Raw genomic sequence first — 56026 nt, forward strand, 5'->3', positions numbered from 1 at the left:
CTGCGCGACGGCGCCGGACCGCCGGCGCCCCGGGTGCTCCACGCGGGCACCCCCGCCTTCGACGCCCACACCCCCTACGAGCCGCTGGCCGGCCTGGTCCGCGCCTACACGGGCATCCGCGCCGGCGCGCCGGCGGCCGTCGTCCTGCCCGCACTGACCAACGTCGTGCGCGGGCTCCTCCCGCACGCCGACACCGGACCGATCGTCACCGCGCTCGCCGCCTGCCTCGGCCTGCCCGCCCCGGCCGCCTCCGCCGAGGGGCCGGACGGCGGCGCCGTCCCACGGGAGGAAGTCCTCGGCGCGCTGCGGCAGTTCCTGGAGGAGGCGGCCGCCGAGCGCCCGCTGGTGGTCGTCCTGGACGACCTCCACCGCGCCGCCGACTTCGTCCGCTCCTTCGTCGAGGACCTCACCGTCCGGCTCGGCCCGGTCGCCCTGCTGCTGATCGTCGGCGCCCGTTCCGAACTGCTCCACACCAGGCCCTCCTGGGGGTGTGCCAAGCGCCGCTCGGTCCTGCTGCACGTGGCACCGCTGTCCACCGCGGCCACCGCCACCGTGATCGGCGCCGCCTCCGGCCGCCGCCACCCGACGCCCGCCGACGACCGCCGCGCGGCCCTCGCCGACGGCAACCCGCTGTTCGCCCAGGCCTACGCGCGGGCGGCGGACGCCGGCGCCGACCACCCGCCGGCCGTCCTCGCCGTCGCCGCCGCCCAGCTCGACGGCCTCGACCGCACCACCCGCTCGGTGCTGCGCGACGCCGCCGTCGTCGGCGGCACGCTGTGGCGCGGCGCGGTCGAGGCCGTCAGCCAGCGCGACCCCGAGGAGGTCGGCCGCGGCCTGGAGCTCCTGGAGTCGCGCGAACTGCTGCGCCGGGTGCGCCGCAGCGGCGTCCCCGGAGACGTCGAGTACGCCTTCCGGTACGCCGTCAGCCGTGATGTCGCGCTCGCCCAGCTGCCCGGCCGGGTCCTGGTCGAACGCCATCTGCGGGCGGCCGACTGGGCCGCCCTGCTGGACGTGCCCCGCCCCGGGCTGCTGGCCTTCCACCACGACCGCGCCATCGCGCTCGCCGAGGCGGACGGCACCCCGGTGGAGGCGATGGAGCGCCGTGCCTGGGAAGCCCTGGTCGGGGCGTCCGCCCGGGCCGCCGCCGCGGGCGACGACGCGCTCGCGGTCAGCTGTCTCGACCACGCCCTGGACCGCTGCCCGCCCGGGGAGCCCGAGCGGGTCTGGCTGGTCACCCACCACCGCCGCATCCGCGACAGCCTCGGCGCCCGCGTCCATCGCCGCCGCCCGGCCGTTACCGGCTGACCCCGGCGGGGACGGGCAGCGCCGGGGCGAGGTCCCGCACGCGTTCCAGCGAGCGGATCTTCTCCTCGACGTCGGTGACGTTGTTGGTCACCATCAGCTCGTCCGCGCCGGTGCGCTCCAGCAGGTCCGTCAGCGCCCGGCGGACCTCCTCGGCGTCACCGACCGCCTGGGTGCTGAGCAGCGCGTCGGCGGAGGCCCGCTCGGCCTCCGTCCACGGGTACGCCGCCGCCTCCTCGACGGTGGGCAGCGGCGCGATCGGCGAGGCGCCGTTCAGCCGCAGCACCGGGAACAGCGCCGGCGCCGTCAGCCGGCGCGCGTGCTCCGTGGTCTCCCCGCACACCGTGTAGGCGGTGACGATCGCGTGCGGCCGCTCGGCCCGGGCCGAGGGCCGGAAGCTCTGCCGGTACGCCCGCAGCGCCTCCTCGGTGCCGCGGGAGTTGAAGAAGTGGTGGGCGAACGCGTACGGCAGCCCGCGCCGGCCCGCGTCCACGGCGCTGCGCACACTGGCGCCCAGCAGCCACGGCCGGGGCGGCTGCGGCGGCTCCGGCAGGGCCTCCAGCCGCTGGTAGACGTGCCCGTCCGGGAACCCGCCGTCGACGAAGGCGAGCAGCTCCTCCAGCGCCGCCGGGAAGTCCTCGTCGGGTGCCCGGCGCAGCGCGTGGGAGAGCAGCGGGTCCGCGCCCGAGCGGCCGATGCCCAGGTCCACCCGGCCGGGGAACAGCGCGGCCAGCGTCCGGAAGGACTCCGCGACGGCGTACGGCGGGTGGTTGGGCAGGATCACCCCGCCCGCGCCGATCCGGATCCGGCTGGTCCGCTCGCCGAGCGCGGCCAGCAGGACGGCCGGCACGGAGCCGGCGATCCCGCGCGAGTTGTGGTGCTCGGCCACCCAGAACCGGGTGTAGCCCAGCTCGTCGGCGGCCGCCACCAGCCGGCGGGTGCCGACCAGGGTCTCGGCGGGGCTGCCGGCGGAGTCGATGGACGATATGTCGAGGACGGACAGCGGGACGGTCGGGGAACTGCTGGTCATGCGGGGGTGCTCCTTACTCGGGGTGTCACGCGTACCAGGTGGGGCGGGGGACTTCGCCGTGCAGGAGGTGGCGCCCCACCACGCGGGCGCGCCCCGGGTCGTCCTCGTGCACCCGTCGCGCCCGGGTGTCCCGCCAGTAGCGGTCCAGCCCGGCCGCGGCCTCGGCGCCGCCGGGGCAGGCCGCCCCGAGCACGCCGGCGGTGACCGCGTCGGCGGCCGCGCCGGCCTGCGCGGCCAGCGCCGCGACCCGGACGGCGTGCCGGCCGCGCTCCTCCTCGGTCACCGTGCGGCGCCGGGCGTGCAGGGCGTCCGCCTCGGCGCCGACGGCGTCGGCGAACGCCTCCACCGCCCACAGCGCGGAGGCCAGGGCGCCGTAGTGCCGGGCCGCGTCCGCGGCGGCGGCCTCGGTCAGCGGCGCCTGCGACCACTGCTCGCGGGCGTGCCGGGCGGCGGCGTCCAGCGCGCCCCGGGCCGCACCGATCAGCGCGTTGGCCTGGGCGAGCTGGAAGGCCGGGGTGAGGAAGGTGTTGTAGACCCGGGGCACGAAGGTCTTGTCGACGTGGCCGAGCGCCCCGGTCCACGGGATGTTCGCGCCGTCGGCGACCACCGTCCCGGCGGCCAGCGACCGCAGCCCGAACTCCTCGGCTCCGGGCTCGAAGGACAGCCCCAGGTGGTCGCTCATCGCGAGCGCGCTGATCGGGGTGTCGCCGTCCTCCAGGAAGCCCTCCAGGATGGTGATGTCCGACACCGGGTGGCCCAGGACGCGCTCCAGCCGCCCGTGGAACAGCATCTCGCGGCCGGTGTCCTGGATCACCAGGGGCGCCGAGCGGGGCTTCGAGGACCCGCTGTAGAACCACCGGGCCCGGGCCGACACCTCGGCGATGTGCTGGATCTTCTCGTCGGTGCCGATGAACTCGGCGATCGACACCCACACGTAGTGGTGGGCCAGCAGCTCGCCGACCGAGGCGTCGGCCGCCGCGACGGTGCGCACCACCCGGAACGCGGTGGACCAGTCCTGGCCGGCCCCGCCGTACTCGACCGGCCCCAGCAGGGTCACCAGGCCGGACTCCTTCAGCAGCCGGATCTCCCGCACCGGCGGGGTGCCCTCGCGGTCGCGCCGGGCGGCGCCGGGCGCCAGCAGCGCCGCGACCTCCTCGGCCCGCCGCAGCCACGCCTCGGCGGCCTCGGGGACGGCGTCCGTCGTCGTGTCAGTCATGTCTCCCACTTCGTGACGTGCTCGCCGTCCTGCCCGGCGACGTGTTCGGTGTCCTGCTCGGTGTTCCGCTCCGGGGCCTGCTGCGGGTCCTGCCGGGGGTCGTCGCGGCCGGTGACGTCGGCGCCGTGCGCCCCGCCCGAGCCGTCCGTACTGCCCGTACTGCCCGTACTGCCCGCGCCGTCCGCACCGTCCGAGCCGGGCAGCCGCAGGACGGCGTCCAGCAGGGCCCGGGTGTACGGGTGGGCGGGGGCCTCGAAGATCCGCTCGGTCTCGCCCTCCTCGACGACCGACCCGCCGCGCATGATCAGCACCCGGTCGGCGACCTGCCGCACCACGGCCAGGTCGTGGGTGATGAACAGCAGGGCGATGCCCCGCTCGCGCCGCAGCCGGTCCAGCAGCTCCAGCACCTGCGCCTGCACCGAGACGTCCAGCGCCGAGACCGGCTCGTCGCAGACCAGCACCTGCGGACGGCCCGCCAGCGCCCGGGCGATGGCCACCCGCTGGCGCTGACCGCCGGACAGCTGGTGCGGCCGGCGGGAGAGCAGCTCGGCCGGCAGGCCGACCTGGTCGAGGAGTTCCGCGCACCGCCGGGCCCGCTCGGCGCGCCGCAGTCCCGGCAGCGCCTCGCCGATGATCCGCGCCACGGTGAACCGGGGGTCCGCCGAGGCGTACGGGTCCTGCTGGACGAACTGGATCGCCGAGCGCGAGGCCCGGCGCCGCCGCTCCGGCAGCGCCGACCAGGGCCGCCCGTGCAGCAGCACCTCCCCGGCGTCGGGACGGGACAGACCCATCGCGACCCGCGCCAGCGTGGTCTTGCCCGAGCCGGACTCGCCGACCACGCCCAGCGCCTCGCCCGCCCGCAGGGTGAACCCGACCTCGTCGAGGGCCCTCGGCCCGCCCGGGGCGAAGGACTTGACCAGCCCGCGCCCGGTCAGCACCGGGGCCGCCTCCTCGGCGTCCGGTGCCCCGGTGTCCGGAGCCTCGGCCGGGGCCGGGGCCGGGGCCTGGGCGGGACGGGCCGGCGGGCGGCCCGAGGGCACCGCGTCCAGCAGCATCCGGGTGTACGGGTGCTCCGGGGCGGACAGCACCCGGCCGGTCGGCCCGCTCTCCACCACCTCGCCCCGCCGCAGCACCAGCACCCGGTCCGCCAACTGCGCCACCACCGCCAGGTCGTGACTGACCAGCAGCAGTCCCCGGCCCTCGTCCTTGAGCCGGCCGAGCAGCGCCAGGATCTGCGCCTGGACGATCGCGTCCAGCGCCGTGGTCGGCTCGTCGGCGATCAGCAGCGGGGCGTCGGCGGCCAGCGCGGAGGCGATCAGCGCGCGCTGGCGCAGCCCGCCGGAGAGCTGGTGCGGGTACTGGGTGCGTCGGGCCTCCGGCTCCGGCACGCCCACCGCCGTGAGCAGTTCCACCACCCGGGCGCCGACGTCCGGGCCGGCGGTGCCGCCGAGACGGGCCGCCTCGGCGATCTCGGCGCCGACGGTGCGCAGCGGGTCCAGCGCGGTCAGCGCGTCCTGGAAGACCACGGCGATCCGCCGGCCGCGCACCGCGCGCCACTGCCGTTCGCCGAAGCCGGTGGTGTCCGTCCCGGCCACCTCCAGGGTTCGGGCGGAGACCCGGGCCCTGGCGCCGGCCAGCCCGATGAGGGAACGCGAGGTGACGGACTTGCCCGAGCCGGACTCGCCGACCAGCGCCACGCACTCCCCGGGGCCGATGGCCAGTGACACCCCGTCCACGGCGGGCCGCGGCGCGCCGGGGAACGACACCCGCAGCCCCTCCACCCGCACGAGCGGGCCCGGCACCGGCGCACCGGTGTCCCCGGCCGTCGCCTCCGCACCGGTCGCTTCCGTTGTCGTTGTCGTCGTCATCGCACCGCCCTCAGCTGCAGCGAACGGCCGATCAGCGTGGTGCAGACCACCACGACCGAGACGGCCAGGCCGGGTGAGATCGAGATCCACCAGGCCGTCTGGAGGAAGTCCTTGCCGTCGGCGACCATCGAGCCCCAGTCCGCCTCCGGCGGGACGGGGCCCAGGCCGAGCAGGCTGAGCCCGGAGCCCGAGATGATGGCCGAGCCCAGCCCGATGGAGGCCAGCACCACCAGCGGGCCCCCGACGTTCGGCAGCACGTGCCGCAGCACCGACCGCCAGGCCGGCACCCCCAGCACCCGCGCCGCCTCCACGTACTCCGAGCGCAGCACCAGTCGTGCCTGGCCGCGCACCAGCCGGGCGTAGTGGGGCACCCCGGCGATGCCGATGGCGATCGCCACGTTGACCGTGCCGCCGCCCAGAACCGCCACCACCACCAGCGCGAGCAGCAGTTCGGGGAAGCCCAGCAGCACGTCCACCAGCCGCATCAGGACGAAGTCGACGCGCCGTCCGCCGCAGCCGGCGACCAGGCCGAGCAGCGCGCCGCCGCCCACCCCGATCAGCGTCGCGCCGACCGCGATCAGCAGCGACAGCCGGGTGCCGTGCACCAGCCGCGACCAGACGTCCCGGCCGAGCTGGTCGGTGCCCAGCCAGTGCTCGGCACCGGGCGGGCGCAGCGCCGCCGCGACGTCCGTCGCCGCGGGGGAGTGGGTGGCGAACACCCCGGGGAAGGCCAGGACGAGCGCCACCACGGCCAGCAGGACCAGCGGCGCCAGGCGGGCGGGCGAGCGCAGCAGCGCACCCCGGCGGGCGGCGGCCCCGGCCGGCCGGTCGAGGAGGGCGGTCACGGTGCTCATGCCGCTCCTCCCTCGCGCAGCCGGGGGTCGATCAGCGGGTGGAGCACGTCCACCAGGGTGTTGATGACCACGAACGCCGCGCTGGAGATGACCACCAGGGCGCTGACCACCGGCAGGTCGCGCGAGCCGACCGCGTTGGCCAGCACCCGGCCCAGGCCGGGCCGGGTGAAGATGTTCTCCACCAGCACCGCGCCGCCGAACAGGCTGCCCAGCACGAAGCCGGCCAGCGTGGTCAGCGGCAGCAGCGCGTGCCGCAGGGTGTGCCGCAGCAGCACCGCCGTCGCGCCCAGGCCGCGCGAGCGCGCGGTCAGCACGAACGGGCGGCCGTCGGCGCTCTCCAGCTCCTGGCGGATCACCTGGGCGAGCACCCCGGCCAGCGGCAGCGCCAGCGCCAGCGTCGGCAGCACCAGCGCCGCCGGCCCGTCCGCCCCGATCGAGGGCAGCGCGTGCAGCCGGTAGGAGAACACCGTCAGCAGGATGATGCCCAGCCAGAACGACGGCATCGACACCATCAGCAGCTCGGCGACACCGGCGGCAGCGCGCACCGCCCGGCCCCGGCCGGCCGTCAGGGTGGCCGCCAGCACCGCCAGCACCAGCGCGGTGACCAGCGCGGACACCGCCAGCTCGACGGTCGGGCCGAGCTGGCTGCCGAGCAGCCGCTCGATCGGCTCGTTGAGCTGGTACGACCAGCCGAGGCCGCCGCTCGCCAACCGGGCGAGCTGGCGGCCGTACTGGATGAGCAGCGGGTCGTTCAGGCCGTTCTCGGCGATCACCTGGTCACGCAGGGCCGGGGTGCCGGCGGCGCCCGGCCCGATCAGTCCGTCCACGATGTCGCCGGGGGCGAGGTGGAGGGCGAAGAACGTCACCGTGAGCGTCCCCCACACCACCACCAGCCCCGCCGCGAGCCGCCGGGCGACGAACCTGGCCCAGGGCGGCACGTGCCGGGCACTGTTCGACACCTCAGGCCACCCCGATGCCGTAGAAGTCGGTGTTGGCGTCGACGTCCAGGACCAGCCCGTTCACCTTGCCGTGCCGGGCGACGTCCATGGTGGCGATGTAGGCCGGGAAGGAGTACGCCTGCTCGACGATCTTCCGCTGGACCTTGCGGTACAGCTCGGCGCGCCGCTCGGCGTCCACGGTCGCCTCGGCCTCGTCCAGCCAGCCGTCGATCTCGGCGTCCTTGACCCGGCTGCCGTTCGCCCCGCCGCCCCCGAACTGGGACTTGGAGTGGTAGAGGCTGCCCAGCAGGACCGGGTCGGAGCCCTGCCAGGCGAAGGCGAACACGTCGTAGTCGCCCTTGCCGGTGCGCCCGATGGAGCCCGCGGAGTCCAGCGGCACCAGCTTCAGCTCGATGCCGACCTGCTTCAGCGCGTCCTGCACGCCCACGTCGAAGGTGTGGTTCTGGGCCGAGACGAAGGTCTGCACGTACGGCTGCTCGGCGCTGAGGCGCTTGCCGTCCCTGGTGCGGTAGCCGTCGGCGTCCCGCCCGGTCCAGCCGGCCTCGTCCAGCAGCTTCTCCGCCTTCTCCTTGCTGTACTCCCAGGCCGGCTTGGCGAACGACGGCTCGGCGCCGGGGGTGGAGGGCGCCAGCGGCCCCCAGGCCTGCTCGTACTCGCCCTGGAAGACGCCCTTGACGATCCCGGCGAAGTCGATGGCGTGCCGGACGGCCTGCCGGGTGCGCGGGTCGTCGAACGGCGCGCGGGCGGTGTTGAGGTAGTAGGTGTAGGGGACGCCGGGGACCGCCTTGCGGACCACCTCGACGCCGTTGCGGCCGCGCAGGCCGGCCAGCCGGTTGGCGGGGATCAGCTCGGCGGCGTCGACCTGACCGGACGTCAGGGCGCCGACCCGGGAGGCGTCCTCCTTCAGCAGCAGCACGACGATGCTCTCCAGCTTCGCCGGCCCCTGGTGGGCGGCGGTCGGCGGGGCCCAGTCGTAGTCGGAGCGGCGCTTGAACACCGCCTGCTGACCCGGCGTCACCGACTCGAAGGTGAACGGGCCGGTGCCGACGACGAACGCGCCGCCGGAGGAGAGGTCGCCCGCGTGGTCGCGCAGCGCGACGGGGGAGTGGAAGCCGAGGAAGGTGCTCCCCGCCGAGTTGAGGAACGAGGCGTGGGGGGCCGTCAGGTGCACGGCCACCGTGCGCGGGTCGACCACCTCGGTCTCCTTGTACGGGCCGAGCAGGCCGGCCGCCCGCTTGGACGCCGTCTTCGCCGCCGTGACGTGCTCGAAGTTCGCCTTCACCGCCGCCGCGTCGAACGGGGTGCCGTCGCTGAAGGTCACGCCGGTGCGCAGGGTGAAGGTGTAGGTGAGGCCGTCGGGCGAGACCGTCCACGACTCGGCCAGCCACGGCTTGACGGTCCCGTCCGGAGCGATCGCGACCAGCGACTCCAGCACCGGGCGCAGCAGCCGCCCGGTGACGGCGGTGGACGCGGCGTGCGGGTCCCAGCTGTCGGGTTCGACGGCGGCGCCGTAGCGCAGGGTGCCGCCGCCGGCGCTCTTCGCGGAGGGCGGGGCGGAGGAGTCGGAGCAGGCCGTGAGGACGGCGGGGCCGATGACGGCGGCGGCGGTCAGGGTGACCGGGAGACGGAGGAAACGGCGTCTGGTGTACATGGGTTCTTTCTCGATCCTGCGCGAGGCGGGGAACGGTGGGCGGCGTGAGGCCCGCCCACCCCGCGGGGGAGACGCTGATGGACCCGGCCGCGGACGATGCGACGAGTCTGCTGGCTCCGTCCGGATCCGACCCCCCTGACCGTCCCCCTAAGCGGGCCCTTTCCCGGGGCCCGCGGGTTTCGCGGCGGGATCCTCGTGGGTGTGCTCGGCCGGTGTCTCGGCCGACGTGTTCCGACGCGGTGTTCCGACGCGGTGCTCCGACGCGGTGCTCCGACGTGGTGCCGAGTGCGGTGCGGCCCCGGCGGCGGTACGCGCCGTCGGGGTGGTGCGGCCGTTCCGGGAGGCACTCCGGAACGGCCGCACGGGGACCGTCAAACGTGCGGTACGGGGGTGTCCGCAGACTTGAGGTCCGACTCGGGGGCGCTCTCGGCGCCGTCCGCGGGGCTGCGCAGGACGAAGGCGGCCACCAGGACGCCGACCGCCACGAACAGGGCGCTGAGCCCGTAGGAGAGGTGGAAGCCGCCGGTGAGCGCCGCCACCTTGCTGTCGCCCTCGCCGAGCAGCGTCGCGGTGCGGGAGGCGGCCACCGTGGCGAGCACGGCGGTGCCGATCGAGGCGCCGACCTGCTGGGTGGTGTTCACCAGGCCGGAGGCGATGCCGGCGTCGTTGGGCGAGGTGACCGACATGGCCTGGCCGATCAGCGCCGGCATGGCCGCGCCGAAGCCGAGGCCGAGCAGCACGAACGGCGGCACGATGTCGGCGAGGAAGCTTCCGTCGCTCGGCACCCGGGCCAGCAGCGCGAGCGCCGCGGCCACCAGCAGCAGGCCGACGACCAGCACCCGGCGGGGCCCGAACTTCTGGTTCAGCTTGACCGCGAAGCCCAGCGAGACGATCGCGATGGTGACCGGCGCGGGCAGGAAGGCGAGCCCGGTCTTCAGCGCGTCGTAGCCCAGGACGTTCTGGAAGTAGAGCGCGGTGCAGAACTGGTAGCCGAACAGGCCGGCGACCATCAGGACCATGATGCCGTTGGCGCCGGAGACCGCCCGGGAGCGGAAGATGTGCAGCGGCAGCAGCGGCTTGGCCGCGTACGCCTGGCGGACCACGAAACCGGCCAGCAGCACCAGCGAGCCGGCCAGCAGGCCCAGCGTGCGGGCGTCGCCCCAGGTGTACTCCTCGGCCTTGATGATCGTGTAGACCAGCAGCATCAGACCGCCGGTGGCGAGCACCGAACCGATCAGGTCGGCGCCCTCGCGCAGCCCCGCTCCCTTCCCGCCGGGCACCACGCTCTGCGTCAGCACGAGCGCCACCAGGCCGATCGGCACGTTGACGTAGAACACCCACGGCCAGCTGAAGCTCTGCGTCAGCACGCCGCCCAGGATCAGGCCCAGCGAGGCGCCGGCCGCGGAGACGAACGCGTACGCCGCCAGTGCCTTGGCGCGCTCGCCGGCGTCGGGGAACAGGGTGATGATCATGCCCAGGACGACGGCCGAGGCGAGCGCCCCGCCGACCCCCTGGACGAACCGGAACACCACCAGCGCCGTCGAGGAGGAGGACAGGCCGCAGGCCAGCGAGGCCACCGTGAACAGGCCCAGGCCCGCGCTGAAGACGCGCTTGCCGCCCAGCAGGTCGCCCAGCCGGCCGGAGAGCAGCAGCAGCCCGGCGAAGGCGATGAGGTAGGCGTTGACCACCCAGGCCAGGCCGGACTGGGTGAAGCCGAGGTCGGTCTGGATGGTCGGGAGGGCGACGGTCACGATCGAACCGTCGAGGATGATCATCAGGTTGCCGGTGCAGAGGAGCCCCAGTGCCAACCAGCGTGACCTGGAAGGCTGGAGGGACGGCGGGGCTTGCGTGGTCATCGGAGCAGTCCTTCGGGGGAATGGCCCGGGAGGGGCGCCCGGTGGCGCCCGCGCTCCCTGAGGGCACTTCTTGTTACAGCGACCATCATGTGTGACCATCAAGTCCACCGTAAGGAGGCACTTTCATGTTCCTGGGGAACAATGATGTGATCGAGGACATCGACGAGACCGGCGGCCTCGACGACCCGGCCCCCGCCCGCGAGGCGTGCACCGTCCTGGAGGCGCTCAACCGGATCAGCGGCAAGTGGGCGATCGGCATCCTGCTCAACCTCAGCCACGGCCCGGTCCGCTTCACCGAACTCGAACGGTCCGTACCCGGAATCAGCCGCCGCATGCTCACCCTGACACTGCGGAACCTCGAACGCGACGGACTGATCGAACGCACCGTCTACGCGACCGTGCCGCCCAAGGTGGAGTACCGCGGCACCGAGATGGCCGCCGAACTCTACGCCTCCCTCAAGGGCCTCACCGCCTGGGCGGAACGCCACCGCGACGCCATCGCCCTCTCACGCGACTCCTACGACCGGGAGCAGCTGGCGGCGGGCACCGGAGACCTCTGAGGCCCGGCCCTCCGCTACGCGAAGGGCGAGCCCGTCATCACGCTCGACGGGCTCGCCCGGGTACTGCACGTCGACCGGCAGGAGATCGCCGGCCGGGTCCTGACCCCAGCCGTTCGGCGCGGCGGCGCCCGAAGAACTGCCGGATGGAGCAAGGACGTTGGTGGCAAGCAGGGCTCGGCCTGACCGCCACGATCCCGGGCTACGTCAGCTTGTAGGCCATCTCGGCGAGCTCGAGTGCCTGGCGGAGCGTGTCCTCGTCCGTGATCTGCACGCTCACCCGGTAGGCCCGGTGGCCCTTGGGGACGAGATAGGCGTCCGGTGCGATGCCGTGAAGGGTCGCGGCGTCGCTGTCGTAGTTGAGCCGCAGGTTGACCACGCCGGTGTCGGCGTAGACGTACGCGAACCCGCCGAGCTGGCTTCCCTGCCGTCGCAGGCGCAGGTAGTCGCTGTAGTCGAGGGGTTCTCCCTCCTGGTGGGTCTTCCGCTTGACCCCGTGCAGCGCGGCGTTGGGCCACGACGTCGTCTCCTCGAGGAACGAGACGAACTGCTCCGCGGCGGGGTTCCGGGTCAGCATCTTCCTCACCTCCGCCTGGCCCTCGGCCGCGAGGCCGGGAATCGGCAGCGACTGCCGGCTGCCCCCTACCGGCGCGTCCTCCCCTGCGCTTGGACGGCTGGCGGGCGTCGGGCCCACTCCCATCGCGGCGATGAGCTGCCTTCCCACGTCGGACGCGTCCAGCTCTTCTGCCGTGCCCTCCACCTGGATGAACGTGACCTTCACTTCAACCCCTCCCTGAGTTGCATCGGTACATGGAAAGTAGCATCAACTCCCAATGTATGAAATGTACTTAGGAGGCCCTGGAGTAGGAGGTGCCGGGTGCCGGAATGGGTCTTCGTCGTGCGCCCGAGGCTCCGGACCAAACCGTCCGTTCCATGAGAACCTCCAGCCACGCGACGACCGAGGCCGGTTCGCGTACGGGAGGGCGTCGCCGAGTATGTCTCCTACACCTACCGCGGCGGGGCCGGCCCCGCGGATCCGGCCGGTCGGGTGCGGTCCGGGGCGCGGCGGATCAGCCGTTCCCGGTCCTCAACCGTCTCGTCATGAAGCCCACAAGCCTTCTGCTGGGCCTGTCGGTTGTGCATCCTCGCTTCGATTGTCACGCCGGAGAGGAGTTTCAGATGAGCCGACCCGGCCAGGGCCGCCTTGCGCTGACACACCACGCCTGATCATCCCTTCTGGAGGGACGATCAGGCGTCAGCGGGGATCGACTCGGCAGCATGCCTGGTCAGACCGTCGATCGTTTGAGGCAACTCCGAAGGCTGCTTCAGCTGTGTGCTGTTCTGGGGATGTGATGTCCGAACGGGTTTCCTGCGGGTGGGACCGGGTCCGGCGGGGAGGCTTCGAGCACCGCCCGGGCGTCGGCGAGGGCGGCCTCCAGCTGGTCGCGGAGGGGCTCGGGGAGGGTGGCGGAGCCGAGTGCGCAGGCGGCGAGGGCCTGTGCGAGTTCGGCCGTCCGGCCGGTTCCGAGGCGGTCGCGTACACCGGGGTGGGCGAGGAGGTCGCGCAGTGCGTAGCCGTCGCCCGTTTCACCCGCTCGGTGGGAGAGCTGCTCGATCAGGTCTCGGGAGGCGGGGGTGTCCGGGCCGGTGGTGTCGATCGCGGTCAGGGCGAGGCGGGTGGTGAAGACGGCCAGGCCCTCATCGGGTTCGAGGGCGAGGCAGTGGTCGATCGCGGTTTCGGCGGCGGGCCGGTCGCCGGGGTGGCACAGGGCGGTGAGGACGGCGGTGACGGCGTTCTCCCAGGGCGCGCCCGGCACGGTGTCGGCCAGCAGGGCGAGGGCGCCGGGAAGGTTGTCGGCGGTGATGCGGGCGAGGACGGCGACCTGGCGGCCGTCGAGGATGCGCCGGCCGATGCCGCGGTGCTGCTCGATGTGGCGCAGGGCGGCCGTCCAGCGGCCGGCGGTGGTGAGGGCGCGGGTGCCGTCGGCGATGAGGACGCGCCACAGCCACCGGCGGACTTCGTGGCGCTGTTGGTCGGTCTCGGTGAGGCGAGCGGGGATGGTGATGCCGTCGAGGGTGGTCTCGGTGGCGGTGGTGACGGCGTGGTAGAGGTCGAGGAGGAGCTGGTGGCCGTGCTGGTGGTGGCCGGCGCGGATGTGGAGGCGGGCGAGGTTGACGACGGGTTCGAGGCCGTGGATGGCGCTGGTCGCGGGGAGCAGGCCGTGGGTGAGGTGGAGGGCGGCGTGGCGGTGGCAGAGCTCGCGGGCGTAGCCGGGCAGGGCGAGGTCGGAGGCGAGGAGGGCCGCCTGGTTGAAGACGGTGGAGGCGAGGCCCGGGTCGTTCTGCCGGGAGGCCGTGTCGGCCAGCTCGCAGAGCCGGTCGACACGGGCGGTCAGGGGCAGGCACGCGGGCCGGTGGCGGGCGACCAGCGGGAAGCGCTGGGCGATCGGTCCGGTCGGGTGCATGCGGGCTACTCCCAGATGACGGTGATCGGGTGGTGGGGGCGGTCCATGACGAAGCGGCCGGCGGCCGGGTCCGCGGTGGCGGGGGTGTCGGGGAGTTCGAAGCGCGGCCTGCGGCTGCGGTAGCCGGTGTTCCAGGTGCGGATCTGGTCGGTGACGAGGTCGGCGAGGGCGGCGCCCGTCGGGCCGTGGCCGATGACGCCGGTCTCGTAGGTCTTGCGGCCGTCGGTGTCGGGTGGGCCGGGGCGCAGGGTGAGGTAGGCGAGGGAGGCGGCGTCCACGGTGGCCATGGCGCCCCAGCCGAACATCGGGTTCACGCCGCGCTCGCGGGCGTTGCCGGTGACGCCCATCCGCATCAGGGAGTTGGGGAGGGTGAGGGCGAGCCACAGGTCCTGGTACTCGTAGGTGGTGCCGGCCGGGATGGTGACGCCGGTCCAGACGTCGTGGCGCTCGGTGTCGAGGACGCCGAGCAGCAGGTCGGCGTGGACCGCGTCGCTCTGGTCCTTGTGGACCTGGAGGGTGACGTCGCCCTGGTGGGTCAGGGCGACGGTGCGGCGGGCGTCGTCCATGCTGCCGCGCAGCGGCATGAAGACGGCGAGCTGGTCGTCGACCGACACCCAGCCGTTCTCTCCGCGCTCGAAGGCGATGGTGCGCGAGGCGGTGCCGCGCAGGCGCAGCGGCAGGACGATCCGCCCGGTGGGCTTGACCTGCCGGAGCCAGGCGGTGGGCATCTCGTTGCTGCTCACCGTGGCGATGATGCGGTCGAACGGGGCGCCGTCGGGGTGACCGAGCGCGCCGTCGCCGAGGACCACGTCGGCGTTGGTGATCCCGGCGTCCGCGAGGTGCTTGCGGGCGCCGTCGACGAGGTCGTCGTCCACGTCGACGGCGACCACGTGTCCGTCGGGGCCGACGATGGTGGCCAGGTAGGCGGCGTTGACGCCGGTCCCGGCCCCGGCCTCGAAGACGCGCTCGCCGCGCCGGGCGCCGAGCTGCTCCAGCATCAGGGCGACGATCGCGGGCTGGGAGGCGGCGCTGACCTGGGTGCCGGACCCGTCGGTCTTGGTGTAGGTGGGGTTGTCGGCGTAGGCGGCCTCCAGGGGGAGGCCAGGCAGGAAGCGCTCGCGGGCGACAGTGCGGAAGGCGGTCTCGACCGCCTCGGTGCGGATGGCGCCTTGATCGAGCAGGCGGTCGGTGAGGTCGTCGCGCAGCTGCTCGACGGGGGTGGCAATGTTGTTGCTGAGAGTAGTCACGTGGGCGACCCTAGTGGTTGTGCGGATGGTGGTCTGCGAGGGCACGAGACCCTCGCCGGAATGGAAGACAGCGTCCAACGCGCGTGTAGCAGTGGCGGATTGGTGCTCGACCGGCAGGCCGGCGCGGTTTGCGTGGAAGATCATCAGGTGGGCGAGGACGGCGCGCAGTCCGCGGGTGAGATGGCCGTCGCGGGCCAGGCGGAGGAGGTCCTGTCCGGTCTCCTCGAAGGCGTCGACCCAGTCGGTGTGTCCGGCGAGCGGTTCACCGGGGCGGGTGAGGCGGCGGGTGTCGAGGGTCATGAGGCGGCGCATCCTGGTGGTCAGGGCGGCGGCCCGTTCGGGTGCGAGGGGTGGAGGCGCGGGGCGTTCGGCGGCGAACTTTGCCCAGACGTCACCCTGTTCATACCAGTCGAGGCCGGCGGAGCGGAGCATGGCGGAGACGAGCACGACTAAGGTCTCGGTCCGGCCGAGTGCGGGCGGGTCGGGCTCGGCGGTACGGGCCATCAGGTGCCGGCTGTCGGTGTGGAAGAGCCGGTGGGCGATCTCCATGGCGTCGGGGCCGCCGAACGCCTCGGTTTCCGGTTCGTAGATCACGGTGGCCCAGCCCGTGAGGAGTCCCTCCTCGGCGAGCACGTCGAGGAGCGCGGTGATGACGAGGGCGGGGTCGGCGGCGCGGTAGCGCAGTCGCAGCCCCTTTTTGCGCATGTACCACCAGCCGTTCAGCGCGCCGGAGTTCTGGCCGTAGGCGAGGACGGGGGCCAGGCGGTGGGCGGTGATCTGTTCGACGGTGGCGGGGTCGGCGAAGGTGAGGTCGTGCTGGATCCAGCCGGTGGTCATCGAAACGGTCCTTGGTCAGGCGGTCAGGAGACAGGCGTCCCAGCGGGTCGCAGGCGCGGCGCCGGTGGCGGGGGCGAGCAGGGCGAGGGCCGTGCCGGCCGCGCCTGCGAGGAAGGCGGGGCCCGCCGTCGCCAGGAGCCGGCGTGCCTGCGTGTCGGGGTCGGTACGGGGCGGGTGGGCGGTGTCGAGGAGCAGGGCGGCGGCCGAGCGCAGCCGGACTGCGTTGTGTGGGAGGGCGTCGTCGGCAGCGCGGTGCGCGATGTGGGCGAGACCGGCGTAGCCGTGGCAGACGGACAGGTCGGTGGTCGCGGCGAGCGCCTTCGGGTCCGCGAGCGCGCTGGCGAGGTCGGTTTCGGCCTGGTGGCGCAGGCGTTGGTCGCCGAGGGCGAGGGCGGCGAGCTGCTGGACGCGGGCGAGGCCGGCGGTGCCGTAGCACCAGCTCGGGCGCTGCGGGGGCAACGGGCCGCGGGCGACGGCGTCCAGCTGGCCGCGGGTGATCCAGTACGGCCAGGCGTGGCCGTCGCGCCAGCGCTCCAGCCAGGCGGTGATCGTGCCGATCGCCTGGCGCTGGCCGTCGACCTGCACACCGCGGCGTAGAGCCAGGGCGAGCAGGGCGAGGGGACCCGCGATGCCGTGTGCGAGGCCGTTGTTGGCGTGCCCTCCAGGGAACCGCTCGTCGGGCCTGCCGGAGGGGCCGTGCGGGGCCCACCAGCCGGGCAGCAACCTGCCGTCGTGCTCCACGTCATCGGTCAGGCGGACCAGGCAGCTGAGGACCCGCCGGACGGTCTCGCCGTCGGGGGTACGGTGTAGGAGGACGGCGCCGATGCCGGCCAGTCCGCGGATCGCGTCGAACTCGGCCAGCGCCGGCAAGTCGCCGCGATCGAGCCGGGTGAGGGCTTCGTCGCAGCGCCTGGTGGCATCGGCCGCCACAGCCTGGTCGAGGTGGGCGAGGGCGCGCTGGTAGGAGCAGGGGCGGGCCTGGGCAGCGCAGGCGAGGGTGTGCGCGAGTGCGGGAGCACCGTAGTACAGGTAGCTGTCAGCTCCGCTCGTGACCGGAGCGTCGGCGGCGACCGCGAGCCAGGCGCGTACCGGTTCCCACGGGCCCCGGCCGGTGGCGGCGCGTTCGATGTGGAGCAGGGCGACGCCGGGGGCGCCGTGGGCGAGGGACTGGCGCCACTGCGGGCGGGACGACCAGGCGGACGCTACGGCCTCGGGGTCGGCGAGGAGTTCGGCGATCCGGTCGGACAACCGCAGAGAAGGGTGAGGGATGGTCACCGGTCACCGTCCCGCGACAGGCGGGCGAGGGCGGCGGCGCGGGCCAGGTAGAGGACCTGGGCCTCGTCGTCGAAGTCGATGCGGTGCGCGCGGACGAAGCTGCAGTGCAGCAGGGAGCCGAGCACGTCGTCTGCCTGCACGCCTTCGGTGTGCGAGCCGGGGAAGAAGCAGCGGTAGGAGTCGAGCGCCCGGTGGCGTACGGACCAGGCATCCACGATCGCGGCCCCGCCGGGCGCCGTGCGTAGCGCAGCCCAGTCGTGGGCCGGGTCGGCCAGGCGCACGGCTTCACGGAAGACCGGCCTGGGCACGGGGGCCGGCGCCTGGGCGGGGACGTTGTCGACGAGCCAGCGCAGCCCGGCGGCGGCGGAACCGGTGAACCCGGTGGCCACGGCGACCGTGTGGGCGGCGAGCAGCGCCTGCCGACCGGGCCGTGCGGGCTGGGACAGTTGGGCGAGGACGGCGGCGGAGTCGGCGCGGAACACCTCTTCCGCCGCGGCCCATGCCGGGCCCTCGCCCCAGCGTCCGGTCTCCGTGTACGAGGTCGGGTACACGACCTCGGACAGCAGCCCGGCCTGGTGGAGTTCGGCGGTCCAGGTGCTGATCACGCTGGCGCTGGAGCCGAAGTCGCTTGGGTCGGGCAGGGCGACGCGCAACCGCAGGTGCTGGCGCGGGTCACGGAAGCGCACGAACCACCACTCCGGGTGCCCGAGTCGCTTCAGGAGGTCGGGCAGGTGCCGGGCGAGGACGGTGTTCTGGCGTTCCAGGTCGCCGTAGAGGGAGGCGAGGAGCACGCGGGAGGTGCCGGGGGCGTCGCCGTGGCCCCGCTTCAGGACGCGGGCAGGGGTGGGCTTGGGCAGGCACGGCCAGGCCGGGGCGTGGGTGGCGGTGACGGGGACCACGATCTCGTGAGCCCGTCCGCCGGCCCAGCCGAGGTCGGCCGGGTCGGGTTCCTCGACGAGGACCGCGTGCCGGACGGAGCGCAGGCGGTCACGCAGCAGGACGCGGTGGCCGGGGCGGTCGAGGTCAAGGGGCAGGCCCTGGCTGTCGGCGGCCAGCAGCACGTGCCGCGGGACGCGACGCAGCTCCGCCCACGAGGCGAGGGCTCCGTCCCACAGTCGCTGCGGGACGTCGTCGGCGGGGAGTTCGGCGGCGGTGAGCCGCCAGGCAGCGGGGGAGAGGATGACGCGCCGGTGCCGCAATCGGGGCCGGAACGGTAGCGCGTGGAGAGCGCCCCAGTCGAACCGGGTGACCTGCGCCGTCTGGGCGCGGGACAGTTCGGTGATCAGCCGGGCGAGCGGCGGGGTGTGCTGGTGAAGGTTGAGGGCGTGGGTGGGGGCGGCCTCGATTCGCACACCGAGCTCCGGTGCTGTCAGGTACATGCGCCGTCCGTCGCAGCCCACCGCCAGGTCTTCGGGGCAGAGGACGCCGTCGGCAGCGCGGCGGTGCTCGGCGAGACTGATCACCAGCTGGCCGGTCGCCACGCTGCGGGCGACGTGTCCGGTCGCCGCGTCCAGCGGCCGGAACGAGAGCTGCGCGGTGACGGCGTGCTCGTCCAGCGTCGGCAGGTTCCTCAGCAGATCGGTGAACACCGCCCGGTGCCCGGGTTCGAGGAAGTGGAGGAAGCGGCCGACCGAGACGCCGGCGGCCCGGGACGCCGAGACCACCTCCAGCCGGAACTCGCCCTTCTCGACCGCTTCCTGGCTGAGGGCGTGGACGCGGGCGACGATCTCCAGGTGCGGAGGCAGGCGGGGTGCGTCCGGGCCCCGGTCGAGAGTAGCCAGCAGTGCCTCGTCGAGGACAGTCTCGCGAGCATTGTCGAGAGCGGCCCGTTGGGCGAGGGAGGCCAGGGCCTCGTCGCGCTTGTCGAAGCGCGGCTTCTCAGCGGGCCGGGCGCCGGGGTAGCCGTCGGGATGCTCCTATTGGCTGTCAAGCGGTGGTGAGCCAGTCGCGGTAGGCGTTGGCGAGGTCGTCGTCTCGGCGGAGGCCGCGTTCGAGGGTGGAGATGGTGGCGGGCCAGACGCCGAAGTGGTTGGCGACGGCGGTGAGGGTGATGTTCTTGGCCTGGCGGGCGGGTCGCAGGTCGGCGATTTCGGGGACGGCGACGTTCGTGGTGAGGCAGCGGAACATCTCCCGGGCGACGGCACGTTTCAGGAGCCGGATGATCTCCTTCTTCGTCCGGCCGGCGGCGGTCTGCCGGACCACGTACTCACGGGTGCGGGTATCACTGGACATGCGGACCAGGGCGATGCGGTAGAGGGCCGCGTTGGCGGCGCGGTCACCGCCGCGGGAGAGGCGGTGGCGGTTGGTGCGGCCGCTGGAGGCGGGGACGGGTGCGGCTCCGCATAGGGCGGCGAACGCGGCCTCGGTGCGCAGGCGTTCGGGGTTGCCTCCGGCGGTGACCAGCAGTTGGGCGGCGGTGTCGGGGCCGACGCCGTAGGCGGCGCGCAGGCCGGGGTTGTGGGCGGTGACCTCGGTGTCGAGGGCTCTGGTGAGGGCCTCGTGTTCGGCGGTGAGCTCCTTGACGCGCCGGGCGAGGCTCTTGAGCGCGGTCAGGACCGCGGTGTGGACGGCGTCCCCGGCCGGTCGCAGTCGGGCCAGGGCGTCGGTGCGCTCGGCCGTCTTGAGTCGCCCGTACCTGGCGCGGATCGCCTCGGGTGCGGTGATGAGGAGCTGTCCGATCTGGTTGAGGGCGGCGGTGCGGGCCTTGACGGCGGAGCGGGCGGCGTTGTGCAGGGCGCGTATGCCGGCGACGGTGTCGTCCTTGGGCACGCTGGAGGCGCGGCCGGACAGGGCGGCGCGGGCGGCGGCGTAGGCGTCGATGGGGTCGGACTTGCCGATGCGGCGGCGTTCGGCCCGGTCGGGCCGGTTGACCTCGACGACCCGGTGCCCGCACGCGCGGGCTTCGCGGGTGAAGCCGGCCCCGTAGGAGGACGTGCCTTCGACGCCGATCGCGGTCACGTGGCCGTGGGCGTTCAGGAAGGCCAGGGCGGCGGCGTATCCGGCTGTGGTGGTGGCGAACCCGGCATCCGCGAGGTGGCCGCCGTTGTCGCTGATGACGGCGACGTGGATTGTGTCGGCGTGGGAGTCGACCCCGCCGAACACCTCCTGGTCCGCTGTGTCCGGTCTGACCGCTGATGTCATGCTGATGGTGCCTTCCCTAGCCGGAGGTCGGCGCCGGCCGGGTGGAGCAGACAGGACATTGAAGGGGCTTCTGGACCAAGCTCCTATCAGGTCATGTTCCGCCCGGCCGGAGCCATAGGAACAGGTTCCGGTGGCCGGACAGAACAACTCGAGGACAGCCCAGCAAGGCGTCAGTCAGTGGCCGAGCCACGACCACCGGAACCTGAGTACCAGCATCAATGCCAGCCGATCCCGCTGTCCGCCACCACGTCGAGCAGCGGAACCAGCGTGCCGCGGCCGTAGCGCTCGTAGAACCGCTGGTGGTAGGCCCGCCAGGCCGCGGTGCCGTTGGGAGCGGGGCTGAGTCGGGCGAGCAGGTGGGCTGCGCGTGCGGCCTCGTCGGCCACGGCGCGCGGGAGGACGAGGTCGGCGTCCAGCCGCAAGTCCACGGCCGACGAGAGAATGCCGTGCCCAGGGGCAGCAGCGGCGCGTAGGTCCGCCAGGGGCTCGGCCGCTTCGGCGACCTCGTCGGCGCCTGCGTTCTCCAGGGTGACCAGGAGACGACAGGCCGGGTCGGTGTCGGTCGCCGGCCTGTGAAGGTTCGTGATGAGCACTTGCTGGGCGACGAGTTCGGACAGGAGGCCGGTGATCTGCTCGACGGTCGTGGTGGGGAACTCGGCCTGGACCTTGTCGGCCAGCTCCTGGAAGCGAATCGGTCGGCGGGCGGCGGCGAGGGCGAAGGAGAGGGGACGGGTGTGGCGCAGGGTCGTCTCGGCCGCAGCCGTGCCGCCGTCCGGGCGGTCGAGCGGCCGGTGGGGGACGACGAGACGATCACCGCGTACCTGGACGGTGGAGTTCGCCGTCACGTCCAGACGGGCCAGCAGGGTGGGACAGCGCTCGAGCTGCCCGATCGCCCGGGCGAGCCGGGCGGCCGAGGGGCGGGTGACCACGTGGTGCTCGTGGCCCCAACGCAGTTCGCAGGTCGGGCCGAACGACGCTGCCTGCACGCCGGCGAAGTAGCCGAACGGGGTGGGACGGCCGGTTGCGCGAGCCAGATAGCGGGCGGTGGAGAGAGCGGCACGCCGTACGTCCCGTGGCTCGGGCGACGGGGTGGCGGTCAGCTGGGCGACGCGACGGGCGAGGACCGGGCTGGCCACTGCGAGGGCCTGGGCGAGTTGCTGGTCCGCCCACACCGCGCGCAACCATCGCGTGCGGCGGCCCGTTGCCGAGGGGCCGTCGCCGTCAAGGTCCGGCCACGCGGGAACCCGCAGATCGGGGCGGGCGACGGCGCGCACGAGCGCCACGCCGGCGGCGCGGTAGGGAACCGAGGAAGTGGGAGGGCGCATGGCCGCGAACCTCGCAGTCGGAGACAGGATGAGATGGCGGTGGCGGCCGGTGCCCGGGGACGTCGTCGCCCAGGGCACCGGCCGGTCGGGTCAGTGCAGGCCGGTGGTGCAGGCGCCGCAGGTGCTGCCGCAGCCGTCGTCGGTGAGGACCTGCAGGCTGGCCGTGTCGGTGGTCTCGACGGTGCGGACGTCGAGGTCGAACTCGTCGCCGACGGCGTCGGGCGCGGCGGCCCTGGAATCGGCCGTGATCTTCTGAGCCATGATGGCTCCTCCTTGAGGGTTTCCCTTGTGGGACCTGGAGCCGGGGCGCGGGACGCGCCCCGCGTCACCAGGAGATGGTGGGGTGGCAGTGTCGGGTGTCGAGGGCCGGCTGAGCCGCGCGGCCTGCGATGGACCATGGCGCGGGGAAGCCCGACCGGAGGCCGAGCGCGGGGTGCGGTTCGCCCAGTGCGCGCAGTATCAGCCGCTCGCCCGTGAAGGCGGTGCGGCCGTGCAGCAGGCGGTGGTTGTCCAGCACGACGCCCTGTCCGGGGGTGAGGCGCAGCCGGCGGGTGTTCCGGTCGATGGCCTGGCGCAGGGCGGGCAGGTGCGCCTCGGCGTCGGGTGAGAAGCGGGCGAGGTCGTCCTGCCTCAGCCGCAACCGCCAGCGGCTGCCGGGCAGTTGCTGAAGAACCGGGGCGAACAGACCGTTTGATCCCCCGAAGTAGGCGGATCGTTCCGTGGAGAGCACCTCGATGACGGCCGGGCGGTACGCGGCCAGCTCGGCCAGGACGGCCTGGCCGTCCACCAGCAGGCTCTCGCCGCCGACGGCACCGGCCCGCGCGCACGCCAGGAGAAGCAGTCGGGGCGGATCCGGGTGCTGCGCGCACTCGGTGTGCAGGGCCAGGGCACCACGCCCGAGGCCGGCGAATCCCGGTCGTCCGTCGTGGCGCCCGGTGTCGCGGATGACGGTCAACCCGTCCGGGTCGGCATCCCGGTGCTTCCACAGCGAGGACATCACCCGGCCGGCGGCGAGGAGCACGTCGTCGCGCCCGCCCAGCCTGGCGAGCCGCAGCATCCCGTGCTCGCGCAGCAGTGCTCCGGCGCGCTCGCGGGCTGCTCCGTCCAGCAGGCGTGCGGTGAACTCCTCGCCGTTGGTGCCGTTGGTGTCGGAAGACGGCATGGTGGATCTCCCTCGTGGGACCGAGTGGGTGGGAGGCGACACACTCTTCACGCCCCATCGCCCGGATGGGAAGTGACAGATTGTCAAAGCGGGATCACCGGGCGGCGGGGCACCGCCCAGCCGCGCGACTGCTACCTTCGACGGGCCCGTGACCACCTGAGCGCCCCGGAAGAAGCGATGCCAGGACAGACCGAACAGCCTTACGTGCCAACGACGTTCCCGATCTCCGTCAAGGGCGTCGTGCTCGACCCGCGGCAACGGGTACTGCTGCTGAAGAACGAGCGCCAGGAGTGGGAGCTGCCAGGCGGGAAGTTGGAGGGGACGGAGACGCCCGAGCAGCGGGTGGTCACGGAGATCCAGGAGGAGAGCGGCTGGACGGCGGCCGCCGGCCCGCTGCTCGACGTGTGGATGTACGAGCCGATCCCCGGCCGCAAGGTCTTCATCGTCACCTACGGGTGCACCGCCACCGACGCACACCGACCCCCGGTCGTCAGCCACGAGCACAAGGAAGCCGGCCTTTTCCACCGAGACGACGTGTCCGGCCTGGTCATGCCGCAGGGCTACAAGGACTCCATCACCCGCTGGTACGAACTGCACGACCAGGCCTGACCCGTGGCCGGGATCGACCCCCACGGTGGCATCCGCTGGCACTGGACCACGCCCAGAGCCCAGGACATCCTGCGCCGCCGAGCCCTGCCCGAGATCCTCCAGCTCTACCGCGAACTCCACGGCCTGCCGCAACAGGAACTCGCGGACCTCCTCGGCTACTCCACCAGCTACGTCTCCCGCATCGAGACCGGCTCGCGCACCATCACCGACATCGCCGCCCTGCGTCACATCGCCGAACGCCTGGGCCTCCCGCCACACTGCCTCGGCATCACCGACGACACCGACGCGGACCACCAACTCGTGATCCAGCTCGCCGACTCCGTGCTGCGCCTGGCCGAGATCGCCCGCCAGGCCGGCCAGGCCACCACCGCTGTCGCCGAGCTGTGGCCACTGGTCGCCCGACTGGAGGCCCGTACCGCGGACGGCCATGCCGACCTCGACACCCTGCGCCTGCTCGCCAGGGCCCGGGTCGGCCTCGGCGTCGCGCTGGGACACGTGCTGCCCGAGGAGCGCCTCGCCACCGCGGCCCGCTGGACCGGCAAGGGACTCAGCGTCGCCCGACGGGTCGGCGATCCGGCGCTGCACGCCCACGCGCTGCGCCACCACGGCAACGAACTGCGCAAGTCCGGCCTGCACCTTCGCGCATTGGACCGGCTCGGCCAGGCCCGCGATACCGCCCGCACCGCCACGGAACGAGCCGAGGCCGTCGTCCTGCTCGCCCGCGCCGCCGGAGCCGCCGGGAACGCCGCCGTCTTCGACGCCGCGATCGACGACGGCTGCCGGCTTCTGCACGACGTGGCACCCACCGCCCTGTTCTCCGAGTTCACCCTCCACGAGGTCCGCCTTCGCGGCCTCATGGGCACGGGCCGGGTCGCCGAAGCGGTCCGGCAGCTGGACCGGGCACCGGCCGCCGGACTCGGAGCGACCGCCCAGTGGCGGATCATCGCGGCGATCACCGCCGGCGAGGTGCTGCTGCGGAAGGGAGACCCGATCGGCGCGGCGCAGCAGCTCAGCGCCGCGGTCGACGGGGCGGCCCTCCACCGTCTGCCGCACCAGCTCCAGCGCGCCGTCCGGGCCGGCCGCCGTCTGCCCGAAGTCAAGGAGCGGGCGGGCGGTGCCCTGGAACGGCTGCGAGCCGAGATAGCGGCCTGATCCCCAGCTCGGCGGCGGGACGGCGATGAACACGGCGGACCACATCCCTTGACTGGTGGACAGACGCCCGGACCGAGAGCGCGAGGCGGCGGGGGTGGGGTGCCGTTCAGCGTGCGGAGCGGCACCCCACCGGGATCACTGGCCGGAAGCCGCCCAGATCGGGAGGCTCTCAGCGACGGAGGCGGTCCGGATCAGCCAACCCATAGAGGTGTTGGAGGCAGGGTGACGAGGCCGGTGACGAGGGCGACGGCAGCGGCGTGGGTGCGGCTGCCGCGCCACGAGAGCGCACGGACGACCCTGGCCTCGACGGCGCGGGCCTCGCGCAGGCTCAGTCCGGCGGCGTTCGCCCCGGCCTCGCTCATCGTCCCGGTGCAGATCAGCGTGAGCACGGCTCGCCCCGCCTGATCCAGCTCGGGCACCCGGTCGGGCAGCCCGGCGCGCAGCCGCTCGGTGCCGATCAGCTCCGTCGTGATCAGGCGGACGGCCAGGTGCGCGTCGTCCACGGCGCCGGCGCGTCGGCGCAGGTCGGCCAGGCGGTGACGGACCAGGTACTCCCCGGCATGGACCCGGCCGCTGATCTCGGCGATGGTCAGCCCCTCGGCGGCGAGTTCGGCGATCCGCCGCTCCAGCGCGTTCAGCTCGGGCACAGGGGCACGTCGTGGCTCCGTCCTCGGAACGAAGCTCGTGGTCGCCAGGACCCGGCGGAAGCCGGCTTCCCCGGCCACGGGTACTTGATCGGCGGTGCACGCGAGCAGGAGGTCGTCGGCCGGGGCGCCGAGGCGGTGGGCGGCGGCCACGTAGGCGGCGGTGCCGTTGTGCGCGCCCTGGCGTACGGCGCAGGACCAGGCCGCTCTCAGCCCGACCACTCCGACGGCACGGTCCGGATCGACCGCCACTGAAGGAAGAACCAGAGCGCACGGGACACCGAGGCCAGCGCCTGGTGCACCAGCCGGACGACGGTCGGCGCGACCCCGCGAGGCGCGGCCCCGGCCAGAACCTCCGCCAGCGACGGCACTTCCGGAAGGGCGGCCAGCGCGCCGAGGTGTACGACCAGACCGCGCGTGGACCGGAGCATCGCGACGGCGCGCTCCACCGGATCGGAACGGTGGCAGAGCTCTGCCGGGGTCGTCGCTACGGGTCCGGAAGCACCGGCCGCTCCCTTCGTCCGGTGGTGCCTGGCGCGGCCCTGGCCCGAATCGGCCGCCATGGGTGTGGTGAGCCCGGCCAGGGTGTCCCCGGCCGGGTCGATCAGCTGGTGTTCCAGTGCTCGGCGGACGGCGACAACGCGCTTGCGCGTGCCGAAGACGTCCAGCACGGCGTCCTCGTAGAGCTCCGCCGCGCGCTCCCGGACCTCCAACGCGCGGGCGACGTCGAGGCGGTTCCCGCCCGCCGCCCAGATCCGCAGGATCAGCGTCTGCTCGTCCGTGAGGGCCGGCGGAGCACCCGTCGGGGCCGAACGCGTGAGCAGGCCGGACTGCCACGCCCAGGCGAAGGCCTGGACCCGGTTCGCCGTCCCCAACCGGTCGTACGCCTGGCGCAGGTGGTACTTGACGGTGTCGACACTCAGATCCATGGCCGTGCCGATCGCCGCGTTGGTCATCCCGAGACCGACCCTGTCCAACACCGCGACGAACTGCGCGGCCGGCGCCGTGGACGCCACTTCCGTACGCATCAGCACGCCTTCGCCCGCTGCCGAAGCCTGCTGAGCTTCACGGCCGGCCAACCGACGCCGAGTGCCCGCAGCGGTACCAGGTCGCCGAGAACGGCCGCGGCGCTCGCCTGCTCCCGCGACCGGGCCCCGAGCGTCCTCAGGACGGTCTGGGTGTAGGTCTTCACCGTGTTCACGGCCAGGCCCAGGCGCTCGGCGGTGACGGTCGCGTCCTCGCCGCCCACCAGCCCGGCGAGGACGGCGATGTGCTGTGCCGACAGCGGGTTGCCGATGGGGTTCATCAGGTGCACCTCCTGCACCAGGCCCCATCCCGCGCCCAGGGCGGTGGCGTGGAAGCGCGACTTCGCTCCGATCTTCGGCAGCAGAGTGAGGGCGGCAGTACCGACCCTGGCCCGCTCGATCCCGGTGGCCCGGCTGATCGCCCCGTACAGGGCGCCGCGGGCCAGCTGCTGCAGGAGGAGGACGTCGGCCTCGGACAGGTCGGGCTTGACGGGGCGGGAGGTGGGCATGGCGGATCTCCAGCAGAAGCGGGGGAGGAGGGGAGGCTACGACCGGTCGAGGGCGGCCAGCAGCGAGGGCCCGATCCGTCGGGCGGCGTGGGGGCCGATGGTCAGGACCAGGTCGCCCCGTCGGACGAGGGAGGCGACCAGCGACTCGGGGCCCGGCTGGTCCAGGCCGGGCTCGTAGCGGATCACCGTGCCCGCGGGACTGGCGGTGAGGATGCTCTCGCCGCCGTCGACGCGGTTGTGGTGACGGGGGAACGTCGAGTGGACGGGCAGCAGCACCGTCCGGTCGGCGGCCGTCAGGGCGTCGGCGATCAGGCCGGCGAGCGTGTTCGACCGCAGATGCCCGGAGGGCTCGTACACGGCCACCACCGCGCCCTCGGTGAGCATCCGGGCGCCTTGGAGGTCGGCCTCGATCTCCCTCGGGTGCACGGCGATGGATTCCACGACGTCGATTCCACCCCTCGTGCCGAGCCGGGTCAGCGACCGCTCGACGCCGGCGAACGCGCCGAGCCCGTTGACGAGTTCGTGGCCGGGGACACCGAGCGCCCAGCCCGCGGCCCAGGCCGTCGCCACGGCCATGGCGGAGTTCGTCCCCGCGACCGGCACGGTGAAGGTGTGACGCTCGCCGCCGGCCTGGACGGTGACCCGGTGCTCCTCACCGGTCCAGAACCTCCCGAGGACCTGCACGTCCATGTCGGCGCCGCGACCGACGGTCACCACCCTCGGGCCCCGGCGCCGGCGCAGCCGGTCCGCGAGCTCCAGGCAACCGGGCTGGGCGGCCCACAGCACCACCGTCTCGCTCCGTCGGGCGAGGGCCTCCATCTGGTCCAGCGCCTCCTGCTGGTTCCACCAGCTCGGCGGTGCGGCGTCCGCGGCGGTGACCAGCGTCACGGCAGGGGTGAGGCCTTCGCCCAGGGACCGGAAGCGCCAACCGGGCGGCGAGGCGTCGTGGCCGGAGCTGTCCGGGCACAGGTCCACCACCAGGAGCTCTCCGCCGCCGTCGTAGCCGGCGGAGTCCCCTTTGGGTGCCTCGGCGAGGATCCACCCGGGGTCGCGGCTGACGAGCGCGCAGGTGAGCGCGGCGGCGGCCATGGTGGTCGAGTGGCTGCCGGCGACGGCGACCGTGGTCGGCGCCGTCGCGGCCAGCAGCTCGACGGCCCGCCCGTAGCCCAGTATCGGAAGGCCTCGGCCGACGGCGTGGTCCAGGACCTCGTGGACCACGGTGTTGTCCCCGCCCCAGATCAGCGCGGCCGTCCCGGGAGTGGCCGCCCGAAGGCCGACACCGCACCGTTCGAGCCCTTGGAGCAGGTCGGGGCGGGAATCGGGGCGCGGCGGCGAGACCGTCACCCGAGCGTGCCTCCGGGCCAGGTAGGAGGCCAGACCGGCCACGCCGGGGGTGTGGGGGTCGAGGATGTGGACGGCCGAGAGGAGGCCGGGCAGCGGCAGGGGCCGTCGAGGCGCCTCGGTGCTGTTGGCGTCGGCGGTCGCGTTCACGCCGCCTCCGTCAGAGCGGCTCCGTCGTCGGCCGGTTGGACGAGGTGGAAGGCGACCTTGCCCAGGTGCTCGGTGCTCGCGCACACCACGGCGAGCATCGAGCCGATGTCGATAGCGGCCGGCACACCGGCGTCGCCGGTGACCGGGTCCTTCAGGAACAGCGGATGGCGCAACACGTGAGCCTCCATGGCCGGAGTGGAACGTGGGGGGCGGGTCGAAGCACGTGGATCGGCTGGGACCCGACGGGAGCGCCGGTGGCGGCGTCTCCGACACGTCAAGAGTGGCCAGGGAGGCGGTACGAGCGGGAGGGGGTTGAAGGGGACAACCCCGAGTGTCCCCTTCATGTTCATGGGGACAGGGCAAGCTGTCCCCATGAACGGAGGCTGGCAGCCTGCGAAGGCATGCACAGTCAGGGAAGCGGTGAGGGACAGACCCACCTACGCCGCTGAAGGAGGGGGATTCAGGAATCGTCGTTCGACCGAATCCCAGAGGGTGTCGGCGAGTTCAGATGACCGTCCAGCCCCACGGACGGGCCCCTTCCCGGCCTTGGATGCAAGCGAGGCGGTAGTGGGCCTGCTCGCGATGCCGTGTGGGATCGGCCGCGGCGAGCTGGAGTGCGAAGCAGGTGACGCGCAGTTCGCGGATGTTGCGCAGGACCGGAAAGCTCGGCTGGTCCGTGACATCGGCACCGTAGGCGGTGCAGATCGCCTCGTACTGCTGGGCGGTGATGCTGCCGAAGCTCGTGAAGCCCGCTGCCATCGTTGCCAGGTCGTACTCGCGCCGGCCCAGGGAGGAACGTTCGAAGTCGAGCAGGTAGGTGGTGTTCCGGGTGACCGCGGTGTTGCCGCCCCAGGCGTCTCCGTGGACCACGCAGAGCGGCTCTCCGAGCGGAAGGTCGTCCCAGGCAGCCTGGAGGTCCGCGAGGTGCCCTCGTAGCCAACTGCGCTGGTGGTCATCAAGGGTGACCGCTTCGGCGATCCGCTCGGCGATCCGGACGAGCGGGTCGAGGAGGCCGAGATCGATGTGCTCGGGTACGGGCAACTCGTGCAATCTGCGGAGGAGCGGAGCCATGTCCGCGCCGGTGCCCGGTCGATGGGGCGGCAGCTCGTGCCAGAAGGTGACGGGCCGGTCGCCGACGAGGACGGGGACGGAGAAGGCGTCCAACGGACGGACGACGGGCAGGCCGCTCTCGTGAAGCCACCGGGCTATCGCGATCTCCTGTACCGCCGCGGGCCGTTGGCCGGTGCGGGCGATCCGGGCCACCACACCTTCGGGGAGTCGCCACAACGCGTTCTCGCCCAGCCTGATCAGCTCGGCACCGTCGGCGGACAGACCGGCTTCGGCACATGCCCTGAGCAGGACGGCATGGGAACCGCTGGCAGTAGTCACCCACCTACCGTAGCGGCGATCTGGAGGTGCAGGCCTTGGAGCCCGCTGTGCCGTTCGTACCGGCGTGCGATGCTCGCCAGCTCCTGGAGGTCCCGCACGGCCCGGTGCGAACGGAGCCGGGCGACCTCGGCCATGGCCAGCTCGGTTTCCGGCAGCACGTCGTCGGGGTCTCCGACGACCAGCAGGAGGCCGGTCAGCTTGGTCCGGCTGAAGGTCCTGGATCGGGCGAACGATTGAGAGTGTCCGTCGACGGCGTTCCTGAGCCGGTCGAGCGCGTCGTCGACCGCGTGACCGGTGAGTGCGAGGTCGTAGACGGCATGGCCGGTGTCGCCGTGGTGCTGCGCGTCGTCGTAGTAGCTCATCCAGGGGGACTCCTGGGCTGCCCGGACCTGGCCGTACGCCTCGTCGGACCGTCCGATGGCCGCGAGAGCTGCCTGGCGATTGCCCAACCGGGCGTGCCCTCGTGCTGCCGCGTTGTTCAGCATGGCGCGTTCGGCGGGGGAGAGCCGGTCGGACCGGACGAGGCCCAGCTCGGCCAGGGTCACGCTGTCCTCGTACTGCTCACACCAAGTGGCGAGCCGGGAGCGCAGGTTGAAGGAGACAGCACGTGCCGACCAGTCACTCGCCTCCTCCGCGAGCTCTGTCGCCCACCGAAGGTGTCGGCCGGCCTCGGCGAACTCGCCAGTGTCGAGCAGAACGGCGCCGGCGGCGGAGGCGAGACGGCTCGCCGCGGTGAGCAACTTCGGGCGTAGCGGACTGCTGCACGGCGCCTCGGTCAGACCCCTGACCCACCGAAGCTGTGCGACGGCCGTCTCCCGAACGAGACCACCTCCACCGTGCAAGTTGTCCCAGCTGCGCAGGACGGCGGCGGCGGACTCGACGTGGGCGATATCCCCTGGAAGCACCGACGAGCCAGGTCCTGAGCCGGGCTGGATGAGCGGAACCGCGATCGGGCTCAGGCTGTCCACGGATGCTGCTGAGGGATGGGCTGCCTGCGCGGTCGCGACGGCGGAGTCGTCCTCGCCGTGAAGGCCCACTTGCATGTTCACCAGCACGAGGCTGCGGGCGAGTGCTCCGCCGGTGTCCAGCGCGATGTCGAGCGCCTCGGCGTGATGCGGCAGGCACCTGCGCTCACCGCGTTCCATCTTGCCGATCAGATCGCCGCTGAGGTGCACCAAGGTGCCGAGTTCGTCCTGCCCGTAACCCCTCAGCATGCGCCACTGCCGGATCTCGTTGCCCAGCCACTCCTCGGGCGAACGCTCCGGGTGCAGCATGTTGGGCCGTGCCGCCATCTCGCCCCCCTTCGACCGGCTGTGGGGAACGATCTCGTTGTCCCCACGGCCGGGAGGATTCCTCACCTGTACCGGGAACCGGTGGTTCCACACATCTGCCGTCGTGGGCCAGGCGCCCTGGTCAAGGCCGGACGGCCTTGACCAGGATCGCCTGGCACTCGGCCGTGTCGATGTCCTGCTCGAACTCGCCGTCCTGGCAGCCCCGAACGAAGGCGCTCCACTCTGCCGCGGTGAAGAAGAGCACCTTCCCCGTGGCCGAGTGCCGAAGTGCGGTGGCGCCGTTCGGGAGGATGGCCACCTCCAGGCGATCCGCAGGATCGCTCTCCGGGGCCACCATCCATCGAGCTACGCGGAGGTCGAGCGTGTAGAGGTCCGACTTGGCGGCCAGCACGTACGTCGTCACGCTTCGACCAGGGTGTCGGCCGCGAGGGCGAGGATGAACGCACGAACCTGACCGGCACCGGACCTGAGCGCGGGGATCTCCGGGTTCTTCGAGTCCCGGATGGCGACAGCCGGAAGCCCTGGCACGGTCGCAAGCTCGACGCAGTTGCCGTTGTTTGCGGTGTAACTGCTCTTGTGCCAGAGCACATTGTCGAGCGGAACGGAGTAGAGGCGGTTTGTCTCGATCATGATGCGGTCAGTCTTCTCTCGATCTTCGCGATCAGTGCCAGCGACTCCTGGGGACCGAGGGCGGCGCGCAGGAGGTAGGAATGGAGACGGGCGAGACGCCGCAGCCCGAGCGCGTCGTCCACGACGATCGTGCCCGTGACGGCCTCGGCGAAGGCGGTGCCCGGCGATTCCTGGCCGTCGCCCTGGAACAGGGTGAACGCGCCGGTCAACGTGCCTTCAGCCCCCTTGTCGAAGGGGACGACCCGAAGGTCTACGGACTCCAGGTCGGCGGTTTCCCGGAGATGGCGGAGCTGAGCCGCCTGGACGGACGGTCCTCCCACCTCGAACTCCAGCGCGGCCTGGGTGATGACGGCCGTCAGGCGAAGCGGGACCTCGTCGCGCAGACGGCGTTGCCTCATCTTCTTGACCTCGACCAGGCTGTCAACCTGGTCCGGGCCGAGCGCCGCGAAGCCGACCTCGGTGACTGCACGGGCGTAGGCCTCGGTTTGCAGGAGGGCCGGTATGTACGCGACCTGGTACTCGGCCGCGGCGACAGCCTCGTGCTCGTAGGAGATGAACTCCGTGTACCTGCTGCTGAGGACGTCAGCGTAGGCGTCCCACCACATGGCCGTGCGCGCTCGTCCCCGGCGGAAGAGGGCCTCCAGGTGGCCCCGATCCGACTCGGAGACGTCGAAGAGGTCCATGAGGGCCTCGAAGTCGGCCGGAGTGGCGCTGCGCTTGCCGGTCTCGACTCTCGTGACCTTGGAAGTGCTGCATCCGATCCGAGCGCCTACCTCTTCGGCGGTCCAGCCGAAGGCTTCGCGCCGGTGTCGCAGGTCGGCGCCGAACCTGCTGCGTGCTGCGAGCGGTTGCTGCGGGACGGCGGGCGTCATCGATTCCTCCGTGAAGCCGTGGTCCGAGGATTCTGTCGCTCCGTCAGCTTAGCGGGTCGGACCATGTACGGCATGTGTATGGCAACAGAATTGGCAATTTGCCAATCATGCGTAGGGCCGTATCAGCGCGGCATCCTCCCATGGATCCAGGCGCCGGCAGGCGTGCTGCGGTATGCCGGTGACCTGGCGACCCGGGTCCTGCCGGGATCCGGTGAGCCGGGTGCTGCCCGCGAGGAGTTCTACGGTCCCGATGCCGCGGAGTTCCCGGAGCCTGGCGGGCGGCCTAGGCTGCCGGGATGACGACATCTCCGGCGACCGGGTTCGGCGCGGTGGTATTCGACTTCTTCGGTGTCCTGACTTTCAACATGGTCGAGGTGATCCAGGCGTTCGAGGATCGGGAGAAGATCGTCCGCGGGACGTTCCTTCGCGGGTGGGCTTCACCGGAGGGACAGGAGCTGTTCCGTCGGCTCGAGCTCGGCCAGATCACCCAGGAGGAGTGGAACTCGAGGTTCGGCGGCCTGATCGGCGTCGAGCCTGCCGGCTTGATGGCGCGGTACCTCCACGACGCCTTCCCCGCCTACCCGGTGCTCCGCGTTGCTCGCCAGGCGCGTGCAGCCGGGATCAGGACGGCGGTGCTGTCGAACTCGCTCGGCCGCCAGCCGTTCGACCCGTACTCCGGATTCGACCTCGCCGGTACGTTCGATGCGGTGGTGCTCTCCGCCGACGTCGGCGTACGCAAGCCGGATCCGGCGATCTTCCGGATCGTGTTGGACCGGCTCGGTGTGGGCGCGGATGAGTGCCTGTTCGTTGACGACAGTGAGTCGAACCTTGAGGCCGCCGCCGGGCTCGGGTTCACGCCGTTGCTCGGGTTGGACGAGGACGTGGTGGCCCGGCGTCTGCGCGAGCTGCTGCACCTACCCGGCAGCGGCCTGTAGGAAGTCCGCGATGGGCCGGTAGGCGGCGTGCGGGGCGAGTTTGACCCGCAGTCCCTTGAGCTGGGAGGAGGAGCGGGCGGAGTCGACGGAACCGAGGCAAGCGGCGGCCTGCCAGGCGGCGGCGACGGCCGAATCGAGGTCGTTCAGGACGAGGTGGGCCTCGGCGGCGCGGGCCAGGTAGATGGCATGGCTGCGGGGAAACTCCTCGTCGACGCTGGGGTGTGCCCGCATGCCGGCCTCGAAGCGGCGCAACGCCTCGGCCGGGTCGCCGAGGTCGAGCGCGCACGAGCCGGCGATCATCTCCACCTCCGACCTGGTCACCCAGTAGAGGAACTCGGGTTCGTCGTCCTGTGGGCCTCTGTCCAGCATGTCGTGTGCCAGGCGGAGTTGGCGGCCGGTTGCCGCCTTGGCAGTGGTCTTCGACATCGCACGGGCGGTGCGGGCGGCCAGCATCGCCTCCATGCGGGGGGTGCTGTGTCGCCGCAGCTGCGAGCGGGCGGTCTCCAGGAGGGCCACCGCGCGGTCGGCCTGGCCGGTGGAGTAGAGCTGGACGGCTGCGAACGAGATGGTGTAGATGCCCCCGGTTGCGTCGCCTGCTTCGGCGGAGGCGCGGAGGGACGCGTCGAAGTACCGCTGGGCAACACCGGGGCGGCCTTGGTCGAAGGTGCACCAGGCGACCTGCCGTGCGGCTTCGCCCGCGAGCCGGAGGAGACGGTTCGCGGCGGTGCCCCGGTAGCGGCCGGCCTTGAGGAGGGTCACCGCGAGCGACAGTTCCCCGGAGGCCTGCCTGCGGACCTCCCCGCTGCCGAGCTCGTCGTCCAACCTGCGCAGGAGCTCGAGTCGGCCGGTCATGTTGACCAACAGAGCCGTGCCCCCGGCGCTCTGCGCGCTCTCGACGGGTGCGCTGGGGCGGGCGATGCCCAGAGCGCCGGCCCATCCTCCCGCTGATGCCGACATTGCGGCACCGGCCTTGACGAACCCCCGGCGATCCACTCGGCCTGCTCTCCCGTCCACGAGGTCGGCGAGGACCGTCAGTGCCGCTCCGTCCTGACCCCACGGAACGGCGGACGGCGCAGCCTTGGCGTTGGCCAGCTCCTTCTCGAACTTGCCGTCGGTTCGCAGCGCGCGGTCGTAGGCCGCGGCCACGTCGATGGTCAACGATCTGTTCCCGTTCTCCACGTTACGCAGATACGCCGGTGTGAAGCTCGTTGCCTGGGAGAACTGCGCCCAGGACATCCCGGAGTCCCGGCGCGCCTGCCGTAGGTCGTTCCGTAGTCGCTCGGACATCGCGACGCTCCTCGGGATTTGGGATCGCTCGTGGATCGGCCCCAGCCATTGTTCCCGGGACGCTGGCGGTGTGTGCTCGGTTCAGCACAGATTGCCACTTCCGCCTGGTCGGAGCTGGGCCCCGGCCCCGCGGCGCCATGCTCTGCCTCGTACCCCTGATCTCGAGAGGTGCACGATGAACTCCCCCTTCGAAGCCGACCCGGCGGCCGGCCCTCTGTCCAACGGATGGCTCTCGGGCCTCCCGGCGGGTGGCACCTACACCATCGGCAAGCGGGCGAACTGCGACATCGCCCGCACGGTCGACGGAATCGACGGCAGCGACCTGGTCACCGTGGAACTCGTCCTGACGGCCACTGAGCTGACCAAGCCCGGCTTCGTCTGCGACTTCGGTGACCTCTCCGGGCTCCAGCAGCACGTCGACCAGGTCCTGGACCACCAGGACCTGGACACGATCCTGGCCGATCCCACCGACGCCGGAATCGTCGCCCATGTCCGGGCGTGGGCGCAGGAGAGCCTGCCCGACGACGTGCGTCAACTGCTCGACGACGTCCGGGTCTTCACCGGCCGCCTCCCCGACCCCGCCGCTGATGAGGCCGTCCGCTTCCGGGCCCGGCACTGGCTGTGCGATCTGCCCGACGGCCACAAGTGCGGTCGCCACCACGGCCACGCCTACTTGGTGACCCTCCCGGACCCGGACCAGCCGGACAACCTGCTGCCGGTGCCCGGGAAGCTGCGCGAGGTCGTGCTCTCGCGCTTCCACGGGCAGGTCCTCAACACGGTCTTCGACTTCAACCCGACCAGCGAGCACCTGGCGGCGGTGCTGACCGCGTGGCTCGTTGAGCAGGAGCTGACGGCCGTGGGCGGGCGCCCCTTCACGGTCCGCGTGTCCGAGACGGCGAGCACCTGGTCGCAGTTCACCCTGGAGACGGCGTGAGCACCCGGGCCACGGCGCCCGCCTCCCCCGACGGAGCCGCTGCGCCGGGAAGCAGCATCAGACACCTGGACTGGGACGACGTCCAGGCGCAGGCCGCCCGGATCGCCGCCGCCATCCGGACGGACGGGGTGCCGCAGACCGTGGTGGCCGTCGTACGCGGCGGCATGGTCCCGGCGGTGCTGCTCGCCCATCAGCTCGGTGTCCGCGACGTGCGGGCGCTGGAGGTGACCCACACCGTCGATGACAGCGCCAACGCGGCCAAGACCACCGAGCCCATGGTCCGCAACCCCGCCTCGCTGGGCGGGATCGACGGCTTGGACGTCCTCGTGGTGGACGACGTGGTCGGCACGGGCCAGGCCCTGGCGAGCGCGGTGCGGATCGTGGAGCAGGCCGGCGCCGCCCGGGTGCGCAGCGCCGTGCTGGTGGTCAACGAGGCGAACTGGACGGGCGGCAGGCCGCCCGGCGAGACGGTGACCTGGATCGGGGAGACGGTCCGCGGCTGGGTCGTCTTCCCCTGGGAGGCGTCCGCGTCGGCGGGAGCGGAGGGAGCGTCGTGAGCAGGGTCGCGCTGGTGCTGTTGTCCTACCGGCCCGACCAGCCGTCGGGTATCGACCGGTCGATCGGCGCCTTGGTCAAGGGGCTGCGGGTGCTCGGGCACATGCCGCTGGTGCTGACGGCGGGCCCGGCCGGTCCGCTGGACCACCTGGAGACCGGCCTGATCCGGCTGTCCAGCGTCACCCTGCCGCACCCGGCGACGAACGCGGACGTGCTGGCCGCCCTCGCCGACCCCGCACCGGTGGCGACGGAGGTCCGCTCAGTCCTGGCCGAGCACGGCGCGGACGCGGTCTGCTGGGGAGACACCCTGTGGGGCCTGGGTTACCTGAGCCCCGCCTCGGCCGGAGTCACCACCGCGCTGATGGTCCACAAGATCCGCCCCAGCGCGGAGCAGCGCTGGCAGAACGCGCTGGCGGCCGCCGACGTCGTCTGCCCTGCCAGCGACTACCTCGCCGACGGCGGGTCCGCAGCCGGTCTGGACACCAGCCGCTGGCGGCCGGTCCTCAACGCCCTGCACACCCTCATCGAGCCTCCCACCGCCTGGGAGCGGGCCAAGTTGCGGGAGACGGGGCCGGTGCGGATCGTCTCGCGCGCGGACCCGGCCAAGGGCCTGGCCGAACTGCTCTGGGCACTGCCGCCGGACTGGGACCGGCCCGTGGAGCTGGTCCTGGCCGAAGCCGGGTTCGAGTTCCAGAGAGGAGGGCAGGCCCGGACCCTGGCCGCCTGCCGGGAGGTCGAAGCCCGGCGCCCCGGCCTGGTGAGCGTCCTGCCGGCGCTCGGCTGGGCCGACGTACCGGACTTCTTCGCCGGCGCTGCCGCCACCGTCATCTCCACCCAGGTGCCGGAGACGTTCTGCTTCGCCGCCGCCGAGGCCCTGTCCGTCGGAACCCCGGTGGTCGGTGTCGACCTGGGCAACGTGCCGCTGCTGGCCGGCGAGGCCGGGCGCTACGTGCCGCTGGAAGCCGGTCCCGGGGGACTGTGGTCGGCCGTGGCCGAGCTGCTGGCCGACCCCGGCCGGTACGAACGGGCCAGTGCGGCCGCCCCCGGCCGCATCACCCGCTTCACGCCCCAGAAGTCCGCCCGAGCCCTCCTGGACGCCCTCGGGCTCTGAGCTCCACCGTACGACGCTTCGTCGCACGGGCGACCCGTGCGACCCCGTCACCCTTCCCACGGACAAGTGGAGGACACCTTCGTGGACACCACCCTGCCAGCCCCCGCCGAACCGCACCCGGGGCCGGACTCCGGCACCCGCGCCCCGATCGACGCCACGGCCGTCGAGACCCTGCTGCGCGACCTGCTCATCGCGCTCGGCGAGGACCCCACCCGGCCCGGCCTCGCCGACACCCCGGCCCGCGTCACCCGGTTCTTCACCGAGTTCCTCGGGCATGAGGCCGGTACCACCGACACCACCTTCGAGTACCAGGCCGAGGGCGAGGGGTGCGTCGCCGTCGGCGGCATCCGCACCGCCTCCCTGTGCGAGCACCACCTGCTGCCGTTCACCGTCGAGGCAGTCGTCGCCTATGCTCCCGTCGACCGGGTGCTGGGCCTGTCGAAACTGGTGCGGATCGCCCACCAGCACGCTCACAAGCTCCAGCTGCAGGAGCGGCTCGGCGCCGAGATCGCCGAGGACGTCGCCCGCCTGACCGGCAGTAAGCAGGTGGCGGTGTGGATGGTGGGCGACCACTCGTGCATGGTGGCGCGCGGGGTACGCGCCCACGGGACCCGCACCGCCACCGAGTACCTGCTCAAGCCGCTGGCCGCCGACATGGTGGCGGTGGAGCGGCTGTGCCGCGTCGCCGCACTGGCCGGCGGTGCGCGATGAGCGCCGTGGTTACGCTCGAAGGCGTCAACGGGGTCGGCAAGAGCCACCTCGGCCGCCTGGCCGCCGCCGCCCTGGGCCCGGTGTGTGTGCCGCTGGTCGAACTGCCCGACTCCGCGCCGACCGGCCTGCCCGGCCAGGTCATCGCCGCGCTGCACAGCGAGGGCGACCGGTTCCTGCGAACCGGCCACCCGGGTACCGAGACGCTGCTGCTGGCCGCGCTCCAGGTCCACCGGCACGAGGCGCTCGCCCCTGTCGGCCCCGGCCGGATGGTGCTGGAGGACCGCGGTCCGGCGTCGGTGGCCGTCTACCAGGCCGCCGTCCTCGCCGAGGCGGCCGACGCCACGGACGCCTGGGCACTGGAGCGGTCCCTGGCCATCGAGCAGATGATCCGGGGGTGGCGGCCCGCTCCCACGACCACCGTGCTGCTCACCGACGACCCCGACGCGTGCCGGGCCCGGTTCGAGCGACGCACTGGCCAGGCGGCGAGCCCGGACGAGCGGGCCCTGATCTCCCGTGCCGGACGGATCTACCACCAGCTGGCCGCCGTGTCGGACGGCTACGTGGTGCTGGACCGGCAGCTGATCGGCGAAGCCGACGCCGTCGACCTCATCACCGGGCTGTGCCGCGACGCGGCCGCCACGACCGTGGACGGGGTGGCCGAGTGACGCCGGGGAAGACGGTCAGCCTGCTGTGGGGCCTGCGCTCGTTCTGCGCGTCCCACGGCTGCCAGTACTGCTACTTCGGGACCGTCGCCGAACACAGCGTGCAGATGCCTACCCAGCTCGGGGTGCTCTCCCACCTGTCGCCGAACGACCTGACCACCGAACAGGTCCTGGCCTTCGCGGGCACGCTGGCCGACTCGCCGGTCGGCCGGGTGTTCCTGGCCGGCGGGGAGCCGCTGCTGTGGAGGCCGATCATCAAGCTGATCGAGATCCTCAAGACAGGCGGCCTGGAGGTGGTGGTGTGCACCAGCGGTGTTGCCCTGAACCGGGCGGACTTGTGCGATCAGCTGATCGAGCTGGGGGTCGACGCGGTGTCGGTGTCGCTGGACTCCGCCGACCCGGTTCACAACGACCGGTGGAGGCCGCCGCGCCGCGAGGGCGACGGCTGGAAGGTCGTTGTCTCCGGGATCAGCGCGCTGCTGGAGGCCCGCGGGCCCGCGCCCCGTCCCAAGGTCGGCATCTACAGCGTCATCACCGCCCGCAACCTGACGGACATCATCGCTGTGCCCGAACTCGCGGTGGCGCTGGGCTGCGACTACGCCGTCCCGCAGCCGATCGCCCTCGACCCCGGCCACAAGCTCGTCAAGGCGCTGTCCCTCACCCCCGACCACGCGCCCGAACTGCGCCAGCACTTCGACGAGTTGTATGCCGCCGAGCTGCCGCTGGTGCTGCCCGAGCGCGCCTACGCCCGCCAGGTCGCCTCCGCGGTCACCAAGCCCACCGACCTGGTCCCCGGCTGCTTCGGCGGCGACACCCTCTTCTTCGTCCAGCCGGACGGCACGGTGTGGGACTGCCCCTCCGGGCTGAAGATCGCCGCCACGGCGCCGGAGCGCCACCGCACCATCAAGGACACGGCCGCCCGGGACCTGTTCCCCGCTCCGACCGGCTGCGGCGCCGACTGCTCCCTGTTCTCTGTGGACTGCGTCAACATGTGGCCGCTCACCGGCTTCCCCGTGCTCTCCCCGACCGGAGCGGAGGCTCACCGTGCCTGAACCCGCGCACCACCAGGCGATGGCCGCCGCCGTCGCCCGCATGCCCGACCCGTCCGGCTACCAGGAGGTCACGGCGCTGGAGGAGGAGCTGGCGGCCGCGTTCGGCACCCGCCGGGCCGTCGCCGTCTCCTCCGGCACCGCCGCGATCACCACCGCGCTGGCCGCCTGCGGCATCGGAGCCGGCGACGAGGTCCTGCTGCCGGCCGTCACCGTCGTCATGACGGTCGCCGCCGTCGTCGCCGCCGGGGCCCGCCCGGTGTTCGTCGAAGCCGGCGCCGACGGCCGGGGCCTGGACCTGGCCGACCTCACCGCGAAGACCGGCCCGGGGACCAAGGCCGTCATCGCCGTGCACCTGGCCGGGCGCACCGACGGCATCCACGACGTGGCCGCGTACACCCGCACCACGGGCCTGCGGCTGATCGAGGATGCCTGCCAGGCCCAGGGCACCACCACCCGGGGCCGCCCGGCCGGCACCGTCGGCGACACCGGCTGCTTCTCCCTCAAGGACGGCAAGATCATCGCGTGCGGGGAAGGCGGCTACCTCCTCACCGACGACGACGCCCTCGGCGACCGGGCCGCCGCCTACCGCACCCACTGGCAGAGCCCCGCCCCCGACGCCCCGGCCGGAAGCCGCCTGGGCGTCAACTACCGCCTCGCCGAGCCGCTCGCAGCTCTCGCCCGCCACAACCTCCAGCGCTTCCCCGAGGCGCTGGCGCGTCGCCGCAGGCAGGCAGCCGCTCTCCATCGCGCGGTCGACGGCACCGCGGGCCTGGAGCCGATCGCCGCAGGCGACGGCGACATCCCCAACGGCTACAGCGCCCTTTGGCGCTTGACGCTGCCCGCGCCGCGCGCCTTCGCCGCCCACCTCGCCGGCCTCGGCGTGCCCAACAGCGTCGGCACCCACCGCCTCACCGCAGCCCACCTGCACCCGGCCTGCTCCGGCTACGCCACCGGCGATCTTCCCCGCGCGCACGCTACGGTGGACACCCTGCTGGCCGTCCCGTTCACCGAGCACGACACCGAACAGGCCATCGAGCAATGGGCGTTGACGATCAGGCAGGAGGCCGCCGGGTGGAAGAGCTGATGCGCGATCGCCGCTTCGCCGACACGACCCTGGTGGTGATCGACTTCGAGGGGCTCACCCCTGCCGGACGGCCCGCCGAGCCGATCGAGGTCGCCGCCCTCGCGCTGCGCGCCAGCGGCCGCCGACTGGTGGAGGTCGGCCGGTTCGAGTCACTGATCCGCCCGCCCGCCGACGTCCCCGTCACCGCGATGGACACCGCCCAGACCGGTCTCACCGCCGCCCTGCTCGCCACCGCGCCCTCGTCCGCCCAGGTGATGGCCGGCCTGGACGCTCACCTGAGCGCACCGCCGTACCGGCTCGTGGCCCACCACGCGTACACCGAAGCCGGCCTGATCGCCCGTCAGGCCGAGCACTGCCCCGTCCTGGCCGCCACGCCGCTGCTCGACACGATCGGCCTGGCCAAGGCGGTCCTGCCGGGGCTCGGCTCCTACCGGCTGGACAACCTGCTCGGCCACTACGGCATCCCCAGACCCGCGGACCGGCACCGGGCGATGCCGGACGTCCAGGTCACCGCCCAGGTCCTGGAACTGCTGCTGGCCGCAGGGTGCGCCACCGGCCGGTGGCGCACCCTGCTGGAGCTGGACATGGCCGCCGGGCTGCAGCCCAAGCGCCTGACCCCGGCCGTCCCGGACGCGGAGCAGAGCGCCCTGTTCTGACCGTCCGCCCTCACGCCGCCAGGCGCAGCGACCCGTCGGTGATCATCGCGAAGAGCTGCTTCACCTGAAGGCGCGAGTCCTCGGACAGGCCCTCGACCTCGGCCGCCTCCTGCTCGGTGAACCAGCGCACCTCGTGCACCGCACTGCCAGGCGCCCCGTCGTCACCCGCCCGGGCGACGTACACGTGGTCGATGTGCCGGTGCGGCTCGCGGGTGTGGTTGTCGGCGCAGGCGTCCATCTCCACCACCCACCACGGCGCGACGGGCGCGCTGTGCGGGAAGCCGGAGGGCAGCGGAAGCGACGGACCGGGGAGCAGCTCGGCCCGCAGCCCCGTCTCCTCCTCGATCTCGCGCAGCGCGGCCTCGGCCGCCCCCTCGTCGACCTCGACGTGCCCGCCGGCCGGGAGCCACAGCTCCAGCCGCGGATGCCACACCAGAGCTGTCCTGCACTCCCCGTCCCCGCCGACGCGGAAGACGAACGCACTCGCTGTCGATTCCTTGATCACTTCGCTGCTCCTCGGCACTCGGCCACCTACGGCGCCGCACCGGCCCACCAGGCGGCAGGCGCCGAGCCTTTCACACCACGCACCACCCAGATGACCAAACGTCACCGATCCGGCCACCGCGCCGCCGGCCCCGGCAAGGAGAAATCCGTGGAGCCCGTCTGGAACGGCCAGCTCTCCTGCGACTACGAGCACACCAGGCCCGGCAGCACCCCGCTGGAGCTCGACCTGTACACCACGTCCCTCACCCGGTGGCCCGGCGTGTTCATGAACGACCCCCGCCCGTACGGGCGACTGCGGCGGCCGGGGATCGTCGACATCCCGGAAGGCGACCATCTCGCTCTCACCGGGCGCTGGCACCAGCTGCTCGCCGATCCCGCCTACGCCAGCTCGATGGTCACCGCCGCCGAGCAGCGCCACCGCCTCGCCGACACCACCATGCTCGCGCTGGAGCACCAGCTCAAGGCCGGTGCAGCTGCTGAGCGGCAGCTCGCGGCGGCGACCTCGGCGTTCCTCGGCGTGATGAGCGCCCACATCGTCAACTGGCTGCTGCCCGACGACGACTGGCAGCACCTGCTCGCCGAACTGCTCGGCGGTGACGCCGAGGGGCGGGCCTGCCGCCTGGCCCTGAACACCCCTGATGCCACCGGCCACCTGCTGGACGCCCACCTGGTGCTCCTGGACGGCGCCGCCGCGCTCGCCGGGGGCGCCGACCTCGTCCTCGCGGCCGGCACCCTCGCCGCGCGGGCCGGAACCCTGTACGGGGACGGCTCCCCGGCCGCCGCCGCGATGCCGCTCGAAGACCACGCCCGCGCCGCCGGGCTTCTCACCGCCACCGCCGCCACCGACACCACCGGCCAGCGCCACGTCATCGACGCCTCGCGCCGCCGCGCGGTCCAGCTGCGCGACGCGTGGGTCCTCGCCGCGCTGCTCGCCGCCGCGGGCGACCCGGCCGGCACCGCGCGGGTGCAGGGGATGACCACCGTCTGCCGATGGGCGGCCGGCAGCGAGGAGACCCGCAAGGTCCAGCGGCACCGCTACCTCGCCGCAGCACGCCGCTGGTGCGAGCAGCACGGCGCCGACCCCGCCACCATCACCGCCGCCGACCTGCTGGCCCCGGGAGCCGTCCGATGACCACCGCCCTGCCCTGTCTCGACGAGACCCTGGACACCGAAACCGCCGGGGCGAAGGCCACCACCCTCGCCCGCCTGGCCGCCGCCGGCCTGCCCGTCCCCCCAGGGGTCGTCATCCCCGCAGGCCACCCCGAGGAGCAGCTCGCGGCCGCAACCCGCGAGATTCTCGCCCGTCGCCGAGCCCCGTACGGGCTGATCGCCCGGTCCTCCTCCACCGCCGAGGACGGCAGGGAGGCGTCCTTCGCAGGCCTGTTCACCTCCCGCATCGCCCCGGCCAAGCCCGCCGCGCTGCTGGACGCCATCCGCGCCGTCCGCGCCTCCGCCCACCATCCGACCGTCACCGCGTACGGCCAAGCCATGGGGGTAACGGGCCTACCGCGCATGGCCGTTCTCGTGCAGGAGGCCCTGCGCCCGGCCTGCTCCGGTGTCCTGGCCGCCGCCGTCACCGGCGGCCGGTGCACCCGCTGGCGGATCGAGGCCGTCCGCGGCCTGGCCGAGCAGCTCGTCTCCGGCCATGTGACCGGCGAGATCCATGCGGGCGGCCCCGGCCGCAGCGCCACCGTCCGGCCCGCCACTCAGGCGATCATCCGACTTCCCGCAAGGGCAAATGAGCTGGAGATGCCGCCGGGTGAGTGGGTAGGGCTTGGCACGGAAGCCGGAACTCGGGCCAAGATCCAGACCTCCAGCGCGGGCGTGCTGCACCTGTACACCCCGGCCGCCCTGGCGGACCAACCCGTGCTCACCGCCGCAGCACGCGACCAGCTCCTCGCCGCCGCAGCCCGAGCCGCCGCGGCCCTCGGCCTGGAGCACGTCGACGTCGAGTGGGCGATCGAGGCCGACGGCAGGCTCCACCTCGTGCAGGCCCGCCCGCTCACCGTGCCGCTCACCGACCACACCGCCGCTCGGACGACGGCCGACGACGACCGGGTGCTGCACGGGATCGCGGCCGCCCCCGGCACCGGTACCGGGCCCGGCGTCCACGCCTTCGGCGATGCCGGCATCGCCGACCAGGTGTTGGTCTGTGACGCTCTCGGCCCCGAAGCCGTCCCGGCGCTCCTCATGGGCCCTGCCGCCGTCGTGGCCACCACCGGCGGCGAGCTCTCCCACACCGCGATCATCACCCGCGAGCTCGGCATCCCCTGCGTCACCAACGTCACCGACGCCCGCAAGGCGATCGCCACCGGCACCGTCGTCGAAGTCGACGGCGGCGCCGGCACCGTACGCCCCGCCCCGACCGTCCCCGCTCAGCGCACCAGCCCCCAGACCCAGTCGCTCTCCGCCACCGCGGTGCTCGTCCGAGCCTTGGGCCAGCCGGTGCCCGACGACGGCCGCGCCGCCACCCTCCTCTGGCACGACGAGCACACCCCCGCCCTCGACCTGGCCGGGTACGGGAGCCACGGCCCGCACCCCGTCGGCCTGCTGGTGACCGGCGACTTCTCCGCGCCGATCACCGTCCCGCCCGGGTGCAGCCCGATCCGCCTGCCGGGTCTGGGCATGCTGCTGTGGCCCCAGGACGCCCCGCCCCCGCCCACCGAGATCGCCGTCCTGGGCCCCGACGGACAGGTCCTCCACCGCAGGACGGTGACCCGGAGACCCCCGTCGGACTCCTCGGCGACGCGACGGCGCTGATCGTCGACTGGGACGGCACCGTCGCGGACACCGCCGCCCGCCACGCCGCCCTTCAGGCCGCACTGGCACCGCACGGCGTCGCCGTCCCCGCCGGCCGCTATCGGGCGCCGGCCGGCCTGCCCGTGCGCGAGGTGATCGCCCAGCTCACCGCCGACGTCGCCGACGGCTTCGCAGCCCTGGCGGCCGGCATGCGCACCCTCACCATCCGCGACGGCCGGCTCGTCCCGGCCCACGCCCCCAGCCCCTCTGGAGCTCCCTGTGCCGCGCAATCCTGACGACCAGTCGACCGGGCCGCAGTCCGTGCTCGCCGTGTTCGCCCACCCCGACGACGCCGAGCTGTGGGCCGGCGGCACCCTCGCCCTCCACGCTCAACATGCGCCCGTCCACATCGCCGTCCCCCTCCACGGCCCGGTCCGCGACGCGGAGGCCAAGGCCGGAGCAGCCGTCCTCGGCGCCACCCTCCACCAGGTCGCCGAACTCACCCCGTCCGCGATCCGGGCCCTGCTCGTCCAGCTGAAGCCGCACGTCGTCATCACCCATCCCGTCCTCGACACTCACGCCGAGCACCGGCACACCGCCGAGGCCGTCCTCGAAGCCCTGCCCGAGGCGAAGATCGAAACCGGCCGACCGCGGCGCCTCTACACCTGCGACACCTACAACTCCCTCACCCTCGTCGGCCCGGTCACCCCCACGGTGATGGTCGACGTCACCAGGACCTTCGACACCAAGATGCGGGCCCTGCACTGCCACGAGTCCCAGCCCATCGACGACCACTTCGGCCCCATGGCCGAAGACCTCTCACGCCTGTGGGGCAGGCGCAGCGGCGCTGGACACGCCGAGGCGTTCACCGCCCTTCCCGTCCTCGGCCGCCTGCCCGGTGCCACCCACCTGTGATGTCGGCCGCCTGCCGCCGTACCCCCCCCGACGGAGGGTGGGCCCCTCGTCTGCAGAGCAACGGAGGAATCGCCGCGTGATGAAGATCAGCCAGGTATTCGGGCCGACGGTTCAGGGCGAGGGGAGCGCTGCCGGACGGCACTGCCTCTTCGTGCGAACCTTCGACTGCAACCTGGAGTGCAATTTCTGCGACACCGCGTACACGTGGGCGGTGACGGACGAGAAGGCGGCCAAGACCCGCAGCGGGAAGCGCTACGAGCGCGACGAGCCCCTGTACGGACTCAAGCACATGGACGCCGCCGTGGTCCTCGACCGGCTGAGGGCGCTGTGGGACATCGAGCACCGGCCGACGATCATCGTGATTTCCGGCGGCGAGCCGATGATGCAGCAGCGGGAGCTGGTGCCGCTGCTGGAGCAGCTGCGCGGCTGGGGCCACGAGGTCCACATCGAGACTGCCGGTACCATCGCCCCCCTCGCGGAGTTCAACGAGCTCGTCACGCAGTACAACGTCTCCCCGAAGTTGGCCAGCAGTGGCAACCGGCTTTCCAAGCGGTTCAAGCCGGAGGCGCTCGCTGCTCTTCGGGACAGCGGCCGGGCCTGGTTCAAGTTCGTCGTCACCGAGGACTGGGAGACGGACCTGGCAGAGATCGACCGGATCGTCGTAGATGTGGCGCTGGCGCCGCAGCGGGTGATGGTCATGCCGGAAGGGTCGGACGGCCGAACCAACATCACCACTGCCCAGAAGATGGTCGACGCCGCTCTTCGGCGGGGCTTCGGACTTTCCTTCCGGAACCACGTTTTCCTGTGGAACGAGGACCCTGACCGGTAGCACGGCGACGGCGTCCTCGGCGCGGTCGTGATCCTCGTACGCTGATCTGCCGCGGACCCGCATGTCAGCCGAACCTGCCCGGCGAGTTCGCGGCCGAGGGTGCAGGCCAGCAGGTCCCCTGTGCCTCGCGGCCCATTGTGGCCGCGAGGGCACGGCATCGCTGGCGCAGCCCTCGCCAAGGGTCATACCGGCCTCGATGATGGCGGCGTCGAGGTCGATCGCCTGCTGAAATTTTCGGCGTCGGAGTCACCGATGACCAGCAGTGGGCGGGTCTCCCGAGCTCAGGTCGTCTTGAGTGCAGCCGCCGACATCGAAGGCGACGTCGACCTCATCATGGCCGGCTGTCATGGCATGTCGTGGTTGGTTCACGGGGTAGGGCAACTCCGAGGATCCGGCACCGGCGTGAAGGAACGGGATCGACGGATCCTTCAGCTTCGCTGGCAGTATTAAGTGTAACAATAAGCACTAACTCGCTGTACTCAGTCATTGCTGACTTCGTTCATCTCGTGGGACGGGGGTCGTCGACGGGGCCGATTCTTGGATTACCCCTGGTGGTTGGTCGGGTGGCCCTCGGAAATTCGGGCGCTCGGGTGCCAGTGCCGCGAGGATTGATGGCGCGCCGGTGCTTGTGATCAGGGTGAGCCGATGAGTTCGGATATGGCCGTCGCGTTGGCCGGTGAAATTCGGCAGGCGTGTGCTACACCGGGGGAGCTCGTACCTGGAGGGGGCGGTGCCCGCCCGAAGCATCCCACTCCTTGTTGGTGCAGACAGACGTATATGCGGATAGTCGTGTGGGAGATGGTGGATGCGATCACTGCAGCCGGCGGAGCGGGAGGACGTCATTCTCGGTGTTCCTCCAGAGAATGATCAGAGGATTTGGGAGCGGCTGGCAGAGGAGGACGCGGTCTCGGCCGGACTCGTGGGGAGCTTGACGGCGGATGCCGGAACGGACGACGGGTCAGTGCGTGCACACCTGGAATCGGCGGCACACGAGAATTCGGCAGGCGCTTGGGAGGTGCAGACGGATCAGTTGCCCTTGTGGCCCGAAAAGGGAACGGCTGAGTCGGCAGGTGCTCGGCTGGTGACGGACCAGGTCGGGCTGCCCGATCTCAGGGTGCAGCTCCGTGAGGTGATGGAAGCCTGGAAGGAGATCGTGCCCGAGGGGCGCAGCACGGCCGACGATCTGCGAGTGATCCTGGAGGCCGATGTCGAGGCGCTGCGGGTTCGGTGGCAGCAGGTTGCCGCGACATCGCGTGGGCCTGCGGGGCGGGGAGTGCAGGGGACGACGGTACAGCCTGCCGCAGGGCACGGCGCGGAGGCCGTCAATGCAGCTCTTCGCGATGCCGAGCGATGCGGCCCAGACCTTCGCGGACTGGAGGAATGGCGCCAACTCGGGGCTGTGCGGGAAGCGGTTGGCCGACTGTGGCGAACTCTCGCGCTGAGGGCAGGTGAATATGCCGGTCGGCTCTTCGCCGACCACCGTGTCTCCGAGTTCCTTCGCAATGTGTCGATCCACGCGTGCGAGACGATCGCCCGGCTCGCACAACGAGGCTCTGACCGGCTACGCCGCGGCCAGATCGCGCTGCCGAGCGCGGAGGCCCTCCTGGTTCTCGGCAACGCGGCAGGAGCCTACAGCCTGTCCGCCCGGCGTCAGGATGGAGGTCCCAACGCCGGGACTCCGTCCATCACCGTCGATGTTCCCGAGCTGCGGCGGATGGGCGAGGCGCTGCAACGGCCTGGCCCGACGGCCGCGCAACCAGGAAGCGTCTCGGCGAGAGCGGCCACGGCGCGGTCGGCCCGTACGTCCCCGAGGCGGCCGACCGCCGCTGCGGGTGAGCGGCCGGCGCACCTGCGACGCGGCGGATCGTCCGTCCAGCCGGGGCGCACGCCCAAGCAGAGGTGAGCCGAGGCCGGGAGCGAACTCGGCGAGTTCATCCGATCCGGTGAACCGCCCTGCTGTCAGGCCCGTGTTTTCCACAGCAACCCCGGTCGGTACCCCGAACCGGTGCGAGCTGTGCTCGTCTGTCTCCGCACCGCCATCCCATCGGAGGACCGAATCATGAACCCGAACCCGAACCAGCCGGACGTCGAACAGGCGGCCGCCACCGCCCTGAGGACGGCCGCCACTGCCGCACACGCGCTCGCGGACCTGGCCGTCCGCGACGACCGCTACGACCAGCTGGCCGCCCTCACCGCCGCCTCCTACGCCACCGAGGCGACCATCTACCTCCCACTGCCCGACCGCGACCCCGAGGGCGGCGACCGCCTGGCCGACCACGACCTGGTCGACCACCTGGCCGGCCTCGCCGACGCACTCGACGAGCTCGCCCGGCGCTCGCCCGACGTCCGGCGGATGCGGGACCGTCACATGGCCGCCCTCCACGCCCGGGACGCCGCCGCCGCACTGCGCGATGCCCTGCCGGTCGAGCAGGGAGCGGCCGGATGACGGACGTCACCTGGGGTGATTTCGTCACCCTGGCCTTTTCCAGGATGGAGTACGCCCTGGCGGCCCTCACCCTCGCCGACGCCGATAGCCCGAGTACGCCAGGTCAGCACGCCGCCCGCAGTGAGGCGCTGGCGGACGTCTTCCAGGTGCTCCACCGCGGCACCAGCCGATTCGGACCCCTCGCTCCCGACCCGCTCGGCATCGCCGAAGGCGACGTGGCCCGACTGCACAGCAACGTGGAGATCCTCGGACGGTTGCTGCGGGACGAGGCCTTCTACGCGTGGCCCGAGCCCGACCCGGCAGCATCGCACCTGGCCGAAGCCGTGGGCTTCCTCCGCTTCGCCGGAGACCTGCTCGCCAGCCACCACGGGCCGGACGGAGAGCCCCGCAGCCCCTACGCCGCGTACCTGGACAGTGCCGGGGTCGCGCGCCACGTGGTTGCCCAGACGGCCGAACTCGCCAGCGTCGCCGGGCGGGTGGCCGTGCGGATCGGCCAGCTGTGCCCGTCCGACCGCCGGGTGATTCGCAGCCATGACGTGGCCTACCGCCTCAGGGAGCGCGCGGTGCTCATCGAGCGGGCGGCGATCGGCATCCAGCGCCAGCTTCACTCGCCCCGCCCGTCCGTCCCGGCTCCCGGCCTCACGCACCTCCCACCGGCCGCCACGGCGCCGCCGCCCCCGGTCAGGCCGGGCGAGTCGCAGTACGAAGCGCTCCGGGCGGTCGGCGGAGGTTTGGAATGGCTGGCCGCCCACGTGGCGCAGCAAGCGTCCCAGCGCCTCCCGGACGCCACCGTCGCCGAGTTGTCGATTGCCGCAGACCACTCCGCGGTGGCCCACCTGCTCACCGCCCGTCTGATCGAGCACACCCGGGATCTCCTCACATCCGACCCGGTCGCCCAGGGCGTCGTGGATGTGGCCGGCGGCGCCTTGCGAGAGGCAGCTCAGGCCTGGCAACAGGCCGCGGCCAGTTGGAGGTCGGGCCTCGGCAGCGCGCCCGCGGCCTCGAACCCGCGCCTCGTCCGCGAGGCGGAGTTCGCGGTGGTCCGGCTCGGGCGCACCCTCTTCTCCCCGGGCTGGACCCGCCGCGACACCGGGCGGCGCGCCCCCAGGGCCCCGCACGAGATCATCACGGCGCCGGGCGACGCAACCCACCTGCTCGCTGCCGCCCACGCTGTCCCCGCAGCCGGACAGATCCTCGCCGAACACGTCCCCCGCATCGGCTCCGCCCTGGTCCAGCGCGGAGCACTCCTCAGTTCCGATCCCGCCCACAACCCCCGCGGCAGCGCACCCTCCGACCAGTTCCGGGACGGTTGGACCAGGTGGTACCCGGCCTCGCCCGAGCAGATCCGCCACATCACGATCGCCTACGACAGCGCCCGTCAAGCGTCCGCCGCGGCGCAGATCGCCACCGCGCGCGCGGCCGAAGCGGTCGGCAGCCCCCTCGGCCGGGCCGTGCTGGAGGCGGACCGTCGGAACACGCTCGGCTTCACCGGGGACCCCTTCTACGACACCCGCCGGGTGAAGGCCGCCGCCGCCCGTGCCCGCAGCACGACGGTGGCCCGCCCGTCGGACCCGGCGCGCCTGCCGGCCCACCGCGCGTCCGAGCTGTCCCGAGAGGTCGGTGCGCTCCATCCGCGGAGGAAGACCCGGTAGCGTCGGCCGGTCAGCTGTCGTCCTCGGTCGTGCACCAGGCGCTGGGCACCCTGCCGGGCAGTCGGTGCCCGGTCCGGTGTTCGCCCTTGGTGCAGCCGGCGAACGGCCCTCCCGGACCGCGCAGGTCGGCGATGTGCGGCCGGTAGTGGTCGCGGTACCAGACGCTGGGCCCGGTGTAGCCGCAGGTGGCGGGATCGGTGAGTTCCTGCCAGGCCAGCCACATCGCGTGCAGGACACCGACGGCGTCCCAGTGCTCGATCCACAGATGGCACCACCGGGATTCGGCGGATGCCTCGCCGAGGCAGCCGGGGACGAGGACGCCTTCGACCCACTCCGCGAGCAGCCTCAGCTCCGCGTCGCGCTGCTCGCCTTCGAGGAGGAAGAGGAAGGGCGGGTACTGCCACTCGGTGCTCTCCTCCTGCTCTGCCTCGGCGTCGTCGGTCTCACCTTTGTGATCCGCCGATCCAACCCCGCCCGAGCCGGACTCCCGGAGGTCCCGCAACTCGGCCTGAACGGCCTGGAGCATGGCCTTGAGATCTTCCACGTCCTCGGTGAGCACCCGATCCGCGGCTTCGTCAGTCATGGCGAGCCGACCTCCGGGCCTCCCAGGCGACGGCGGCACGCTTCGCGATGAGAGCCTCCTCGGTCTTCATCGCGGGGCCGAGGTGGGCCATGGCCGGTTCCTCGTACCAGGGGCGCAGCGCGATCTGGGAGACGGGCATGCCGGTGGACAGCAGCAGGGCGGTGCCGCGCTTCATGGCACGGACCTGGGCAGGTTCGAGGATCTGCTCGCGGTGCTCGCTGAAGGACGTCGAACCGCCGTCGCGGCTCCTGGAACGGGACTCGCGGATGACGTCGTGGTTGCCGACGAGGGTGGCGATGTCGTTGACGAAGCGCGGGTCGTCCAGGCCGACGCCGATCACCTTCTTCGTGGCCGCGCTCCACAGGGCGTCCATGCCGACCTCTCCCCAGGCCCGTACGCCCTGCCGGTAGGACTGGAGGATGGTGCAGGGAGTGATGCCGCGTGAGCCGAGGTGGCTGTAGAGGTCGGGCAGGTCCTCGATCCGGCAAATGTTGGCCGCCTCGTCCAGGACCGCGCGCATCGGCTCGGGCAGGCGTCCGCCATGGCGCTCTCCGGCCTCGGAGGCGGAGGTGAACACGGAGTCGGCCAGCGCGGCGACGACGGCGGAGGCGGCGCCGCCCTTCCTGCTGAGCAGGTAGAGGGTGTCCCGGCTGAGCGCGAACTCCTCCGGCCGGAACCGGGGCCGGTGCCGGTCGGGGAGCAGCCAGGCGAGCACCTTCTCGTCGCGCAGCGCGCTGACGGCGGTGCGGGCGTTCTGGTAGATGCCGGACTGGGTCTCCTCGGCGATGTTGATGGAGCTGTCGACCTGTTCGGCGAGGACCTCCTCGTGCTGGTAGAGGATCCGCAGCGGCGCCCGTTCCTTGGGGTCGGCCAGCCACTTGAGTACGTGCCGTACGGTGGCGCCGTCCCACCAGGCGGCGCGGAACATGCCGACCAGCAGGTCGCCGGCGCCTTGAGACCAGAACGGGTCGGCGACGTCCGACTTGACCTGGTTGACGAAGTGCCCGGCCAGGCGCTCGGCGCGGTCGAGCGTCTCGGCCTCGGAGATGATGTCCCACCACCATGCCCGCTCGATCCGGGCCACGCCCTGGGTATCGAACGCCCAGACGTTGCCCGCCTTTTGGCGGGAGGCCAGGGTGGCGGCGTAGACGTCCGGCTTGTTGCTGGTCAGCAGCAGGGCCGCCGGGGCTTCCTCGGCGACCGGGATCGCGATCGTCGAGGACTTGCCGGCCCGGGGTGCCATCAGGGCGAGGTAGGTGTCCTCGTCGGACCCGCGCAGTTCCACGCCGGTCGGCAGGTGGTCGCCGAGCAGCACACCACGGTCGTGCGGGGCGACGGCGCGAGGCCTGACCCCGTGGAGGGAAGCGCGCAGCCGGATGGCGGTGCGGGCTGCGCGCTCGGGAGCGAGGTCGCGTACCTGGTGGAGGGTGGCGAGGTGGGAGGCGTTGTGGAACCAGCGCAGTCCCGTCCGCAGGCCCCAGAGAAGGCCGGCGAGGACGACCAGGTCGAGGAGTACGGCGCCGATGGCACTGGTGGCGGGGGAGTTCGGCCAGACGGAGTGCCAGTCGCGCGTCATCTCGAAGACGGTGAAGGGGCTGAGCGGCGGGACGTCGGCTCCGGCGATGGCGGCGCAGACGGAGGCACCGGTCCAGGTGGAGGCGGACAGGACCACCGAGCCGCCGGCGAGGGCGCCGCCGGCGAGCCACGCCCGGTCGTTCTCGGTCATCATCGGCGGGCTCCTTCGGGTGCGTTCCCGGCCGTGTCGGTGTGGTAGAGCCGGTGCTCGGTGGAGGTGAGTTCCATCGCGGCGGCGATGCCGGGCCTGGTGCCGAGCTTGATGAGGTACTTGCCGCGGCCGGGATGGACGTGGTCGGAGGCGTCGAGGCCGGTGCTGGTGGCCGAGGCCCAGGACGTGATCAGCAGGCGTTCCTGTTCGGTCAGGGTTCGTTTGCCGGAGACGCGGCCGAGTTCCTCGTCGGTCGAGCCCCCGATGACCCAGGTGTCGCACCGGTCCATCAGGCCTCTGGCCTTGGCCCGGTCCTCCTCGGTGGGTAGGGCTTCCATGTCCTGGAGTGAGTGCGTGACGTAGATGGTGACGTCGTCGGTGGTGCGATTGAGGCGGCTGATGGAGTCCATGGCGTCGACCAGGCCGGGACCGGAACGCAGGGCCCGCCACATCTCGTCCATGGGCAGTACGAGTCGGCGGCGGATCACACCGAGGCTGCGGGCGCTGTCGATGGTGTTGTAGGTGTAGGCCCAGCTGGCGATCATCCCGGCGGACACGACGTCACGGCCCCGGGCCCGCAGGGCGTCGATGTCGACCGACACCGCCGGGGCGTCCAGGTCGAGCGGCGTCGTGGTCGGGCCGTCGAACATGCCCTTGAGCGGCCCGTCGACCAGGTTGTCCAGGCCTGCCACGACCGAGCGGGTCAGGTCGAGGTAGGTGTCGCCCTCGGCTGCCAGCTTGGCCCGCAGCGCCTCGGGGGCCTGGCGCAGGACGGTGATGACGTCGGGGATGACCGGGTCGCTGCCCGGCGCGGCATCGGCGGCGAGCTGTACGGCGGTGGTGAGTGCGGAGCGTTCGATCTCGTCCGGCTGGCGACCGAGCCCGCACCGGGTGGCCAGCAGGGCGCCGAGGGTCTCCAGCCGGCGCCCGTTGAGGACGTCGAGCAGGGCGCCGCGTTCGGCGGCGGGCAGCGAGGCCGATCGGCCCAGGAGAGGGCCGGAGTCGAGCGGGTTGATCCGGTCGGCCCCGGTGCCGATCCTCAGCACGCTGCCGCCGAGTTCGCGGATCATCGCGGTGTACTCGCCTTTGACGTCGGCCGGCACGCACATCATGCTGCCGAACGCGACGTAGACGAGGCAGATGCGCTTCACCAGGGCGCTCTTGCCGACGCCGGGCTGGCTCATGACCCACACCCCGGGATTGGTGGTCAGCTTCCCGGTCCAGCCGGACGGGTCGACACACACCAGCTCGCCGGTGAGCACGTCCCGGCCGACCGGCACTCCGCGAGGCGGCAGCCCCGAACCGAGGAGGAACGGATAGATCGCGCCGGCCTGGGTGGAGGGCCCGGTGTAGACGGTGCCGGTGTCCTCCACCGCTGCCCGGCCACCGAACAGGCCGCCCCAGCCCAGCCGCGGAGCGTAGGTTTGCCGCCCGCCCGGTACACCGCGGGCCTTCCCGCGCTCCGGCCGGCCGTCGTCCGGGTCGGGGTTCCAACGCGGCGTCAGCAGCTTCGGCTGTCGCATGCCGACTCCCTACTTCACCAACGGCTGGTAGCCGATCGGCAGACCGGCCGCGAACGTGGACGCCTGCGCGCCGTAGGCGGGGCGCATTCGGATACCCTTCGTCGCCTTCACCGCGCGTTCCAACTCCTGCCGGGCGTCGGGGAGTTCGGCGGCGGAGCGGGCGGTGGTGGTGACCCTCAGCGTCCATTCGACGACCTGGGCGCCGCTCGCCGCCTGGTGGGCGGCCTGCTCGGCACGCTGGTGGTCGGCCTTCTGGCTCCACCTCGCGCGTCCCCGTACCTGTGCGGTCGCCTGCGCGCGCTGCTCGGCGTTGGAGATCTCACGTTCCAGGACCGCCTCGCCCTCGTACGGGTCGAGCACCCGGTAGGAGAGGGTGACGCGGCGCTGGAACCGCCCGGGGCTCAGCAGCGGCAGCAGCACGCTGTAGGGGATCGGGCGGCGCGGCATCTCCCGCAGCACCCAGCTCACGGAGACAGCGCCGTCGTGCGCGTAGGCCTCCAGCAGGTCGTCGGCGGCGACCGGGCCGCACTCACCCCAGGTCAGCTCGGCGAAGTCCTCGTCCCGGGCGTCGAACACCGCCGGATCGTAGGCGGAACGTACCAGGCGGCGAAGGTCGGTGGGCGTGCTCCGGCGCACGATGTCGGTGCCGGTGCCGTTCAGGTCGAGCGTGTCGACCACCCGTAGGGCCTCGGCCACCTGCTCGGCCAGGTCGGTCGGTGGGTTCGCCCCCGCGGTCGGGTCGACGATGACGCTCATCCACGGTGCCACCGAGGCGGTCGCGCGCGGCGTGGTGCGCACGAGTTCGTCGATCGTGTCGAGCGCCAGGCGCGGGGCGTCCGGTCGACGGCGGTCCTTGACGTCGTCGGCGAGCGCTTCGCCCGCGCCCGGGGTGATCTGGACGGTGACGGCGGCGCCCAGGATCTGCTCGTCGGTGCTCATCGCGTCCAGGACCGCGCTCCAGCTGCGCAGGCTGCCGCGTACCGCGCTGGTGGTGGCCATGAGCGTCCCGCCGGGGGCGAGCAGGGTGGTGACGGTCATCGCTCCGCTGGACCGGTTGTGGACCACCCCGACCGGACGGCCCGTGGTGGGGTCGTGGGCGGCGATCAGCACGGAGCTCGCGCCGACGCCGGGCAGGTCCAGCGCGTACGGCTGCGGCAGAAGGACCTGGCGGTAGGAGGTGCTGCCCGAACGGTCGGCATGCCGCCAGGCGAGCACGGCCCAGTAGTAGGCCAGAGCCGGCATGCCCTGACGGCGCGCGGCGGCCAGCCCCGCGAGGGCGAGAGTGAGCGGCATGGTGACGAGCAAGGTGCCGGGGCAGCGGGCGCCGACGATGCCGTCGGCGATCAGCACGACGGCGGCCAGGATGGTGGCTTCGCGCGACATTCCGGCGAGGCCGAAGCTGCGCCGTGTACGGAATCCCTGCACCCTCAACCCGTCCGGGACTTCAAGCGTGGTCACAGGTGTCCTCCGTTTCCGATCTCCCCGGCACCTTGTTGAACGGCCTGGTCGAGTCCGTCCAGGACCTGGATCACGGGGCCCGCTCCGGTCGCTGCCCCGGCAGCACCTGCCGCACCACCGGCTCCCGCCGAGCCCCCGGCACCGGCTGCGGAGCTCGCACCGTCTCCCGGGGCGGTCGGGTTCGGGACCAACCCGGCACCGGTACGGGAGGCCTGAGCGAGGGCGTCGCTGCCGCAGTCCTGCTCGTCGTCGGCGGCCTTGCCCCTGGACCTGGCCTGTTCGACGCGCTTGGCGTGTTCCACGGCT

54 protein-coding genes and 1 pseudogene (2 of these 55 running past the window's edge) are annotated in these 56026 nt (G+C 72.8%); 21 read left to right on the top strand and 34 right to left on the bottom strand.

The genetic code is table 11. The annotated features are described in order from the left end of the window. Positions 1-1305: the 3' portion of a BTAD domain-containing putative transcriptional regulator gene (locus ACFVXH_RS18305; protein ID WP_387824832.1), read on the top strand. 1401 nt of this gene lie to the left of the window's left edge; the window shows 1305 of its 2706 coding nt (coding positions 1402-2706); the start codon falls outside the window, past its left edge; the stop codon is at positions 1303-1305. Here ACFVXH_RS18305 and ACFVXH_RS18310 read toward each other — a convergent pair. From ACFVXH_RS18310 to ACFVXH_RS18340, 7 genes are all read right to left on the bottom strand, one after another. Continuing rightward, positions 1295-2332, bottom strand: coding sequence for an LLM class flavin-dependent oxidoreductase (locus ACFVXH_RS18310; protein ID WP_049660901.1), 1038 nt, complete (start codon positions 2330-2332; stop codon positions 1295-1297). The two genes, ACFVXH_RS18305 and ACFVXH_RS18310, sit on opposite strands and share 11 nt — an antisense overlap. Positions 2333-2357: 25 nt before the next feature. After that, positions 2358-3548, bottom strand: a complete 1191-nt coding sequence (locus ACFVXH_RS18315; RefSeq protein ID WP_074003436.1) for an acyl-CoA dehydrogenase family protein — start codon at positions 3546-3548, stop codon at positions 2358-2360. Continuing rightward, positions 3545-5416 (bottom strand): dipeptide ABC transporter ATP-binding protein, encoded by a 1872-nt coding sequence (locus tag ACFVXH_RS18320; RefSeq protein WP_380740623.1) that lies wholly within the window; start codon positions 5414-5416, stop codon positions 3545-3547. Before ACFVXH_RS18320 ends, ACFVXH_RS18315 begins: the two co-directional genes overlap by 4 nt. Beyond that, complete coding sequence (locus ACFVXH_RS18325) at positions 5413-6270, bottom strand: ABC transporter permease (protein WP_074003434.1); 858 nt, start codon at positions 6268-6270, stop codon at positions 5413-5415. Before ACFVXH_RS18325 ends, ACFVXH_RS18320 begins: the two co-directional genes overlap by 4 nt. Beyond that, on the bottom strand, positions 6267-7229 hold the full coding sequence (locus ACFVXH_RS18330; protein ID WP_387824837.1) for an ABC transporter permease: 963 nt from the start codon (positions 7227-7229) through the stop codon (positions 6267-6269). The genes ACFVXH_RS18325 and ACFVXH_RS18330 overlap by 4 nt, the downstream gene beginning before the upstream one ends. Position 7230: 1 nt before the next feature. Next, positions 7231-8880, bottom strand: coding sequence for an ABC transporter substrate-binding protein (locus ACFVXH_RS18335; RefSeq protein ID WP_074003433.1), 1650 nt, complete (start codon positions 8878-8880; stop codon positions 7231-7233). Between the two features lie 371 nt (positions 8881-9251). After that, positions 9252-10736 carry an MFS transporter gene (locus ACFVXH_RS18340; RefSeq protein WP_387824840.1) on the bottom strand — a complete coding sequence of 495 codons (1485 nt, stop codon included), beginning with the start codon at positions 10734-10736 and terminating at the stop codon, positions 9252-9254. 125 nt (positions 10737-10861) lie between these two features. Here ACFVXH_RS18340 and ACFVXH_RS18345 point away from each other — a divergent pair, with 125 nt between their 5' ends. Then, positions 10862-11296, top strand: coding sequence for a winged helix-turn-helix transcriptional regulator (locus ACFVXH_RS18345; RefSeq protein ID WP_387824843.1), 435 nt, complete (start codon positions 10862-10864; stop codon positions 11294-11296). 199 nt (positions 11297-11495) lie between these two features. On the opposite strand, the gene ACFVXH_RS18350 is transcribed toward ACFVXH_RS18345, so the two are convergent. The 10 genes and pseudogenes from ACFVXH_RS18350 to ACFVXH_RS18395 all read right to left on the bottom strand — a co-directional run bounded on the left by ACFVXH_RS18350 (position 11496) and on the right by ACFVXH_RS18395 (position 22745). Beyond that, the gene (locus tag ACFVXH_RS18350; RefSeq protein ID WP_387824846.1) at positions 11496-12074 is read right to left on the bottom strand and encodes a hypothetical protein; all 579 of its coding nucleotides are present in this window, start codon (positions 12072-12074) and stop codon (positions 11496-11498) included. 544 nt (positions 12075-12618) lie between these two features. Beyond that, positions 12619-13758 (bottom strand): hypothetical protein, encoded by a 1140-nt coding sequence (locus ACFVXH_RS18355; RefSeq protein ID WP_387824848.1) that lies wholly within the window; start codon positions 13756-13758, stop codon positions 12619-12621. A gap of 5 nt (positions 13759-13763) precedes the next feature. Beyond that, positions 13764-15842 carry a methyltransferase, FxLD system gene (fxlM, locus tag ACFVXH_RS18360; RefSeq protein ID WP_387824851.1) on the bottom strand — a complete coding sequence of 693 codons (2079 nt, stop codon included), beginning with the start codon at positions 15840-15842 and terminating at the stop codon, positions 13764-13766. A 15-nt stretch (positions 15843-15857) separates the two neighbouring features. Continuing rightward, on the bottom strand, positions 15858-17117 hold the full coding sequence (locus ACFVXH_RS18365) for a lanthionine synthetase C family protein (RefSeq protein WP_387824854.1): 1260 nt from the start codon (positions 17115-17117) through the stop codon (positions 15858-15860). Beyond that, positions 17114-18016 carry a thiopeptide-type bacteriocin biosynthesis protein gene (locus tag ACFVXH_RS18370; RefSeq protein ID WP_387824988.1) on the bottom strand — a complete coding sequence of 301 codons (903 nt, stop codon included), beginning with the start codon at positions 18014-18016 and terminating at the stop codon, positions 17114-17116. The genes ACFVXH_RS18365 and ACFVXH_RS18370 overlap by 4 nt, the downstream gene beginning before the upstream one ends. 105 nt (positions 18017-18121) lie before the next feature. Next, a pseudogene (locus ACFVXH_RS18375) lies at positions 18122-19015 on the bottom strand (lantibiotic dehydratase family protein); the annotation flags it as partial. A 28-nt stretch (positions 19016-19043) separates the two neighbouring features. Then, positions 19044-20258, bottom strand: coding sequence for an IS110 family transposase (locus ACFVXH_RS18380; protein ID WP_387824857.1), 1215 nt, complete (start codon positions 20256-20258; stop codon positions 19044-19046). 215 nt (positions 20259-20473) lie between these two features. Further along, positions 20474-21430, bottom strand: a complete 957-nt coding sequence (locus tag ACFVXH_RS18385; protein WP_387824860.1) for a lantibiotic dehydratase family protein — start codon at positions 21428-21430, stop codon at positions 20474-20476. Between the two features lie 243 nt (positions 21431-21673). Next, the gene (locus ACFVXH_RS18390; protein WP_387824863.1) at positions 21674-21844 is read right to left on the bottom strand and encodes an FxLD family lanthipeptide; all 171 of its coding nucleotides are present in this window, start codon (positions 21842-21844) and stop codon (positions 21674-21676) included. A 64-nt stretch (positions 21845-21908) separates the two neighbouring features. Then, on the bottom strand, positions 21909-22745 hold the full coding sequence (locus tag ACFVXH_RS18395) for a TauD/TfdA family dioxygenase (protein WP_387824866.1): 837 nt from the start codon (positions 22743-22745) through the stop codon (positions 21909-21911). Between the two features lie 204 nt (positions 22746-22949). On the opposite strand from ACFVXH_RS18395, the gene ACFVXH_RS18400 reads away from it, so the two are divergent. After that, on the top strand, positions 22950-23354 hold the full coding sequence (locus tag ACFVXH_RS18400) for an NUDIX domain-containing protein (protein WP_387824869.1): 405 nt from the start codon (positions 22950-22952) through the stop codon (positions 23352-23354). Between the two features lie 3 nt (positions 23355-23357). Next, a complete protein-coding gene (locus tag ACFVXH_RS18405; RefSeq protein WP_387824872.1) occupies positions 23358-24506 on the top strand; it encodes a helix-turn-helix domain-containing protein in 1149 nt (382 codons plus the stop codon). 191 nt (positions 24507-24697) lie between these two features. On the opposite strand, the gene ACFVXH_RS18410 is transcribed toward ACFVXH_RS18405, so the two are convergent. From ACFVXH_RS18410 to ACFVXH_RS18455, 10 genes are all read right to left on the bottom strand, one after another. After that, the gene (locus tag ACFVXH_RS18410; RefSeq protein ID WP_387824875.1) at positions 24698-25372 is read right to left on the bottom strand and encodes a hypothetical protein; all 675 of its coding nucleotides are present in this window, start codon (positions 25370-25372) and stop codon (positions 24698-24700) included. Further along, entirely contained in the window at positions 25360-26178 is an 819-nt protein-coding gene (locus ACFVXH_RS18415) for a response regulator transcription factor (protein WP_387824878.1), read from the bottom strand. The genes ACFVXH_RS18410 and ACFVXH_RS18415 overlap by 13 nt, the downstream gene beginning before the upstream one ends. Next, entirely contained in the window at positions 26178-26684 is a 507-nt protein-coding gene (locus ACFVXH_RS18420) for a LuxR C-terminal-related transcriptional regulator (RefSeq protein WP_074003427.1), read from the bottom strand. Before ACFVXH_RS18420 ends, ACFVXH_RS18415 begins: the two co-directional genes overlap by 1 nt. 36 nt (positions 26685-26720) lie before the next feature. Further along, positions 26721-28175: a hypothetical protein gene (locus tag ACFVXH_RS18425; RefSeq protein WP_387824881.1), complete on the bottom strand. Its 1455-nt coding sequence runs from the start codon at positions 28173-28175 to the stop codon at positions 26721-26723. Further along, complete coding sequence (locus ACFVXH_RS18430) at positions 28172-28363, bottom strand: hypothetical protein (RefSeq protein WP_387824884.1); 192 nt, start codon at positions 28361-28363, stop codon at positions 28172-28174. The genes ACFVXH_RS18425 and ACFVXH_RS18430 overlap by 4 nt, the downstream gene beginning before the upstream one ends. Positions 28364-28679: 316 nt before the next feature. Beyond that, a complete protein-coding gene (locus ACFVXH_RS18435) occupies positions 28680-29564 on the bottom strand; it encodes a phosphotransferase enzyme family protein (protein ID WP_387824887.1) in 885 nt (294 codons plus the stop codon). Beyond that, a complete protein-coding gene (locus ACFVXH_RS18440) occupies positions 29561-30856 on the bottom strand; it encodes a helix-turn-helix domain-containing protein (protein WP_387824890.1) in 1296 nt (431 codons plus the stop codon). The genes ACFVXH_RS18435 and ACFVXH_RS18440 overlap by 4 nt, the downstream gene beginning before the upstream one ends. A gap of 121 nt (positions 30857-30977) precedes the next feature. Next, positions 30978-31259 (bottom strand): DUF397 domain-containing protein, encoded by a 282-nt coding sequence (locus ACFVXH_RS18445; protein WP_387824892.1) that lies wholly within the window; start codon positions 31257-31259, stop codon positions 30978-30980. Beyond that, positions 31256-31486 carry a DUF397 domain-containing protein gene (locus tag ACFVXH_RS18450; RefSeq protein ID WP_049649459.1) on the bottom strand — a complete coding sequence of 77 codons (231 nt, stop codon included), beginning with the start codon at positions 31484-31486 and terminating at the stop codon, positions 31256-31258. The genes ACFVXH_RS18445 and ACFVXH_RS18450 overlap by 4 nt, the downstream gene beginning before the upstream one ends. Then, entirely contained in the window at positions 31483-32358 is an 876-nt protein-coding gene (locus ACFVXH_RS18455) for a helix-turn-helix domain-containing protein (protein ID WP_387824895.1), read from the bottom strand. Before ACFVXH_RS18455 ends, ACFVXH_RS18450 begins: the two co-directional genes overlap by 4 nt. Before the next feature lie 296 nt (positions 32359-32654). Here ACFVXH_RS18455 and ACFVXH_RS18460 point away from each other — a divergent pair, with 296 nt between their 5' ends. Then, on the top strand, positions 32655-33293 hold the full coding sequence (locus ACFVXH_RS18460; RefSeq protein ID WP_049649458.1) for an HAD family phosphatase: 639 nt from the start codon (positions 32655-32657) through the stop codon (positions 33291-33293). Here ACFVXH_RS18460 and ACFVXH_RS18465 read toward each other — a convergent pair. Next, positions 33273-34580, bottom strand: a complete 1308-nt coding sequence (locus tag ACFVXH_RS18465; RefSeq protein ID WP_387824898.1) for a helix-turn-helix domain-containing protein — start codon at positions 34578-34580, stop codon at positions 33273-33275. The two genes, ACFVXH_RS18460 and ACFVXH_RS18465, sit on opposite strands and share 21 nt — an antisense overlap. A gap of 175 nt (positions 34581-34755) precedes the next feature. Between ACFVXH_RS18465 and ACFVXH_RS18470 the strand changes: the two genes are divergently transcribed. From ACFVXH_RS18470 to ACFVXH_RS18505, 8 genes are all read left to right on the top strand, one after another. After that, the gene (locus ACFVXH_RS18470; protein ID WP_387824901.1) at positions 34756-35514 is read left to right on the top strand and encodes a 6-carboxytetrahydropterin synthase; all 759 of its coding nucleotides are present in this window, start codon (positions 34756-34758) and stop codon (positions 35512-35514) included. Next, positions 35511-36071, top strand: coding sequence for a phosphoribosyltransferase family protein (locus ACFVXH_RS18475; protein WP_387824904.1), 561 nt, complete (start codon positions 35511-35513; stop codon positions 36069-36071). Before ACFVXH_RS18470 ends, ACFVXH_RS18475 begins: the two co-directional genes overlap by 4 nt. Further along, positions 36068-37180 carry a glycosyltransferase family 4 protein gene (locus ACFVXH_RS18480; RefSeq protein WP_387824907.1) on the top strand — a complete coding sequence of 371 codons (1113 nt, stop codon included), beginning with the start codon at positions 36068-36070 and terminating at the stop codon, positions 37178-37180. Before ACFVXH_RS18475 ends, ACFVXH_RS18480 begins: the two co-directional genes overlap by 4 nt. An 81-nt stretch (positions 37181-37261) precedes the next feature. Next, a complete protein-coding gene (folE, locus tag ACFVXH_RS18485) occupies positions 37262-37891 on the top strand; it encodes a GTP cyclohydrolase I (protein ID WP_387824910.1) in 630 nt (209 codons plus the stop codon). Next, complete coding sequence (locus ACFVXH_RS18490; RefSeq protein ID WP_387824913.1) at positions 37888-38556, top strand: thymidylate kinase; 669 nt, start codon at positions 37888-37890, stop codon at positions 38554-38556. Before folE ends, ACFVXH_RS18490 begins: the two co-directional genes overlap by 4 nt. After that, positions 38553-39605, top strand: a complete 1053-nt coding sequence (locus ACFVXH_RS18495) for a radical SAM protein (protein ID WP_387824916.1) — start codon at positions 38553-38555, stop codon at positions 39603-39605. Before ACFVXH_RS18490 ends, ACFVXH_RS18495 begins: the two co-directional genes overlap by 4 nt. After that, the gene (locus ACFVXH_RS18500) at positions 39598-40689 is read left to right on the top strand and encodes a DegT/DnrJ/EryC1/StrS family aminotransferase (protein ID WP_387824919.1); all 1092 of its coding nucleotides are present in this window, start codon (positions 39598-39600) and stop codon (positions 40687-40689) included. Before ACFVXH_RS18495 ends, ACFVXH_RS18500 begins: the two co-directional genes overlap by 8 nt. Then, positions 40689-41345, top strand: coding sequence for a PolC-type DNA polymerase III (locus ACFVXH_RS18505; RefSeq protein ID WP_387824922.1), 657 nt, complete (start codon positions 40689-40691; stop codon positions 41343-41345). Before ACFVXH_RS18500 ends, ACFVXH_RS18505 begins: the two co-directional genes overlap by 1 nt. A 10-nt stretch (positions 41346-41355) precedes the next feature. Here the strand turns inward: ACFVXH_RS18505 and ACFVXH_RS18510 are convergent, their stop codons facing one another. After that, positions 41356-41850: an NUDIX domain-containing protein gene (locus ACFVXH_RS18510; RefSeq protein ID WP_387824924.1), complete on the bottom strand. Its 495-nt coding sequence runs from the start codon at positions 41848-41850 to the stop codon at positions 41356-41358. A 147-nt stretch (positions 41851-41997) separates the two neighbouring features. On the opposite strand from ACFVXH_RS18510, the gene ACFVXH_RS18515 reads away from it, so the two are divergent. The 8 genes from ACFVXH_RS18515 to ACFVXH_RS18550 all read left to right on the top strand — a co-directional run bounded on the left by ACFVXH_RS18515 (position 41998) and on the right by ACFVXH_RS18550 (position 50430). Continuing rightward, on the top strand, positions 41998-42981 hold the full coding sequence (locus ACFVXH_RS18515) for a hypothetical protein (RefSeq protein ID WP_387824927.1): 984 nt from the start codon (positions 41998-42000) through the stop codon (positions 42979-42981). Continuing rightward, positions 42978-44609 (top strand): PEP/pyruvate-binding domain-containing protein, encoded by a 1632-nt coding sequence (locus ACFVXH_RS18520; RefSeq protein ID WP_387824930.1) that lies wholly within the window; start codon positions 42978-42980, stop codon positions 44607-44609. The genes ACFVXH_RS18515 and ACFVXH_RS18520 overlap by 4 nt, the downstream gene beginning before the upstream one ends. A 122-nt stretch (positions 44610-44731) precedes the next feature. Then, positions 44732-44884 (top strand): hypothetical protein, encoded by a 153-nt coding sequence (locus ACFVXH_RS18525; RefSeq protein WP_181970443.1) that lies wholly within the window; start codon positions 44732-44734, stop codon positions 44882-44884. Beyond that, on the top strand, positions 44868-45503 hold the full coding sequence (locus ACFVXH_RS18530) for a PIG-L deacetylase family protein (RefSeq protein ID WP_387824933.1): 636 nt from the start codon (positions 44868-44870) through the stop codon (positions 45501-45503). The genes ACFVXH_RS18525 and ACFVXH_RS18530 overlap by 17 nt, the downstream gene beginning before the upstream one ends. Positions 45504-45582: 79 nt before the next feature. Continuing rightward, positions 45583-46332, top strand: a complete 750-nt coding sequence (locus ACFVXH_RS18535; RefSeq protein WP_387824991.1) for a 7-carboxy-7-deazaguanine synthase QueE — start codon at positions 45583-45585, stop codon at positions 46330-46332. A 1081-nt stretch (positions 46333-47413) separates the two neighbouring features. Beyond that, positions 47414-48235 carry a hypothetical protein gene (locus tag ACFVXH_RS18540; protein ID WP_387824935.1) on the top strand — a complete coding sequence of 274 codons (822 nt, stop codon included), beginning with the start codon at positions 47414-47416 and terminating at the stop codon, positions 48233-48235. Positions 48236-48391: 156 nt separating this feature from the next. Next, on the top strand, positions 48392-48778 hold the full coding sequence (locus tag ACFVXH_RS18545; protein WP_074003421.1) for a hypothetical protein: 387 nt from the start codon (positions 48392-48394) through the stop codon (positions 48776-48778). Beyond that, positions 48775-50430, top strand: coding sequence for a hypothetical protein (locus tag ACFVXH_RS18550; RefSeq protein ID WP_387824938.1), 1656 nt, complete (start codon positions 48775-48777; stop codon positions 50428-50430). Before ACFVXH_RS18545 ends, ACFVXH_RS18550 begins: the two co-directional genes overlap by 4 nt. A 10-nt stretch (positions 50431-50440) precedes the next feature. Here the strand turns inward: ACFVXH_RS18550 and ACFVXH_RS18555 are convergent, their stop codons facing one another. The 5 genes in view from ACFVXH_RS18555 to ACFVXH_RS18575 are tightly spaced (at most 9 nt apart) and all read right to left on the bottom strand, a layout consistent with a single transcriptional unit that may run on beyond the window. Next, positions 50441-51013 carry a DUF4913 domain-containing protein gene (locus tag ACFVXH_RS18555; RefSeq protein WP_181970441.1) on the bottom strand — a complete coding sequence of 191 codons (573 nt, stop codon included), beginning with the start codon at positions 51011-51013 and terminating at the stop codon, positions 50441-50443. Then, positions 51006-52742 (bottom strand): type IV secretory system conjugative DNA transfer family protein, encoded by a 1737-nt coding sequence (locus ACFVXH_RS18560; RefSeq protein WP_387824942.1) that lies wholly within the window; start codon positions 52740-52742, stop codon positions 51006-51008. The genes ACFVXH_RS18555 and ACFVXH_RS18560 overlap by 8 nt, the downstream gene beginning before the upstream one ends. After that, a complete protein-coding gene (locus ACFVXH_RS18565) occupies positions 52739-54262 on the bottom strand; it encodes an ATP-binding protein (RefSeq protein ID WP_387824944.1) in 1524 nt (507 codons plus the stop codon). The genes ACFVXH_RS18560 and ACFVXH_RS18565 overlap by 4 nt, the downstream gene beginning before the upstream one ends. A gap of 9 nt (positions 54263-54271) precedes the next feature. Next, a complete protein-coding gene (locus tag ACFVXH_RS18570) occupies positions 54272-55720 on the bottom strand; it encodes an SCO6880 family protein (RefSeq protein WP_387824947.1) in 1449 nt (482 codons plus the stop codon). Next, positions 55717-56026: the 3' end of a hypothetical protein gene (locus ACFVXH_RS18575; RefSeq protein ID WP_387824950.1), read on the bottom strand. Its footprint extends 1127 nt past the window's final position; the window shows 310 of its 1437 coding nt (coding positions 1128-1437); the start codon falls outside the window, past its right edge; it ends in the stop codon at positions 55717-55719. Before ACFVXH_RS18575 ends, ACFVXH_RS18570 begins: the two co-directional genes overlap by 4 nt.

This window comes from Kitasatospora sp. NPDC058184 (assembly GCF_042883725.1).
GTDB lineage: Bacteria > Actinomycetota > Actinomycetes > Streptomycetales > Streptomycetaceae > Kitasatospora.

What these genes read in the sequence shown, in the direction of transcription:
- ACFVXH_RS18310 (WP_049660901.1), bottom strand. Translation starts at nt 2,332, where the DNA reads ATGACCAGCAGTTCCCCGACCGTCCCGCTGTCCGTCCTCGACATATCG.
- ACFVXH_RS18315 (WP_074003436.1), bottom strand. Translation starts at nt 3,548, where the DNA reads ATGACTGACACGACGACGGACGCCGTCCCCGAGGCCGCCGAGGCGTGG.
- ACFVXH_RS18320 (WP_380740623.1), bottom strand. Translation starts at nt 5,416, where the DNA reads ATGACGACGACAACGACAACGGAAGCGACCGGTGCGGAGGCGACGGCC.
- ACFVXH_RS18325 (WP_074003434.1), bottom strand. Translation starts at nt 6,270, where the DNA reads ATGAGCACCGTGACCGCCCTCCTCGACCGGCCGGCCGGGGCCGCCGCC.
- ACFVXH_RS18335 (WP_074003433.1), bottom strand. Translation starts at nt 8,880, where the DNA reads ATGTACACCAGACGCCGTTTCCTCCGTCTCCCGGTCACCCTGACCGCC.
- ACFVXH_RS18340 (WP_387824840.1), bottom strand. Translation starts at nt 10,736, where the DNA reads ATGACCACGCAAGCCCCGCCGTCCCTCCAGCCTTCCAGGTCACGCTGG.
- ACFVXH_RS18345 (WP_387824843.1), top strand. Translation starts at nt 10,862, where the DNA reads ATGTTCCTGGGGAACAATGATGTGATCGAGGACATCGACGAGACCGGC.
- ACFVXH_RS18355 (WP_387824848.1), bottom strand. Translation starts at nt 13,758, where the DNA reads ATGCACCCGACCGGACCGATCGCCCAGCGCTTCCCGCTGGTCGCCCGC.
- fxlM (WP_387824851.1), bottom strand. Translation starts at nt 15,842, where the DNA reads ATGACCACCGGCTGGATCCAGCACGACCTCACCTTCGCCGACCCCGCC.
- ACFVXH_RS18380 (WP_387824857.1), bottom strand. Translation starts at nt 20,258, where the DNA reads ATGACATCAGCGGTCAGACCGGACACAGCGGACCAGGAGGTGTTCGGC.
- ACFVXH_RS18390 (WP_387824863.1), bottom strand. Translation starts at nt 21,844, where the DNA reads ATGGCTCAGAAGATCACGGCCGATTCCAGGGCCGCCGCGCCCGACGCC.
- ACFVXH_RS18395 (WP_387824866.1), bottom strand. Translation starts at nt 22,745, where the DNA reads ATGCCGTCTTCCGACACCAACGGCACCAACGGCGAGGAGTTCACCGCA.
- ACFVXH_RS18415 (WP_387824878.1), bottom strand. Translation starts at nt 26,178, where the DNA reads ATGCGTACGGAAGTGGCGTCCACGGCGCCGGCCGCGCAGTTCGTCGCG.
- ACFVXH_RS18420 (WP_074003427.1), bottom strand. Translation starts at nt 26,684, where the DNA reads ATGCCCACCTCCCGCCCCGTCAAGCCCGACCTGTCCGAGGCCGACGTC.
- ACFVXH_RS18430 (WP_387824884.1), bottom strand. Translation starts at nt 28,363, where the DNA reads ATGGAGGCTCACGTGTTGCGCCATCCGCTGTTCCTGAAGGACCCGGTC.
- ACFVXH_RS18440 (WP_387824890.1), bottom strand. Translation starts at nt 30,856, where the DNA reads ATGGCGGCACGGCCCAACATGCTGCACCCGGAGCGTTCGCCCGAGGAG.
- ACFVXH_RS18450 (WP_049649459.1), bottom strand. Translation starts at nt 31,486, where the DNA reads ATGATCGAGACAAACCGCCTCTACTCCGTTCCGCTCGACAATGTGCTC.
- ACFVXH_RS18455 (WP_387824895.1), bottom strand. Translation starts at nt 32,358, where the DNA reads ATGACGCCCGCCGTCCCGCAGCAACCGCTCGCAGCACGCAGCAGGTTC.
- ACFVXH_RS18460 (WP_049649458.1), top strand. Translation starts at nt 32,655, where the DNA reads ATGACGACATCTCCGGCGACCGGGTTCGGCGCGGTGGTATTCGACTTC.
- ACFVXH_RS18465 (WP_387824898.1), bottom strand. Translation starts at nt 34,580, where the DNA reads ATGTCCGAGCGACTACGGAACGACCTACGGCAGGCGCGCCGGGACTCC.
- ACFVXH_RS18470 (WP_387824901.1), top strand. Translation starts at nt 34,756, where the DNA reads ATGAACTCCCCCTTCGAAGCCGACCCGGCGGCCGGCCCTCTGTCCAAC.
- ACFVXH_RS18490 (WP_387824913.1), top strand. Translation starts at nt 37,888, where the DNA reads ATGAGCGCCGTGGTTACGCTCGAAGGCGTCAACGGGGTCGGCAAGAGC.
- ACFVXH_RS18505 (WP_387824922.1), top strand. Translation starts at nt 40,689, where the DNA reads ATGCGCGATCGCCGCTTCGCCGACACGACCCTGGTGGTGATCGACTTC.
- ACFVXH_RS18520 (WP_387824930.1), top strand. Translation starts at nt 42,978, where the DNA reads ATGACCACCGCCCTGCCCTGTCTCGACGAGACCCTGGACACCGAAACC.
- ACFVXH_RS18535 (WP_387824991.1), top strand. Translation starts at nt 45,583, where the DNA reads ATGAAGATCAGCCAGGTATTCGGGCCGACGGTTCAGGGCGAGGGGAGC.
- ACFVXH_RS18545 (WP_074003421.1), top strand. Translation starts at nt 48,392, where the DNA reads ATGAACCCGAACCCGAACCAGCCGGACGTCGAACAGGCGGCCGCCACC.
- ACFVXH_RS18550 (WP_387824938.1), top strand. Translation starts at nt 48,775, where the DNA reads ATGACGGACGTCACCTGGGGTGATTTCGTCACCCTGGCCTTTTCCAGG.
- ACFVXH_RS18555 (WP_181970441.1), bottom strand. Translation starts at nt 51,013, where the DNA reads ATGACTGACGAAGCCGCGGATCGGGTGCTCACCGAGGACGTGGAAGAT.
- ACFVXH_RS18560 (WP_387824942.1), bottom strand. Translation starts at nt 52,742, where the DNA reads ATGATGACCGAGAACGACCGGGCGTGGCTCGCCGGCGGCGCCCTCGCC.
- ACFVXH_RS18565 (WP_387824944.1), bottom strand. Translation starts at nt 54,262, where the DNA reads ATGCGACAGCCGAAGCTGCTGACGCCGCGTTGGAACCCCGACCCGGAC.